Consider the following 57,671-nt stretch of genomic DNA (forward strand, 5'->3'; position numbering starts at 1 on the left):
ACCTGATCCCATCCCGAACTCAGAAGTGAAACGCAATCGCGCCGATGGTAGTGTGGGGTCTCCCCATGTGAGAGTAGGTCATTTCCAGGCGCCTAATTTTCTCGAAAGAGAAGCGATAAATCCCCAGCACTCAGTGTTGGGGATTTTTTCGTTTAACGGCTTTTGAAATGCTCACTCGAACATGGGGAAGATAAAAGGTCCGAACGCAGAGAGCTTGGCTCGAAGCTGGCCATGACAGGCGCCTAATTGCTCGTAAGAGAGTGAAGAAGCCACCTAACAAGGTGGTTTTTTTGCGTTTGGACTAAAGGCACTTCCCCCATCCCTGTGGTTCCTGGGCTGAAAGAAGCTATGTTGGTGAAGTATGGCTTGGCGTCCATTGAGCGCGGAGGCTTTGCCTGTAGCTGACCATGACCGGCGCCTAATTTTTTGAAAGATAATCGATAGATCCCCGGCACTCTGTGTCGGGGATTTTTTCGTTGAACAGCGTTTGAAATCTTGGCTCGCACATGAGGCTATAAATATAGTGTATGCGAGGCATGCAACTACCATGTGTCTTCAAGGGGGAATGCGGTGGAGAATGAAGCCCATGCGATTATTAAACAAGCTCTGACAGAAAATGCCTCCTGGCATCTACTGGGTTTCTCACGTCTATGCAGGGTAAGACAGAGGCTTACTGAGTCGCCACTGCTTCGATGTCCATAGGTTGCATAGGGAAGGCAATTTTACTTAGGTGTGTTGATTAAGGGAATGGAGAAATGCAGAGGGGTGCGCAGTCTCAAGCCGTCTGTGGCTGAGTCTCGGCTCTTCTACGAGTCGTGTCCGTGCAGTTCTGTGGTGTTTGTATCAGAGTAGATGCTGCAGGGCGATTTGTGGCTGTGGGAGCGGCTCGCGGCAACTCGTGCCTGTTTAAGCCAGACGCTGACCGGCAGTTGCTTGGCCGACTCTGCCAGCGCTATGCCGATGGAGAAGCTGAATGCCCGGAGCATGCCACCATCCAAGGAGTCATCTTGCGTGAGTAGACGCGCAATGTCACTGCCTATGGCCAAGCTGTGTCGCCGAGCAATATCAGAGTCCGATGCCGATGCTAATGCTAATGCCGATGCGATGAAGACATATTCACCGTCATGATAGTGGCCGTTGAGGCCCACTGCCGACAGGTAGTTTGAAAGTCTGGCAATGAACAGCTGGATTAATGGCTTTTCGACCGCATTTGACTGAACTTGTGTGTCGGCTAGGCGAATGACAAACAAGGCCGATTGCTTAGCCTTTGTGTGCCTTAGCATCTGCTGTTCTAGCCAGGCTTCAGCCTTGGTTGTTTTGGGAGTGTTTTGGGTGTTCAGGCTGTCTGATACATCGGTATTCATGCCGATGATCCTGCTGGGGCGTCCCTGGTCATCCCAGTCGATCAGCATTCCCCTATCCAGCACCCAAATATAGTGCCCCTGTCTATGTCTGAGGCGATAAACACATTCGAATGTTTGACTATCCCCATTGAGGTGTTCTTGTAGGCTCTGGAGCACTCTGGCTTTATCTTCCACATGTATTCTGCCCTTCCAGGCCCGGAAATCGTCGGTGTTGTCGAGAGGGGCGCAACCCAGCATGGCTTTCCAGCTGTCGGACATAAATACCTCGCCAGTGGCGATATTCCAGTCCCAGATCCCCTTATGGTTGCCGTTGACGGCAAACAGCCAGCGCTGTTCACTGTCGTTGAGACGTTTGAGATTATAGCTGGCGTTGTCTTTGATGAGCTCAAAGCCATCTTGGAGACGGTTTAGCTCGGCCGGCAGCCAACCTGTAGGTTTTATGGGCTCCCCCATAGTACTGTGGTTGAGTCGTTTCAGCGGACGAATGATGAGCCAGTGCAAGAAGCATAACAATATCAGCAGAAAAACAGTGCCGGCGCCCCAGAATAGATAAAAGGTCTTCTGCAGGCTGTTGGAAGCCTTAGCCATGAGGAGGGAAAGGTCATACTCGACATAGAGCAGCTCAACATTATTATCCGGACCGAGATCACTGTTGGGGATAAGGGGATAGTATGCCTGAATAGACAGTCTGTCCTCATTGATATGAATATAGGCTTGTGTCGATGACACTACCTCATAATGACGTTCGAACAGGTAGCCATCTATGACTTGGATTGCATTGCTGTTTCGCCAAACCAGGTGGTTGGCGAAACGTATCTTGCTGGCGGAATCGAGCAGAATATAGACCATTACATTGGGATCTGTCGAGGCTAATGACACTTCCTGTTCTATGCGTTCCAGATCTTGGACCAGCAGAGCGGATTCCACCAGGTGTTGTGTTCTGAAGACTTGTTGTTTCACCCATTCCAGCTGACGTTCTGCCACCGAGTTGCGTACCTGGGCATCGCCATAAAGATATGCCCCCGAGGTTAAGCACAGGTAAAAAATGATAACACTCACAGGCATGAGGTAGGCTATCGCCAGCCTTGGCATTTTCAGCAAAATATCCCCTCGTTAACACTGATGTGGGTGCAGCTTGCCGGAATGTTCAAGCGACACCAGTGCAAAACTTCAAATAGATTAGGATTGAAATAATAATCCGGCTAATTTACCACAAGTCGCTCGATGGAGATTAAGACAATTATGAAAATTGGCCTGGATAATATCTACTGCCGATACCGTTTGGGTGAGGGTAAATGACGCCTGAAGAGCAATAGACTCCAGATTGGGATGCTGCTTTATGGGAGGACATCTTGGATAAGAGGGCATACAGAAGAGGACATGGAGCAGGATACATGGAAGAAATGCGCCCCTGTGGTGCAAGGGCGAATGGACTAGAGTGCCAAAAATTTTTCCAGGATGGGCCTATTGGCCGCGGGGAATTCATACTCACTGAGCTCGGTTTTAGCTACCCAGGCCACTTGTTGCCCTTCGGCACCTATGGCTTCACCGCTGAACTCTGTGACCAGATGTATATCCAGTAATACCTGTTTATCCGGGTAATCGTAACTCAGGGCCATAAATGGCTGGCTGTGGTCAACGTCGAGATTGACCTCTTCTTTCAGCTCACGGACTAAGGCTTGGGTGACAGTCTCGTTGGCTTCGACTTTACCGCCAGGAAATTCCCATTTTCCGCCCTGATGCAAATGTTCATGACGTTTGGCAAGCAAGACGCTATTGTCATGGTTAATTATGATGCCTACGGCAACATGAACTCTTTTAGTCATAGGTGTTATATCGGCTTAGGTCGGATTATTCTTTGAAGAAGTCGGCGTCGTCATAGCCCAGAGAGTCCAAGGCTTGTGGATCGAATTCGGGTTTAACAGGAATGGCATGTTTCTCAGAGGCCCAATCGCCGAGATCGATCAACTTGCAACGTTCGCTGCAAAAAGGTTTGAATTGGGATTCAGCGACCCAGGCTACAGGTGTTTGGCAGATGGGGCAGTTTACGGCAATAGGCATAACATCTCTCTCGGGTCTGATACTGGCAATCTCTAAGACGTGCAAGCTAAGCTATATGGCTTAGCTTGGGAGAATGATAATCCCTTCAGGTGCAGGCCGCCAGTTGGAAATCTATGTTTTGGTCAGAATGCCGCTGCTGTGCGAACTGCACAAAATGAATCGCGTAGCGATTCTTATGCCCGCTGATCGTTGGATAGCAGCCATAACTGGCATCAACTTTAACCCTCACCAGGGACAGGGGGCGTTGGCTTTCGGCCTGGTAGAAGCCGGCGCAGGCACTTGCCTGTGTGTATTGGGCCGTAGCTCGGGTAAGCTCAAGCAATATGCCTATGGGGCGTAACAGGGCATCGAAGTGACTGCACCAGTTCAGATAATCTTGTCTGCGTTCTTCCCAGGGTTTAGCCAACCAGAAATGCAACTGTGGAAGATCGAAACTGCAGCTGGCCCCAGGCATGGAAAAACGTTGTCGCAACACAGACAGGAATCTATCCTGCTTGAGCTGAGCGCCGAAGCGTTCAGATTTCTGCAATGCATCCTTGGCCTGCTGAAGTGCCTGTTGCAGCTGTGCTATTGGCATTAGATTTTCGCCTGGCTGTTGTTGCCATTGGGGGAGCTGATGTAAATGCCTGTCGATATCTTTCAATACATCGGTACGATAATCACAACGTTCGGTCAATTCACAGAGGGAAAATAAAGGATAGAAGCATCTCTGTTGATGGTCCTGACTGAAGTTATTGTGCAATTGCTTATCCAGAAATTCCAAGCGCAGGTAGCTACGGATCTTTTCGTTCAAGGGCTGTTCGTAAATAAGTTCAGTCATGGCGTTGGGTTAGGCTTTACCGGATAAATGTAAGTATTTCTGGTGTAGTGCTAAAACCTCGCACTCTAATTTTGATATCTCTCCTTGATTATCGATAACGTCATCGGCTTTAGCCAGTTTCTCTGCCCGGCTGCTTTGGCTGTTAATGATGTTATTAACTTGCCGGGCATCGACGGCATCACGCTGCATGGTTCTTTGGCGTTGTAATTCGGGTGAAATATCCACCACTAATGTCCGATTAACTAACTTATCCAACCCATTCTCAAATAGCAAGGGAACGACCATGATGACATAGGCGGAGCTGGCGCTGGCCACCTGCCGCAGCATCTCGGCGCGGATCATGGGATGCAATAATTGGTTAAGCCATTCCCGTTCTTTCGGCGTATTGAATACCAACTCTCGCAGCGCCGCACGGTTGAGGCTGCCGTCATCGAGCAGGATTTGGTCACCGAAATGGGCCCGTATTTGTGCCAGACCCTCTGCGCCAGGGGCAACGACATCCCGTGCCACCAGATCGGCATCGACCAGGGTAATCCCTTGCTTGGCAAACAGATTAGCGACTGTGGTCTTGCCACTGCCTATGCCGCCGGTCAGGCCAACGATAAATTTTGACATGCATGCTACTCCTTAGCCCTGTGCCCTTGGGATCACAGGGTTGTCAGGTACCAATCGACAATATCCTGACCCCAGACGAGGGCAATCCAACCGGCAGCGGCGATATAAGGCCCGAAGGGAATAGGGTTGCTCTGATCGAGACGCTTAGTCACTATCAGGCTTATTCCTACCAAGGCTCCCACCAGGGATGACAGCAATATCACCAGGGGCAGCATTTGCCAGCCGAGCCAGGCACCAAATACGGCGAGCAATTTGAAATCACCATAGCCCATGCCTTCCTTGCCCGTCAGCAGCTTAAATAGCCAGAATACAGACCAGAGGCTGAGATAACCGGCAGCAGCGCCTATCAGTGCATCCGTTGCAGTGGCAAACTGGCCTTGCAGATTGAGCATCAATCCCAACCATAGCAGGGGCAGGGTGATCTGGTCCGGCAACAGCATCTCGTCCAGATCTATGCCTGTCAGGGCGATAAGGGCGAAGGTGAGCAGGCTGGCGAAGAGAAACTGCCCGCTGGGACCAAAGTGCCATGCCAATACCGAGATAAGGAGTCCGGCGATGAGTTCTACCAGGGGGTAGCGTGGTGATATAGGTGACTGGCAAGAGGCGCATTTTCCTTTCAACATTAACCAGCCAATAATGGGCAGATTATGCCAAGGCTTGATGGGGTTGTGGCATTTGGGGCAGGTTGATGAAGGAAAAATCAGATTGTATTTGGCTGGATAGGGATCTATTGCTTCATTGAGTTTCTCTGCTCCCAGTTGCTGCAGCTGCTCCGGGTGATATTCGGCCAGATATTGGTTGCACTCCTGCTGCCATTGGCGCTTCATCATCACGGGCAAGCGATGGATCACCACATTGACGAAGCTGCCTATGACGCTGGCAAACATAAAACTGATGAGGATGAACAGCCACAAGTTGTGGCTTAAAACACTAAGGATTTCTGACATTTCAACTAATTCTTATTATGGGTGTGTATTACGGGTGCTTATCATGAAAAGTTAACAACTTAACCTACCACGTTACCCATTTGGAATATAGGTAAATACATGCCGACGATCAGGCCACCGACCAAGGAGCCTATCACCACCATCATTATGGGTTCGATCAGGCTGGAGAGGCCGTCGACGGCATCATCGACCTGCATCTCGTAGATGTTGGCGACCTTGTTGAGCATGTTGTCCAACGAGCCGGACTCTTCGCCTATCATCACCATCTGGATCAACATGTCAGGGAATAGCTCAGTGGTGCGCATGGCTATGTTCATCTGCATCCCGGCCATCACCTCCTGACGTATCTTCAGCAGCGCCCTTCGGTACACCGCATTGCCCGAGGCGCCGGCGGCCGACACCATGCCATCGATCAGCGGCACGCCGGCGGCGAAGGTGGTAGCCAGGGTGCGGGCAAAGCGGGCCATGGCTGCCTTATGCAGTATGTCGCCTATCAAAGGTATCTTCAGTACCAATTCATCGATGCGATCCCTGAAGGCTTGGGAGCTCCTGTGGGCGCGAACGAATGAGAAGACGGCGATGATGATGCCTATCACGAAGAAATACCAGGAGGCCTGCAGTCCTCGGGAGATGCCGACAATCAGCTGGGTGAAGGCCGGCAGCTCGGCGCCGAAGCTGGCAAAGATTTCTTCGAACTGGGGCACCACGAATAGCAGCAGCAGGGTGGTGACGGCAATAGCTACTACCACCACGGCGGCGGGATAGAACATGGCCTTCTTGATCTTGGACTTCAGCTGCTCGGCTTTTTCCTTGTAGGTGGCGACACGCTCGAATACCGCGTCCAGTGCGCCCGAATGTTCCCCCGCCGCCACCAGATCGACATAGAGATCGTCGAAATAACGCCTATGGGGTCGCAACGCATCCGAGAGGGGGATCCCCGCCTGTACGTCTGTGACTATTATGCCCAGAAGCTCCCTGACCTTGGCCTTCTCATGACCCCGGCCGAGTAATTCGATGGTGGTCACCAGAGGCACGCCGGCGGCCAGCATAGTGGCTATCTGGCGGGTGATCATGGCGATATCCATGGCATTGATGCTTTTTTCACGGGCAAACAGGGAGGCCGACTTCTTGCGCACCTGTTTGGGGTTGACCCCCTGCTTCTTCAGCTGGCTCTTGACCTCGGCGACTGTGCTGCCCTTGAGTTCACCGCCCGTCTTCTTGCCGTCGCGGTTGAGGCCTTTCCATTCGAAGGTATACACCTTGGGTTGACTCTTTTGGGCTTTACTCTCTGCCTTGGACCTCTTCTTGACTGCGGTGGCGCTTGCCATAATGGCTCCTCGGTTGAAAATAGCGGCTAGGGCTAGATGCTGGTGACGCGGTTGATTTCGGTAATGCTGGTGACCCCTTGGATCACCTTGAGCAGGCCTGACTGGCGCAGATCCCGCATGCCCTGTTCCTTGGCTTGATTGGCAATTTGCAGCGAGTTGCCCCCCTCCATTATGGTTCTGGCGATTTCATCGGTCATCTTCATCACTTCATAGACACCGACCCGCCCCTTGTAACCGCCGGAGCAGAGATCGCAGCCGACGGGCTTGAATACGGTGAAGCCGCTGTCTATTTGGCTTTTGCTGAAGCCGAGCTTGAGAAGTTCATGTTCTGGGATATCCTCAGCTTGCTTGCATTCAGGGCATAGGCGCCGGGTCAGACGCTGGGCGATGATCAGATTCACCGAACTGGCGATGTTGTAACCCGGTACCCCCATGTTAACCAAACGGGTCAGGGTCTCTGCCGCAGAGTTGGTATGCAGGGTCGATAACACCAGGTGACCCGTCTGCGCCGCCTTGATGGCGATTTCGGCGGTTTCCAGATCACGGATCTCACCCACCATCACCACATCGGGATCCTGGCGCAGGAAGGAGCGCAGCGCCGAGGCGAAGGTGAGGCCGGCCTTGAGATTGATATGCACCTGATTGACGCCCTCGAGATTGATCTCGACCGGATCTTCCGCGGTGCTGATGTTGCGCTCTTCCGTATTGAGTATGTTCAGTCCCGTATACAGGGAGACTGTCTTGCCCGAACCTGTAGGCCCTGTGACCAAGATCATGCCCTGGGGTCTGGCCAGCATTTCTAGGTAGAGTTGCTCCTGATCCGGCTCGTAGCCCAACTTCTCGATCCCCAGCTGCGCCGAGGAGGAGTCGAGGATACGCATCACTATCTTTTCGCCCCAGATGGTGGGCAGGGTGCTGACCCGGAAGTCGATGGACTTGGTGCGCGACAGCTTCATCTTGATGCGTCCATCCTGGGGCACTCGCCGTTCGGCGATATCCAGCTTGGACATCACCTTGAGGCGGGCCGAGATGCGCCCGGACAGGCTGATAGGAGGTTCGGATACTTCATGCAGTATGCCGTCGATGCGAAAACGAATACGGTAGCGTTTCTCGTAGGGCTCGAAATGCAGATCCGAAGCGCCCTTACGTATCGCATCCGTGAGTATCTTGTTGATGTAGATGACAATAGGGGCATCGTCACTGCTGTCGCCAGTGCTTTCTTCGTGCCGCTTGTCCGTGTCAGTGACTTCTATGCCGGCCAGCGCTTCTTCGTCTATGCCGCTTAAGTCCAGGCTGTTGAGGTCTTCCTCGAGAATTTTTTCCAGTGCCTTGGCGAGCTTGTCTTCCTCGACCAATATGGCTTCGGCGTGCAGGCCGGCACTGAACTGGAAGTCTTCCAATGCGGCGATATTACTGGGATCCGAGGTGCCTATGTATATGCGGTTGCCGCGTTTGAATAACGGCAGGCATCTATGCTTCTCGATCAGCTTCTTGTTGAGGAAGTCTTCCGGAATTGAGGCGATATCGAATTCGTCAAGATCCAGCAGCGGGGTGCCATATTCTTCGTAGCATAGCTCGGCTATGGCCTTGGCAGACAATAACTTTTCGGTGACCAGGGTGCTGACCAGGGAGAGCTTGCTCTTGCGGGATACGTTGATGGCCTCCGCTATCTGAGCCTCGCTGAGCAAGCCTTGACGGATGAATAGGGTAGATAAACCTAGGTGGAGGCCGGTTGTTGGCATATTTGACCTTAGAAATAAGCCCTAACTGTTTGGTTAGGGCTTTTATCTTTAAGCTATTAACATAGACCTGCAGCAATACAAGTGCCTGATTCAGCCCAAGTCATAGTTCCGCCATCAGCTGAAACTGTTGGAGTTAAAACATAAGTTACGCCATCGACACTTGTTGCATCGCCTGTTGCCGTAATAACAGCTGTTGCGGCAGTTAATGTTACGCTTGCCACATTAGCACCTGCAGCTGCTCCCGCCAGATCTGCTCCAACTTTTCCTGCGGTATCACAGTTAGCAAGATCTAATCCACCACGCCCTTGGAAACAAACTTCAACAGCTGTTTTAATTGTTGAGGTTGCTAGCATTACTTCTGAAAATCTAGCTTTTTTAGTGTAAGTTTGATACGCAGGCAGGGCGATCGCTGCCAGAATACCTATGATGGCGACCACGATCATCAGTTCGATCAGGGTGAAACCTTTAGCGTTCTTGTTTAATGTAATGCCTTTCATTGTGTTATCTCCATTAGGACTACTCAGTTAACCCGCAACATGTCCTGTTGCTGCTTCCTGTCTACTCTCGTTAACCAGTCGATTAAGGATAGCAGACTCCTGTGGATGGTGCCGTTTGCCCAAATCAATATGAATTTATGGGATTGAAGCCGTTTTTTAAGCTACATCTCGAGCTAATTGTTTGAAGCTACATCGCATGTCATTTAGGTCGACAGCTACCGACGAGAAGCGGTGAAACACATGTGCCATGACTCAATCAGTAATGCCTGAACTGAGATCTCTGATATGAGCTCAAAACCACCCTCTCGCTTGCCCTAAAAGTTATTATAAAGTTACAAAAAAAGGAAACTTAATTTTCACTTTAACTGCAAATAATTGGCTTGGTTACTGGGTTTGCGCGAAATTGTACATTTTTTGAGTAACACTTATTTGACATATAAACCGTATGCGACACTTAATTGCCGTAAGTCAAAAAACAGGCGGAAAAAACATCAAATTGAACCGAGGCTTTTCTCTGTTTGCAGGAGAGGAAATTACCTGCAAGACAGATTTTTTGTGCGCATTTGGTGTAGCAAAAATATCGCCGGGAACAAATTCGGTATCTTGGATGGAGCAGAGCAGAACTTTTCCCGGGCAGAAGCGAGATGCTTGTTCGAGCCAGGCTTTTTTCAGCGTCTCTTTTTCGTGCTTATGCTGCTTCGGATTGATACAGGGCGAGCCCCTGCCGGGACAAACTGAGGCGTCGAGCCAGATAGGACTCGACGCCAAGGCTAAAGGCCGGCTAAAAAGATGATATAGAAGGCGTTATGCCTTCAATCTGAGTGACAGGTCCAGGGCGCGCAGGTGCTTGGTCAGTGCGCCGACCGAGATATAGTCGACCCCGGTGCGGGCAAAGTCCGCCAGGGTATCCAAGGTGACATTACCCGAGACTTCCAGCTTAGTATTCTGGCCTCTGTCTTTATAGCTGTCGTTGATGGCCACGGCATCTAGCATCATGGTCACGTCGAAATTGTCCAGCATTATGATATCGGCGCCGGCATCCAGGGCTTGGGTCAGTTCAGCCAGGGACTCGACTTCAACCTCGACAGCCTTGTCTGCATGCAGCTTACGGGCGGCGTTGACGGCCTGAGGGATGCCGCCACAGGCCAGGATATGGTTCTCTTTGATCAGGAAAGCATCGAACAGGCCTATCCTGTGGTTATGACCTCCGCCACAGGTGACGGCATACTTCTGCGCGGTTCTCAGCCCTGGCAGTGTCTTACGGGTATCCAGCAGGCGGGTATTGGTACCTGCGAGTTTGTCGACATAATGTTTGGTCAGGGTCGCCACCCCGGACAGGGTTTGAATGAAATTCATCGCGGTGCGCTCACCGGTCAAGATACTGCGGGCTGGGCCTGACAGTTCACACAATACCTGATTAGCCACTATGAGATCGCCATCGTCCACATGCCAGTGAATGGCGACCTCGCTGCCCAGTTGATTGAAGACTTGTTCCGCCCAGGCCTTGCCACAGAAGACACCATCTTCGCGGGTGATGAGGCTGGCTTCGGCATATCTGTCGGCGGGGATCAATTGTGCCGTGATATCGCCGGTTGAGTAAGCCGCTGTCTCTGGATCTGTGCCATCGGCCTGTGGATTGGCTGTGTGGCCTAAATCTTCATCCAGGGCAATTTTGACGGCAAGACGTATATCATTCTCTAGCATGCTGGGTGTCCTTGGGCTGTGCTTATGGTACCGAAAGTGGGACTTTTTACCGCTTAAGATTATCATAAGCGGGTGCAAAAACGCAGTTTTGTTGGCGTTTCTTCCTATCATCCAGGGCGCTTTTTTTCATGTGTGCCGGGCCGGGGGCCTGGATATGAGGTTTAATTGAGCCCTGTCGTCGCCTCCGGGCCGCAATGGTATATGCCGTCTATATTCAGTCAGTTAAAACTGCTAGAGTTAAGAGGTTTCTCTATTGGGCAGGAGTGTGTGGCGTGCAATGGCAATTTACCTCGGGCTGGCTTAAGCAGGCACGGCGCTGTGAGTCACCCCATTTCAATGCTCGGCCAGAGGCCGAGGTCAGTCTGCTGGTGATCCATAACATCAGCCTGCCGGCAGGTTGTTTCGGTCTGCCGTACATAGACGCCTTGTTTCAGGGCCGTCTCGATGTGCAGGCGGATGCCAGTTTTGCCTGCTTGGCTGATCTCCAGGTCTCGGCCCATTTCCTGATCCGCCGGGATGGTGAAATAGTGCAATATGTTTCCTGTGATGACAGAGCCTGGCATGCGGGCCTGTCATGTTTTCAGGGGCGCGAAAACTGCAATGACTTTGCCATAGGCATAGAGTTGGAGGGAACGGACGAGCTTGCCTATACGGAGCTGCAGTACCTGCAGTTGGATAGACTCACCCGTCAACTGCTGCAGGAATATCCCCAGCTGAGTCCCGAGAGGATAGTGGGGCATAGCGATATCGCCCCTGGACGCAAGACAGATCCCGGGGCGAGCTTCGATTGGCATAGGTATCTGGGTGGCCTGACTGGGTAAGCCGGTCGGCGCATGAGCTGCAGCGGGTTAAGGCTGGGAAACAGCTTCCCTTATCCGGCGCGCATACACATTAATGAGGTGAGATAGATGGCACTGTTCTCTTTGTTGGTCGCAATTCTGGTGGAAAGGTTGAAGTTGCTGCCGTCTACATGGCAGTTTGATGGCTTGCTCAGGCGATATCACGCGAGCGTATTCGGCATTAAACCTTTGAGTTCGGATCTCGTGATGGCCTTGGCCTTGGTTCTGCCGGCCGTCGGCGTCTACCTGCTCAGCTGGGCCGTAGCGGGTCTGTTCTGGGGTTGCCTCAGCCTGGTGCTCTGGGTGTTGGTGTCTGTGCTCTGTTTATGCCATCAACAACAGCGGCAGGCCTTCAAACATTATATCCAGGCGGCGTGTCGTGGCGATGTGCAGGCCTGTTACCATTATGCCGGCGAGCTGGATTGCAGCGAGTGTTTCGACGCCGTCTCTGAAACAGATCTCGGCACCAAGGTCGGCCAGAGTGTGGCCTGGATTAATTATCGCTACTATGGCGCCGTTGCCTTGTATCTGGTCTTCCTCGGCCCGGTTGGCGTCATCTTCTATTGTACCGTACGTTTCTACGCCGAAGAGAATAGACGCAAGGCGCAGGCATTGCCGCTGGTGGATACGGTACTCATGCTGCTGGATTGGCTGCCGAGCCGGCTTTTCGCCTTCGGTTATGTGCTCAGCGGCGAGTTCAGTCGGGCGTTGGCGACTTGGCGGACGAATGCCTTGCGACCGAGAACCAGCGCCAGGCGGGTGATCACCGAAACGGCGATGGCGGCCGAGTCTGTGGCCGAGGATGCCGGCAATGCCCCGGTCAGCGTGCAACCGACCTTGGCCCTGTTGGCTCTGACTAAGCGCAACTTCATGCTCTTGGTGACCCTGCTGTCTCTGTTGACCATCTTCGGCCTGGTCAGTTAATCGGCCGGCCCCGCTGTCCTGAGGGTCTGAGGCGGGCAGCGCTTTCCGCCAAGCACTCTCAGGCAACTATTCTCAGGCAGCTATGGGCCAGCGCCGGGATCTGCAGTGGTGGCCGCCTCATCAGTGCCGGCTCTTGGCTCTCCATGTCAAATGGTCTGACCCCATGACGTTATTTTTCAGCTATGCTCACTCAGCTTGAGCACATGCCGTGGCTGGACATCAAAAGTCTGATTTGATAAAGTGCGTCCACTCATATAATTGGTAAGACCAATTTACAATGAAGCCGAGGGACTCGATGGCTTACAGTAAAATTAACCAGCCGAAAATTTCTGATGTGATCATGGCGCAATTGGAGCAGATGATCCTCGAGGGCAGCTTGCAGCCCGGTCAGAAGTTACCGCCCGAACGCGAGCTGGCGATCCAGTTTGAAGTGTCGCGTCCTTCCTTGCGTGAAGCGATACAGAAACTCGAGGCGAAAGGCTTGTTGATGCGTCGCCAGGGTGGCGGCACTTATGTCAAGCAACAGCTCTGGCAGAGTCTTGCCGATCCCATAGTCGAACTGATGAACAGCGATCCCGAGAGTCAATACGACTTGCTGGAGTTTCGTCATGCGACCGAGGGCATGATGGCCTATTTTGCCGCACTGCGTGGCACAGATGCCGACATGCAGAACATCAAGCGCATGATCCTCGAAGTCGAAGCCGCCGAAGGGGTAGAGGCGCAGGCCGCTGCCATTGTGCGTTTCTACCGCGCCGTGGCCGAGGCCTCACACAATGTGGCCATGCTGCATTTGGTTCTGAGTTTAGCCCCTGTGCTGCATCAAAATGTGGCACAGAACCTGGAGCTTCTTAGCCGTCGCGAAGAAGCTTCCACCATGGCCAACGAGCATAGGCGAGCCTTGCTCGCCGCCATAGTTCGCCGTGATCCCGAAGCCGCCAGAGAAGCCTCCAATGAGCACTTGAGCTACATAGAGGAAGTGATGTTGTCTGTGCGCAAAGAAGATAGCCGGTTGCAGCGTAGCCTGCGCCGTTTAAAGAGCGGCATTTGATACCACTGGCAGCGCAGGCTGCAGGGGTGAATACCGTAAACCTATTATTATCTGTATATAGAGAAGGACAGCGTCATGTCTGAAGATATGCTACAAGATTTAGATCCGTCAGAGACCCAGGAATGGGTCGATGCCCTGCAGGCCGTGTTGGAACAAGAAGGTCCCGAGCGCGCCCATTTCCTGTTGGAAAAGCTGATCGATAAGGCCCGTCGCAACGGCACTCACTTGCCTTACAATGCGACGACCGCCTACCTGAACACTATTCCTGCGGGTCAGGAGCCACAAATGCCGGGCAACCAGGAGATGGAACGTCGCATTCGCGCCATCATCCGCTGGAACGCCCTGGCCATGGTACTGCGTGGTTCTAAGAAAGATCTGGAGCTGGGTGGTCATATCTCGAGTTTCGCCTCCAGCGCGACTATCTATGACGTGTGTTTCAACCACTTCTTCCGTGCACCGAATGAGAAAGACGGTGGTGATCTTGTGTATTTCCAGGGCCATATCGCCCCCGGCATCTACGCCCGTTCCTTCCTCGAAGGCCGTCTGAGCGAAGATCAGCTGGCCAACTTCCGTCAGGAAGTGGATGGCAAGGGCTTGTCTTCATATCCGCATCCCAAGCTGATGCCGGATTACTGGCAGTTCCCGACAGTGTCCATGGGCCTGGGTCCTATCCAGGCCATCTACCAGGCGCGCTTCCTCAAATACCTGACCGACCGCGGCCTGAAAGATTGCTCCGAGCAAACGGTTTACTGTTTCCTGGGCGACGGCGAGTGTGACGAGCCGGAAGCCCTGGGTGCCATAGGCCTGGCGGCCCGTGAAGAACTGGATAATCTGGTATTCATAGTCAACTGTAACCTGCAGCGCCTCGACGGCCCGGTTCGCGGTAACGGCAAGATCATCCAGGAACTGGAAGGCGAATTCCGCGGCGCAGGCTGGGAAGTGGTCAAGGTCATCTGGGGCCGTTACTGGGATCCATTATTGGCCCGTGACACCAGCGGCAAGCTGCTGCAGCTGATGGAAGAAACCGTCGACGGCGAATACCAGAACTGCAAGGCCAAGGGTGGCGCTTACACCCGTGAGCACTTCTTCGGCAAGTATCCGGAGACTGCCGAGATGGTGGCCAACATGTCCGACGATGACATCTGGCGCCTGAACCGTGGCGGTCACGATCCTGTCAAGATCTACGCCGCGCTGGATCACGCCAAGAAAACCAAGGGTCGTCCAACCGTCATCCTGGCGAAGACAGTCAAGGGCTACGGCCTGGGCGATGCCGGCGAAGGCAAGAACATTGCCCATAACGTGAAGAAGATGGGTGCAGAATCTGTACGTTACTTCCGCGATCGCTTCAACATCCCCATCCCGGATGACCAGCTGGAAGAGATGCCTTTCTACCACCCGGGTCCAGACTCGGAAGAAGTGAAATACCTGATGAGCCGCCGCGACGCCCTGCATGGCAGCCTGCCGCAGCGCCGCGAGAAGTTCTCCGAAGAGATCCAGGTGCCGTCACTGAAAATCTTCGATGCGATCCTCAAGGGCTCCAATGGCCGTGAGATCTCTTCTACCATGGCGTTCGTGCGGGTGCTGACTGCCTTGCTGAAAGACAAGCAGATAGGCAAGAAGATAGTGCCTATCATCCCAGACGAGGCCCGTACCTTCGGTATGGAAGGCCTGTTCCGTCAGGTGGGTATCTATGCTCACGAAGGCCAAAAATACGTTCCCCAAGACTCGGATCAGGTGGCTTACTACCGTGAAGACAAGTCCGGTCAGGTATTGCAGGAAGGCATCAACGAGCTCGGCGCCATGTCTTCATGGGTATCGGCCGCGACCAGCTACTCGGTCAACGACACGCCTATGATCCCTTTCTACATCTACTACTCTATGTTCGGTTTCCAGCGCATCGGCGACATGGCATGGGCGGCGGGTGACATGCGTGCCCGTGGCTTCCTGGTCGGCGGTACTTCTGGCCGTACTACCCTGAACGGTGAAGGCCTGCAGCATCAGGATGGTCACAGCCATGTATTGGCCAATACCATCCCCAACTGTATTTCTTACGATCCTACCTATGGTTACGAAATTGCCGTAGTGGTGCAGGACGGTATTCGCCGCATGTATGGCGACAACCAGGAAGACATCTTCTACTACCTGACGACCATGAATGAAAACTATGTTCAGCCTGAGATGCCACAAGGCGCCGAAGAAGGCATAGTCAAAGGTATCTACAAGCTGGAAACCCTGGCAGCCAAAGGCAAGGCCAAGGTACAGCTGATGGGTTGCGGCACTATCCTCGAAGAAGTGCGCAAGGCGGCCAGTATACTGGCGAAGGATTTCGACATCACCGCCGATGTGTTCAGCGTCACCAGTTTCAACGAGCTGACCCGTGACGGCCAGGCCGTAGAGCGCTGGAACATGCTGCATCCTGCCGAAACGCCTAAGCAAGCCTATATCAGTCAAGTGATTGCCGCCGATGCACCTGCCATTGTCGCGACCGATTACATGAAGATCTACGGTGAACAATTGCGTGCTTACATGCCAACGGATTACAAGGTGTTGGGTACCGATGGTTTCGGTCGCAGCGACAGCCGGGCGAACTTGCGTCACCACTTCGAAGTGGACGCCAAGTTTATCGTCATCGCCTCCCTGAAGGCATTGGTTGACCGTAACGAGTTGTCTGTCGAAGTGTTGGCCAAGACCATAAGTGAATATGGTATCGATGCCGACAAGATCAACCCACAGTTTGCATAAGGGGATAGCCAATGGCTGATTTAAAAGAAGTTTTGGTTCCTGATATCGGTGGCGATGAAGTTCAAGTCATTGAGATCTGTGCTGCCGTGGGCGATACCCTGGCGGCGGAAGAATCCATCATCACGGTAGAGAGCGACAAGGCGACCATGGATATTCCTGCGCCTTTCGCCGGTGTGCTGACCGAGCTGAAAGTGGCAGTGGGTGACAAGGTATCCGAAGGGACACTGATCGCCATGATGCAGGCCGCGGGTGCGACCGCACCGGCCGCCGAAGCACAGGTGCCACAGGCTGCGGCGGCTGTGCCGGTGCAAGCCGAGCCTGTCGCTGCGCCAGCCCCTGCGGCAAATACTGGCACTCGGCTCATCGAAGTTGCAGTGCCGGACATAGGTGGCGACACAGATGTGGAAGTCATCGAAGTGCTGGTGTCTGTTGGCGACAGCATAGAAGCAGATGCAGGCCTCATTACCCTGGAAACCGACAAGGCGACCATGGATGTGCCCTCACCGCAAGCCGGTGTGGTTAAAGAAGTGAAAGTGGCTGTCGGTGACAAGGTGTCCCAGGGCTCACTGGTGATCATGCTGGAAGTGGGCGCCGCCCAAGCGCCTGGGGCACAAGCACAGGCGGCGCCTGTTACCCCGGCGGCAGCAACCCAAGTTGCTGCGCCAGCCGCCCCTGTGGCTGCTGCCGCAGATGTCGTGGCGGTCAAGGAAGTGCATGTACCGGACATAGGCGATGCCAGCGATGTCGATGTGATCGAAGTGCTGGTGGCAGTCGGCGATGAGATTGCCGCAGATCAGGGCCTCATCACCCTGGAAACCGACAAGGCCACCATGGAAGTGCCGGCTCCCTTCGGGGGTAAATTGGTGTCTCTGACGGTCAAGGTGGGTGACAAGGTGTCTCAGGGCAGCTTGATCGCCACCATAGAGACAGTGACTCAAGGTGCTGCAGCGCCGGCGCCTGTCGCCCAGGCGCCGGCCGCGGCACCTATGTCTGCCTCGGCGCCAAGCAAGCCACCCGTGCCACACCACCCAAGCGCGGCTGCGCCTGTGACTACGGGTGTGGTACATGCGTCACCCGCGGTGCGTCGTCTGGCCCGTGAGTTTGGCGTCGACCTGACCAAGGTCACAGGCAGTGGTCGCAAGGCACGCATTCTCAAAGAAGACGTGCAGGCCTATGTGAAGTATGAGCTGTCACGTCCCAAGGCGACGGCGGCCACCTCTGTGGCTTCAGGCAATGGCGGCCTGCAGGTGATAGCTGCGCCTAAGGTGGACTTCAGCAAATTCGGTGAGGTGGAAGAAATCCCATTGAGCCGCATCCAGAAGATCTCCGGCCCCAACCTGCACCGCAACTGGGTAACCATTCCTCACGTGACCCAGTTCGATGAAGCGGATATCACTGAGATGGAAGCCTTCCGCAAACAACAGAACGAGGTTGCGGCCAAGAAGAAGGCTAACTATAAGATCACTCCTCTGGTGTTCATGCTCAAGGCCGTGGCCAAGACGCTGGCGCAGTTCCCTGTGTTCAACTCCAGCCTGAGCAGCGACGGCGAATCGCTGATCCAGAAGAAGTACTTCCACATAGGCGTGGCCGTGGATACGCCTAATGGTCTGGTGGTGCCTGTGGTACGGGATGTAGACAAGAAGGGCATCATAGAGTTGTCCCTCGAGCTGGCGGATATCTCTGTGCGAGCCCGTGACGGCAAGCTGAAATCTGCCGATATGCAGGGCAGCTGCTTCACCATCTCAAGTTTGGGTGGCATAGGCGGCACCGCGTTTACGCCTATCGTCAACTACCCTGATGTGGCTATCCTCGGCGTGTCCAAGTCTGAAATCAAACCCAAGTGGAATGGTAAGGACTTCGAGCCTAAGCTGATGTTGCCATTGTCTTTGTCATACGATCACCGGGTGATCGACGGTGCCATGGCGGCGCGCTTCAGCGTGACCCTGTCAGGTATCTTGTCCGATATTCGCACTTTGATTTTATAACAGCCAAGGCTGCTCATAATGAGCGGCCTTTTTGTTGTGATTGGTATCAAACAAAGGTTAAAATGCGCCCACCTTACGAGCTGGCGCATGATTCGGTTGGTTGGGTAGCCCTTCCAACGGAAAGAACGAGAATTAGAGGAAAACATGAGTAACGAAATCAAAACTCAGGTAGTGGTATTGGGTGCAGGTCCTGCAGGTTATTCTGCGGCTTTCCGCGCAGCAGATTTAGGTCTGGAAACTATTATTGTTGAACGTTTCAGCACCTTGGGTGGTGTATGTCTGAACGTGGGTTGTATCCCATCCAAGGCCTTACTGCACGTTGCCAAAGTGATCGAAGAAGCCAAAGAAGTGGCAGATCACGGTGTGGTATTCGGCGAGCCTAAGATAGATCTGGATAAGCTGCGCGGCTTCAAGGAAAAAGTCATAGGTCAGCTGACCAACGGTCTGGGCGGCATGTCCAAGATGCGTAAAGTCAAAGTCGTTAACGGCTTCGGTAAGTTCACCGGCCCCAACAGCCTGGAAGTGACTGCCGAAGACGGTACCGTGACTCAGGTTCAGTTCGAGCAGGCGATCATTGCCGCCGGTTCGCGTCCGATCAAGCTGCCATTCATTCCCCATGAAGATCCACGCATCTGGGATTCGACCGATGCGCTGGAATTGAAAGAAGTCCCCGGCAAGCTGCTGGTCATGGGCGGCGGCATCATAGGTCTGGAAATGGGTACCGTTTACTCGTCTCTGGGCAGCCAAATCGACGTAGTCGAGATGCTGGATCAGGTGATCCCTGCGGCCGATAAAGATGTGGTTCGCGTCTTCACCAAGCAGATCAAGAAGAAATTCAATCTGATGCTGGAAACCAAGGTGACCGCGGTTGAAGCCAAAGAAGACGGCATCTATGTCTCTATGGAAGGCAAGAGCGCGCCGACCGAAGCCGTGCGTTACGATGCGGTATTGGTTGCCATAGGCCGTGTGCCCAATGGCAAGTCACTGGATGCCGACAAGGCAGGCGTCAATGTCGACGAGCGTGGTTTCATCAACGTAGATAAGCAGCTGCGTACCAACGTACCGCACATCTATGCCATCGGTGATATCGTGGGTCAACCTATGTTGGCACACAAAGGCGTGCATGAAGGCCATGTGGCCGCCGAAGTCATTGCCGGCATGAAGCATTACTTCGATCCTAAGGTGATCCCATCGATCGCCTACACGGCTCCTGAAGTGGCTTGGGTCGGTCTGACCGAGAAAGAAGCCAAAGAACAAGGCATCGCCTTCGAAACTGCGACCTTCCCATGGGCCGCCAGCGGCCGTGCCATAGCTTCCGATTGTGCCGAAGGCATGACTAAGCTTATCTTCGACAAAGAGACTCACAGAGTCATAGGTGGCGCCATAGTCGGGGTTAACGGTGGTGAGCTGCTGGGCGAAATAGGTCTGGCGATCGAGATGGGTTGTGATGCCGAAGATATCGCGCTGACTATCCATGCTCATCCAACGCTGCATGAGTCGGTCGGCCTGGCCGCGGAAATGTACGAAGGTTCCATTACCGACTTGCCAAATCCCAAGGCGAAGAAGAAGTAATCTGCCCGTAACTTTTGCCAAAGGCGCTCTCAGGAGCGCCTTTTTCTTTGGTTAACTGTATACTGACCATGTTTTTTATGTAAGAAGGTATTTAAGGCTTTCAGTGTCATCAGTGGCCGTCATCGGGGTGAGTTGTTAACAATATGATAATAAAAATAATTAACGCAATTCTGGCCTGTATTTTATTTTTTGCCGTAAACATTGAGTCGGTAAAGGCCAAAGATCTGGTGCAGCGGGTGTTCAGTGCCAAAGAGGGCTTGGCCAATGCGAGTATCCAGGATATCAGCGTCGATGAGCATGGTTTTATCTGGCTGGCGACCGAGCAGGGCTTATATCGTGTCAGTAACTCCAAGGTGCGGCGAATAGACAAGATAGCGCTCGATCCCCGTATCGCGGATGAATACATCTACTTTGTCATTAATCTGGATAAAGATCATTTACTTGTCAGCACACTATCAGAAATTTACCTCTACGATATCGCGGCCAATGAATTCGAGCGTTTTGGCGATGAAACACGCTTCCCCCATTACCATGCCGGCGGCATAGAAGACTATGCCGAACAGGCCGATGGCAGCCTGTTGTTGCTGACGAGCTCGGGGGCCGTGTTGTCCTATTCCCACAGGGACAACGTGCTCGAAAGCCGGTTGCAGTTACCACAGAATCAAGACTTTCCCTGGCATCAGCTGTTGCTGCTTGACGACGGCCGCCTGCTGCTGGCCACGGCCAGGCAAGTGGAGCTGCGGGATGCCGGTGGGCTGATCTTAGGCTCATTGCCTTGGAGTGAAGCCTCCGGGCAGATCAAAGGGTTGTTCAAGGATTCCCGCGGCCGTATCTGGATGAGCAGCAGTGAGGGCTTATACAGTATCGATGTGCCGGGTCTCAGCATGAGTCCCGTTGCCGAAATCCCTTATTACGTGACCAAGATGGCGGAAGATCCCAAAGGAAACTTCTGGATTGCCAGCCGCAGCGGCTTGTTGAAATGGTCGCCCGACACCCACAGGCTGGAGCAGTATCAGCAACAACTGAAACAACAGGCAGATATCGAATATATTTACGATATTCTGGTGGATAAGTCCGGGCTGGTGTGGGTTGGCGGTTCGGGTGATGGTTTGGCCCTGGTGGCAGATAAGCCTGATTTTCTGCTGGATACCTTCACCGACGAAGGCGGTTACAGGATCGCCAACGAGATGATCTGGTCGGTGTTTACCGAAGGTGACATAGTCTGGATGGGGACGGATGCCGGCCTGGTGCGGGCCGATAGAGCGACGGGGACATCCCGGCTGCTCGTTCCCGAAGGACTGGAGCTTAACGACAGCATTTACAAGATAGACAGCTTGGACGCCGCCAGCCTGCTCTTGTCGACGACCAATGGCCTGTTCGTGGTCGATAAACAGAGCTTAAGAACACAGAGTTTCGGCCAATGGGCGCAGGGCACAGAGTCATTGCAGCATAAGATGGTATTCAACACCCTCAAAGATCCAAAGATCCCCGGGCGCATCTGGTTCGCCACCTCTGGCGGGTTGTTTTTCTGGGAGCCTGGCCTAAAGGCGCCCGCGTATTATCCCTTGCCGCAGGAGGCCGGCTCAGAGTCACATCCCATGATGCGGACCCTGTTTCGCGCCAGCGATGGCAAACTCTGGCTCGGCGGAGAGAAGCTGTTCGGTTATCTCGAAGCCGGGAAGTTTCACTCCCGATTCGATATGTTTGACGCGGAAGCCCATTTGCCTGCGGTCTATCAGATTGACGAGGTTTCCCCCGGTGTCCTGTGGTTCGGCACGGCTCAGACCGGCCTGTATGAATTCAAGCAACAGAGCGGTGAGCTGACCCAGCTGAACCGGCAATGGCAGGTGGAATGCCCCTCGGTGTATTTCCTGCAGCAGACGGCAGATTTTCGGGTTGTGGGCTGCGCCAATGGCATCGTTCGCCAGCGCAAGAGCGATGGCAAGCTGGCGATGTTTGGTGAAGATGATGGCTTCATTTCCGATGAATTGAATGAAGACGCTGTGTCTTACTCGGCCGACGGCTTGTACCTGGGCACGCCCGATGGTTTGATGCTGGTGGATGTCGCCGGCTTAAGCAATCGTATCGTCGATGACAGTGTGTTCCTGGAATCTGTATCCGTTTACTACGATGAGCAAACCGAGGTGGCGCTGTTGCCGGAGAAGCTTTCCAGGGTGCGCCCAGGGGCGAGCATGATCAGCTTCCAGATCACCAGTCATGACTATCTCGACGCCACCCCCATGCAGCTGAAATACCGTTTGCGGCGCCCGGGGGAACCCCTTGGCGGGAATTACGTCTTGCTGCAGGGCCAGGCACAGATCAACGTGTCGGGTTTGGCTGCGGGTAACTATACCCTGGAGCTGTTGAGCAAGAAGAATGGTATCTGGCTGAATAAGCCTTACTCCTTTTCTTTTGCTGTCGCCGAAAATTGGTGGCAGTCGCGCTGGTTCAAGGGGATCTGGTTGTTGATTGCGACCCTAGTCATCCTGGCTTCTTTCGTCATACGCCAGCGGCAGGTGTCGGCATTCAAGACCATGAATTTGGCCTTGCTCGAGAGTGATGATCGTTTGCGACAGTCCCTCAAGGGCAGCGATTCGGATCTCTGGGAGTGGCGGGACGGCATCTTCTTCATGGACAACAGCTCCGGGGTCCTGGGTTATTTGCAGCAGGTGAGTATGGGCCTGGATGACATTCCCATCTACCCGGAAGACAAGGAGCGGGTGCTGACCCAGTGGCGAGCCATGTTCAGCGGCGAGTCGGACAGATTTGAAGTCGAGTACCGCATTTTGCGCAGTGATGGCGAGTCTCGTTGGCTCAGGGTGAGCGGCCGGCCCGTTGCCCGCAATAAAGACACGGGCGAAGTCGAGCGGGTTGCGGGCATCTACAGCGACATCACCCAGCAGCGTCAGTTGGAAGATGATGTCAACCTGTTGGCCCAGGCCTTTGAGAATACCTCCGAGGGGGTGTTGATCCTCGATGCCGACGAAAAGATCAAGGTCAGCAACAGCGCGGCGCGGCGCATCATCAACTGTGCCACGGCAAGCTTGGAAGGCAAGCATTTCTCCGAGCTGATGTCGGCCACCAAGGAGGCGCAGGATGATGTGGCCACCTTGCTGCAGGAGTCCACTTCCTGGACGGGGGAGCGCGAGTTGCTCTGTGGTGCCCAGCGCGGCTGCCCCGTGTGGCTGAACGTATCGACCATGCAGGGGGCTCACAGCAAGCAGCATCATTATGTGGTGGTGTTCTCGGACATCACGGAGCGCAAGCGCAGTGAAGCGGATCTGCGCCGTTTGGCCAATTATGATGTGCTGACCGGCCTGCCCAATCGCAGCTTATTTTCGACCCGGCTCGCCCAGGCGATAGATAAGGCGCGGCGCACTGATGAGAAGCTGGCGTTGCTGTTTCTGGACCTGGACAGGTTCAAGCATGTTAACGATTCCTATGGCCATAGCATGGGCGACGCCCTGCTGGTGGAAGCGGCCAATCGCCTGCAGTCCTGCATGTCGGATAAGCACGTTCTTTGTCGCTTCGGTGGGGATGAATTTGTGCTCCTGGTGCGTGACGCCGGGGATCTGGATAAGCTCAATCACCTGGCCGAGCGCTTGCTGGAGCAGATAGTGGCGCCATTCAAGCTATTCGGGCGTGAGTTTTATCTCTCGACCAGCATAGGCATCAGCATCTGGCCGGACGATGCTGTGCAGCCGGAGGCGTTGATCAAGAATGCCGATCTGGCCATGTATCATGCCAAGGATGAAGGCAGAGGCAACTTTCAATATTATTCATCCGAACGCAACGCCGAAGCCCTGTATCACCTGCGCCTGGAAGCGGATCTGCGCAAGGCGCTGGAGCGGGAAGAATTCGAGCTCTATTACCAGCCACAGATAGATGTAGTCAACGACGACAAGCTGGTGGGCATGGAAGCCCTGCTCAGATGGAAGCATCCCAAGGATGGCTATATTAGGCCAGATGTCTTCATCAAGGTCGCCGAGGCCTGTGGCCTCATAGTCGATATCGACAGCTGGGTGTTGCGCCAGGCCTGCTTGCACGGGGCCCGTTGGAGCAAGTTGTATTCCGAGCCCTTCAAGTTGTCGGTCAATATTTCGGCGATACACTTCCGCCAACCGGATTTTATCGATGGCATCAAACAGGTCCTGCATGAGACCCAGATCCCGCCCCGGGTGCTGGCATTGGAAATTACCGAAGGGGTGTTGATGAAGGAATTGCATGTGGCCAAGTCTCACCTGAAGCAATTGAAGCTGCTGGGGATAGATGTGGCCATAGACGACTTCGGTACCGGCTATTCATCTCTGGCCTATCTGCGTCACTTCGAGGTGAATAGCCTGAAGATCGACAGATCTTTCCTGATCGACATCGCCAGCAACGCGGCGGATCAGGCCATAGTCAGCAGTATCATAGAATTGGCGCGTAACCTTAAACTCAATGTGGTGGCCGAAGGCATAGAAACAGTCGAACAGTTGGAGCAAGTATTCGGCCGGGGCTGTTATGTGATCCAGGGGTATTATTTTGCCAAACCCATGCCGCTGCATGAGATGGACTCCTACTTAGGTTTGCTGCCCTGTTTGAGTGACGCCGGGACCTCGCTGTCATTGGAGTGATGGCTAAAGGACCGCTAAATAACAAGAACTTATCTAAGGGGCCTTTTATTTGTTAGAATGTGGTCAATTTTAAACCTAGAGCCAAAGAATACTCCCTATGCTGCCCAGATCCCTCGTTCTACTCTTGCTCGCGCTGGTAACGGCCAACCTGGCTGCGGCAGAGCGGCCAAAGATTGGCCTGGTGCTCAGTGGTGGCGGTGCCAAGGGGGCGGCCCATCTTGGGGTGCTCAGGGTCCTGGAAGAGCATCATATTCCCGTGGACTATATCGCAGGCACCAGCATAGGCGCCTATGTGGCCGGCATGTATGCCCTGGGATACAGTGCCGCTGAGGTCGAAGCCATAATGATGCATGCCGACTGGTCCAGCGGTTACTCGGATACTATCCCCAGGCAAGAGCTGAGCTATAGGGATAAGGCCCAGCGGGATCAGTATAATATTCCTCTCAGTCTGGGGTATCGCGACGGTGCGGTGCAGACCCCGAGTGGCCTGCTGCGGGGCCAGACCATGTCGCAGTTATTGCGCGACTCCACGGATCTGGTCGAGCAGTTTGGCGACTTCGATCAATTGGCGATTCCCTACCGCGCGGTGGCGACGGATCTCGAAACCAGCCTGGCCGTGGTACTGGGCAACGGCAGTCTGGTGCAGGCGATGCAGGCCTCGGCGACTGTGCCTGGGGCGCTGCAGCCGGCCTTGATAGATGATAAATTGCTGGTGGATGGCGGCATAGCCAACAACATGCCGGTGGACGTGGTCAAGGCCATGGGGGCGGACATCATCATAGCCGTCGACATAGGCTCGCCCCTGGTAGAGAAAGACAAGCTCAACGGCACCCTGGCGGTGCTGGATCAGCTGTCCACCATCTTGACCAACGCCAGCACCGAGCGGCAAAAAGCCTTGCTGACCGAGGATGACATCCTCATTCGTCCCTCCATAGATGGTCTCAGCACCACTGACTTCAGCCTGATGCCCCAGGCCTTGGCGCTCGGCAGAGAAGCGACCGAGGTGCAATTGCCCAAGTTGCAGGCCCTGTCCATAGGCGAGGTCGAATATGCCCAATATACCCAGGACAAGCTCCATCGCAGCCGGGTGTGGCGCGATGAGGTCGCGCGGCCGCTAGTGCAGATCGCCTTCGACAATCAGTCTAAGGTGAGCGAGAGCCTGCTCAGGGAAACGCTCGGCCTGCATGAGGGGGAGGTCGTCGGCAAGGTGCAGTTGAACGAGGCGATTAACCGTATCTATTCGCTGAACAAGTTCGAGCGTATCGACGCCGAGTTCAAGGATACCGCCGCCGGCCGGGTCCTGACCTTAACCACCAAGGCCAAATCCTGGGGGCCCAATTATTTCCAGCTGGGCTTCAACTGGGAGGACGACTTTACCCTGGACTCGTCCGTGTCCCTGGATACCGCTTTCGTGATGACGGATCTGACCGATAATGGCGGCGAATGGCGCAACGAATTGAAACTGGGTTTCGAGAAGCTGTTGGGCACAGAATTCTATCAGCCACTGGATAGAGATCAGCAGTTTTACAGCCGCAGCCGTTACCAGTATGAACTCAAGAACTGGGTCTTGTATGACGCGAACACTCGGGTGTTCACCCTGGATAAGAGCACTCATAGGCTCGACTTGGGTCTGGGCTACAACTATGTCGAGCAGGGGATAGTCGAACTGGGCGTCACAGGGGAGGTGGGCACCATCTCCAACGACGCCATTCTCGAAGATGATTTCGAGCTCAAGTCCTGGGGCGGCTATCTCAAATTTGGCTACGACAGCCTGGACAGCATCAGCTTTCCCACCCAGGGCAACCTGGTCAATGTCGCCCTGTACTACCGCCAAGAGCGCTACAGCGAGGGCGAGTTCGACTATGAGCCGGGCGATTCCTATCAGCTAGTGGCCGATTGGAAAGGTGTGGTCAGCGTTGGCAGCCACTCGTTCGTGGGCAAGGCCTCCTATACCAGAATGCTCACCGACAGTGACTTCACAGTCAACTTCGCCGAATTGGGCGGTTTCCTCAACTTGTCCGGTTACCATAAAAACTCACTCGCCGGCCCGGATAAGGTCTTCGGCGCCTTCATCTATCAATACGATCTCGGTCGGGACGTGCTGGGCATGACAGAGTTTCCGCTTTATCTGGGGGCCAGCCTCGAAGGGGGCAATGTCTGGCAGCTGGATGAGAAGGTCGATTTGTCCGATCTCATCTATGCCGGCAGCCTATTCCTGGGTACAGACACGGCCCTCGGCCCGGCCGCCTTGGGGTTTGGTGTCTCGGATGAGGGGGAGAATGCCGTGTATTTATTCCTGGGCAAGAATTTTTAACCGCCGCCAGAGATCATATTCCTTTACAAAATCCCGCTACAGCCAGGCAAGCTGGGATGCTAGGGTTTGGCCGGAAAAATGATAGCGCCGCTGACGATAGCGACCTGGATTATCGCAGCGCCATACAGAGACAAAACGGGGACGAAAATGAAAAGTGTAAGTTCACTGGCAATAACCATCGCCTTAAGCCTGGGACTGGCGGCTTGCAGCAGCGAGCCTGCCGTCGAAGCCGGCGTGGTTTCCGGCATAGAAAAGGACAATTTCGATGCCAGTGTCAGGCATCAGGATGACTTCTATTACAGCGTCAACGGCAAGTGGTTGGCCAATACGCCCATACCCGCGGATAAATCCAACTATGGCGCCTTCTCCGTGTTATACGAGCGGAGCCAGGATGCGCTGAAAAAAATCATCGATGCAGCGGCGGCAGAGCCCAATAAAGCCGTGGGTTCCAACGAGCAGAAAATCGGCGATTTCTACGCCAGTTACATGAACACAGATGCGCTGGAACAATTGGGCATCAGCCCCCTTAAGTCACAGCTCGACAGCATAGCGGCGGTGAAGAGCCATGCCGATGTTGCCGGTGTCATGGGCAGCCTGCTTACAGCCGGCAGCAGCATTCCCTTGGAATTCTACGTCAACAACGACGCCAAAAACTCCAGTCAGTACGGTGTGTATCTCAGTCAGTCGGGATTAACCTTGCCGGACAGGGATTATTATCTCCAAGAGGATGCCAAGTTCAGTGCCACTCGCGACGCCTTGGCCAAGTATGTCGAAGAGCTGATGACCCAGGCCGGTTACGCTCATGCCGGCCGCGCCGCGGCCAATGTCGCCAAGATAGAGCAGTTTATCGCCCAGAGCCAGTGGAGCCGGGTCGAAACCCGCGACGCCAACAAGAGTTACAACAAGCTGAGCCGTGCCGAGCTGCAACGCCTGAGCGGCAAGTTTGATTTCGACAAGTTTGCCGCCAGTGCCGGTCTGGACGGCAAGGCCAGCGACATCATAGTGCGCCAGCCATCTTATTTCGAGAAACTTGGGGCCGGCTTCGAGCGCTTCCCGGTCACGGCTTGGCAGGACTATCTGGCCTTTCATCTGGTCGACAGCTACTCGGAGCTGCTGAGCAAGAATTTCGTCGATCTGAACTTTGCCTTCCACAGCAAGACACTGATGGGCATTGAAGCGCAGAAGCCCCGCTGGAAGAAGGCCGTGGATGCCGCGGATCAGGTCATAGGTGAGCTGGTGGGCGAGCAATATGTCAAGCAGAACTTCAAGCCGCAAGCCAAGGCGCGCATGGAGACCATGATCAAGAACCTGATCAAGGGCTTCGAAGTCAGCATCAATGAGCTGGAATGGATGACCCCTGAGACCAAGCTCGCGGCCCAGGAAAAATTATCCAAGTTCACCTACAAGATAGGCTATCCGGACAAGTGGAAGGATTATTCGGCCCTTGAGATAAAACCCAATGAGCTGGTGGGCAACTATATGCGCTACGCCAGATTCGAATATGCCGACATGCTCGGCAAGCTGGGGCAGCCGATAGACAAGAGCGAATGGGGCATGACGCCGCAGACGGTCAACGCCTATTACAGTCCGGTGAAGAATGAAATCGTCTTCCCGGCTGCGATATTGCAACCGCCGTTCTTCAACATGGATGCCGACGATGCGGTCAACTATGGCGGCATAGGCGCAGTGATAGGCCACGAGATCAGTCATGGCTTCGACGATCAGGGTGCCAAGTACGATGGCGATGGCAACCTGCGCGACTGGTGGTCGGATAAGGACAGGGAAGAGTTCCAGAAGCGCGGTGCCCAGCTGGCGGCACAATACTCGGCCTTCGAGGCCTTGCCGGGCAAATTCGTCAACGGGGCCTTGACCTTGGGTGAGAATATCGGCGACTTGGGTGGTCTGACGGTCGCCGCCCGTTCCTATCATCTGAGTCTCAATGGCAAGGCAGCGCCTGTCATCGACGGCTTAAGCGGCGATCAGCGACTCTTTGTCGGTTGGTCACAGGTGTGGCGCCGTAATTATCGTGAGGAGGAACTGGGGCGGCGTCTGCTGACGGATCCGCACTCGCCGAGTCACTACCGTGCCATGGCGACGCCCCGCAACATAGAGGCCTTCTATGAGGCGTTCGGGATGAAGGCCGGTGATAAGATGTTTCTGGCGCCGGAAGACAGGGTGAAGATCTGGTAAGCCGCACCTAAGCCCGGGTATCTGGGCACAGGGAAATAAACAAGCCAGACCCGTGTCTGGCTTTTTTATTGGCGGCTTACTAAGCCAGGCCGGTTACTTGTTACTTGTTACCTGGCCAGCAGGCCAGGCAGGGCCAGCAAGTTGTCGGCCTGATTGTGGGCTATGACCCATTGGGCTTGGTGGCGCTGTGAGGCCGCGGGAATGACCAGGGTCTGCATGTTGGCGGCGCGGGCGGCGATCAGGCCGTTAAAGGAGTCTTCGATCGCCAGGCAAGAGGTTGGCGTTATCCCCAGGGCATGGGCACAGTTGAGATACACCTCAGGGTGGGGCTTGCCGTAGGCCAGGTCCTGGGCGGATTCAACCGCGTCGAAATAGTCGCCTATCTGCAGTTTGCCCAGCACGGCATCCACCAGCGCATGGGAGGATGAGGTCGCCAGGCCTATCCTGAGACCGCTGGCACGGCAGTATTCCAGGGCTTCCATGACGCCCTCCATGGGGGCACCATGGCGTTCGATATGGCTGACGACGCTATCGACGATCGCCTTGGCGACGGCGGCATTGTCATACTTCTCCCACGGAAACCTCTGGTACCAGTAGCCGACCACTTGATCTATCCTCAGCCCCGTGGTCTGCAGCGCGTCGTCGAAGCCGATGGGCAGGCCCAGGCTCTGCATCACCCTGTGCTCGGCTATCTGCCAAACGGGCTCGGAATCTATCAGTATGCCGTCCATGTCGAAGATAACGGCTTGAATTTGTGGGGCTGTCATTGGGACTCCTGCGGGTTGGACCCGGATAAAAAAACGGACACAGGCATGGATCCGGGTCAGGCTCGATTGCCGATTCTAGGCTTGGGAACCCTATCTTTAAAGTAATAACTGAGCCAATGGACTTTTTTTCAAGCACATCACGGCGTCACAAGTCTGTGATAGCTGTTTGGTTTTAAATCCAGGCTTGTTATTTAAGTGACTGTATTATTGTGTTTTTAAGCCTGATTCAAACTATCGTCTAATTTCAACCGTTTCAGCGATAGCCTATCCTGACGCATCCCGCCGGATTTGAGCTTTATTTCGCACCCGGCCCAAGTGTGACCCGATTCATACTTTTGCAAAGCTGGTGTATACTGCAGGGCGGAATTACGGGTCGAGCCTGTCGGACTGTCAGCTTCCATTGAGAAGACGTGCAGTTTCGTTGTTAGAGCGCCAAACAAAGAGGAATGTTGCCGTGCTAGAAGCATATCGTAAACACGTCGCAGAGCGTGCTGCAGAGGGCGTAGTCCCTAAGCCATTGGATGCACATCAAGTGGCTGAACTGGTTAAGTTGGTACAAACTCCACCGGCAGGTGAAGAGGCATTCGTCCTCGACCTGCTTGAAAATCGAATTCCCCCGGGTGTCGATGAAGCCGCTTATGTGAAAGCGGCCTTCCTGGACGCAGTAGCCAAAGGCACTGTGACGTCACCCATACTGTCTGCCGAGCGTGCCACAGAGTTGCTGGGCACTATGCAGGGCGGTTACAACATAGAGCCCTTGATCGCCCAGTTGGATAACCCTGCGTTAGCCCCATTGGCAGTCAAGGCCCTGTCGCATACCCTGCTGATGTTTGATTCTTTCCACGACGTGGTCGAGAAGATGCAAGCAGGCAACGAATCTGCCAAGCAAGTGGTTGAGTCCTGGGCCAACGCAGATTGGTACCTGAGCCGTCCCAAGCTGGCCGACAAGGTTTCCTTGACCGTATTCAAGGTCTCGGGCGAAACCAACACGGACGATCTGTCACCGGCCCCCGATGCCTGGTCACGCCCGGATATCCCGCTGCACGCCCTGGCGATGCTGAAAAATGCCCGCGACGGTATCGAACCCGATGTTGCCGGCTCTGTCGGTCCAATCAAGAAAATCGAAGCGTTGAAAACCCAAGGTTTCCCACTGGTTTACGTGGGTGACGTGGTAGGTACGGGTTCATCGCGCAAGTCGGCCACCAACTCGGTGTTGTGGTTCATGGGCGATGACATCCCCTTCGTGCCCAACAAGCGCGCCGGCGGTTTCTGCCTGGGCGGCAAGATAGCGCCCATCTTCTTCAACACCATGGAAGATGCGGGTGCGTTGCCAATCGAGCTGGACGTCGGCAAGATGGAAATGGGCGATGTGATCGACATCTACCCATACGCAGGCAAAGTCACACGTCATGACAGCGACGAAGTCATCTCTGAGTTCAGCCTGAAGACGGAAGTCTTGCTGGATGAAGTCCGTGCCGGTGGTCGTATTCCACTGATCATTGGCCGCGGTCTGACCGATAAGGCCCGTGAAGTCCTGGGGCTGCCGGCCTCAGAGGTATTCGTGCGTCCTCAGGACGTGGCCGATTCCGGCAAGGGTTATACCCTGGCACAGAAGATGGTCGGCAAGGCTTGTGGCGTCGCCGGTGTCCGTCCGGGTCAATATTGCGAGCCCAAGATGACTTCCGTGGGTTCACAGGACACTACGGGTCCCATGACACGTGACGAGCTGAAAGACCTGGCTTGTTTAGGTTTCAGCGCAGACTTGACCATGCAGTCTTTCTGTCACACCGCCGCTTATCCCAAGCCTATCGATGTGAATACCCACCACACCCTGCCGGACTTCATCATGAACCGTGGCGGTGTGTCTCTGCGTCCGGGCGACGGCGTCATCCATTCCTGGCTGAACCGCATGCTGCTGCCTGATACTGTAGGTACGGGTGGTGACTCCCACACACGTTTCCCCATAGGTATTTCTTTCCCTGCAGGTTCTGGCCTGGTGGCCTTCGCCGCCGCCACCGGCGTCATGCCGCTGGACATGCCTGAGTCTGTGTTGGTGCGTTTCAAGGGTGAAATGCAACCCGGTATCACACTGAGGGATCTGGTGCATGCCATCCCATTGAAGGCGATCGAGAAAGGCTTGCTGACGGTCGAGAAGAAGGGCAAGGTCAACATCTTCTCCGGTCGCGTACTGGAAATCGAAGGCCTGGAATCTCTGAAGGTCGAGCAGGCGTTCGAACTGTCGGATGCTTCTGCCGAACGCTCCGCCGCCGGTTGTACCATCAAGCTGGACAAAGAGCCTATCATCGAATACCTGAACTCGAACATCATCATGCTCAAGTGGATGATAGCCGAAGGTTACGGTGATCGTCGCACCATAGAACGTCGTATCAAGGGCATGGAAGAGTGGTTGGCCAACCCTGAGCTGATGAGTGCCGATAAGGATGCCGAATATGCAGCCGTGATCGAAATCGATCTGAACGAGATCAAGGAGCCCATCCTGTGTGCGCCCAACGATCCGGACGATGCGGTACTCCTGTCTTCCGTTGCCCAGACCAAGATTGACGAAGTGTTCGTCGGTTCTTGTATGACCAACATAGGTCACTTCCGTGCGACGGGTAAGATGCTGGACAAGTTTGCCAAGACACTGCCGACCCGTCTGTGGATAGCTCCACCGACCAAGATGGACAGAGATCAACTGACCGAAGAAGGTTACTACGCGATCTTCGGTCGTGTCGGTGCCCGCATCGAGATCCCGGGTTGTTCACTGTGCATGGGTAACCAGGCAAGGGTAGCCGAAGGTGCGACCGTGGTTTCTACTTCGACCCGTAACTTCCCTAACCGTCTGGGCACGGGTGCCAACGTCTATTTGGCTTCTGCCGAGTTGGCGGCCGTGGCAGCCCTGTTGGGACGTCTGCCATCACCTGAGGAGTATCAGGAATACGCCAAAGAGTTGGATGCCACCGCAGCCGACACTTACCGTTACCTGAACTTCGACCAGATAGAGTCCTACACCAAGAAAGCCGAGGAAGTCATCTTCCAGTCTGCTGTCTAAGTCACAGTGCTCTGAGATAGTGCTCTAAGATAGACACAAACAAAAAGCCAGCTTCTCAGCTGGCTTTTTTGTGTCTCTATTTTGTGTCTCTATGCTCGCTTCAGATCATGCTCACTGTTGGTACAAGAATGGCGTTCAGCTGCCCACTTGTTGAGAGCGCTTCTCCGAATGTTTGCTATGCAGCACTTCCAGCAACTCATCTTCCAGCTCGAAGCGGGTCTCCATGGCATCGGCCAGGTGCGACAAGTCTTTATCCAGTTGGTACAAGACTTGTTCGTCGCGCGCCTCTGTGTATTTGTCGCTGAAGTCGAGGGCGGCATCTGTGGTTTGACTGATCTTGGGCAGGAGTTCCTTGGCCAGGCTGCGGCCCGAGTTGCCATTTTTCTCACAGGCGCTGACGACCTTATCATAGACTTCGAAATGCCCTTCGGAGACATAATCGAGCAGTTGTTCGCAGAAGGATTTGACATGATCGAACGAAGGCAATGACTTTCTCGGCGAGCCGTAGGGCGGTAAGCCGGCGATTTGACAGTAATTGACGAGCAGCTTACGACGATTATTCAGCCATTGATCGATAAGCGTATTGGCACCGCCCCATTTTTTCTCAGCCTTTTCTAATTGTCTTAGCATTTCTTATCTCGATATTCAGCCTGTCATATCTTTAATGTAGGGGATGACTCGTACAATAATCAACCTTTTTGTTGGATTTTTGCCCCGAGAATAGATGGACAAACCAGTTGTTTTGTCTACAAAAAACTAGCCAATAAAAAACCCGGTTGTAGAAACCTACAACCGGGTGAGTATATATCTAACAGGCTCGATACGACGAGCTTCTTGATTGTTCTTGCTAGCGCAAACTTTTTATACCAAAGGGGGACAGGCGGTGCAACGTTTTTTTAACTTTATACCGCACCGGCTTGAGTGAACCCGGCCGGGTTCGCGGTCGTTTCGGGTTCGGGGGGCCCCGGCTGGTACGCCTGTCCGGCCCCTACTGAGGCCCGGGTTCACATAAATCGGTCCGGAAAGGTTACTTTGTGGCGGTAAATGTTAAACTAGCGCCCAGCGGAAACTCATACAAGCATACCAGTGTAGGAAGCAGCCAAATGGCAGAATTAAAGAATGATCGTTACTTACGTGCGTTATTGAAACAGCCTGTCGATATGACACCTGTGTGGATGATGCGTCAAGCTGGACGCTATTTGCCTGAATACAAAGAGGTGCGGGCGCAGGCGGGTGACTTCATGTCCTTATGCCGCAATGCCGAGCTGGCCTGTGAAGTGACGCTGCAGCCGCTGCGCCGTTATGAGCTGGATGCGGCCATTTTGTTTTCCGATATTCTGACAGTGCCGGATGCCATGGGCCTGGGGCTGTATTTCGAGACGGGTGAAGGCCCACGTTTCGAGCGGCCGACAGACACCCTGGATGCCATCAAGAAGCTGGCGATACCGGATCCCGAAGACGAGCTGGGCTATGTGATGAAGGCGGTGAGCACCATACGCCGCGAACTCAATGGCGCCGTGCCTCTGATAGGTTTCTCCGGCTCGCCCTGGACTCTGGCGACCTACATGGTCGAAGGCGGCTCGAGCAAGACCTTCGAGAAGATCAAGAAGATGGCCTATGCCGAGCCCATGGCGTTGCACATGCTGCTCGATAAGCTGGCTGACGCTGTGATCTTGTACCTCAATGCCCAGGTGGCCAACGGTGCCCAGTCGCTGATGATCTTCGACTCCTGGGGCGGCGCCCTGTCCCACAGTGCCTACCGTGAATTTTCACTGCGTTACATGCAGAAAATCGTCGATGGCCTGACGCGCTTCGCCGATGGCCGCAAGGTGCCTGTGACCCTGTTTACCAAGGGCGGCGGTCTGTGGCTGGAAGCCATGGCGGAAACCGGCTGTGATGCCCTGGGGCTGGACTGGACTGTCGACATAGGCGATGCCCGTCGCCGTGTGGGTGACAGAGTCGCGCTGCAAGGCAACATGGATCCTTCCATGCTGTATGCCTCTCCCGAGCGTATCGAACAGGAAGTGGCACAGATCCTCGCCAGCTATGGCGAAGGCAGCGGCCATGTGTTCAACCTGGGCCATGGCATTCACCAACATGTGGATCCCGAGCATGCCGGCGCCTTCATCAATGCAGTGCATAGGCAATCCAAGCAGTATCACAAATGAGTGCTGCCCTGTGACATGAGGCCCGTCTGACGGGCCTTAGTTGTTTTTGGGCCGGGTGGTTACGCGCCTTGTTCAAGGGCCCGGGTCATGGCCTGGCTTTCGAGCATTATGCCCGTGACCTTGGCGCCGGCGGCCGGATTTGCCACTGTGATATTGCCATTCGCCCTGGCGTCGCTGGCCAGATCCCTTATGTCATCCCCTTCGGCCATCTTCTGTAGCGCCAGGCCTGCCAATTCCTGCGGGTAGCTTAGGTGCAAGTGCCTTAGGTGCCAGTACCTTGGGTGTGGGTATCTCTGGTGATTGAGTTTCATGGGCGAGCTCCATTACTGGGGTATAAAGCCTGTGTGACAGAGGGATCTCACTGCCGGGTTATCAAATTCTCACAAAAGCTTCACATTTCAGCCGCCCCGGTTTCCTGTGCCTGAATGGGGGGCTGTGGCTTGGAAGTTCTGGCAGTGCCGTCTCCGTGGCGGGGTGGGAAGTCGGGGTGATAGCGTTCAAATTTATTCTGAGTCTTGGCTTAACCCATTAACTCATTAGGGTATTTTTCCGGTCATCAATATTTTATTTGTTTGACGGTGCTGCAAAATAGGTTATCTTGCCCTTCGGGCCAAGCTTTTCTGAATAGGTGATTCGGAGAGCAAAACACATGGACAGCGATGCGCATTGGCAAAAAAATAATCGTATTTATTACCGGCTTCTGTATCCCCGCCTTGGTGTTAGTGTCCTACTGTCTGGGCATCTGGTTCGATCACAAGGTTGAACAATTCCGCGAGCACAGCATAGAGAGACAGCTGACGAGCATTCAGGCGCAATTTGACCGCGACATAGCACGTTTGGCTTTCTTCACCCAGGTCTACGCCGTCCCTTTTGTCCAGTTGGATAACCTTGGCAGAGCCGAGCTGCAGCGTGCCTGGCCCGATAGCAAGTTATCCGCTTCCCTTAGCCTTTATGTGGTCAGCTCTGGCCGGGTTCGCGCCCTGATGCCCATGGCCGATGCCGACTCAAACGCAACACTCCCGCTGATCTTGTCGACGCTGGCCGCGGCGGCGCCCACGGCCAAGCCCGACGTCCAAGCCGGACTCCTGATGCTGCGAGGCAGGGTCTGTATTGCGGCGCTGACGGCGACCGCCAAGGATGAATATGTGGTGGTGGTCAGACTGTTGCCGCAAGATCTTACCCGCCTCTATGGTCAGTCCCAGTGGGTCTCTGGCATCATACAGGCAGCCATCCCGGCCGAGTCTGCCAAGGGCATCAGCAGAACACTGCAGCTGCCCGGGCTGCTCAATGGGGCGCCGCTGCAACTCGAGGTGCGTTTCTCCGGGCTCCCCTTCGCCCAGGTTAAGCTGGGGTTGGATTTTGTCACCTTGGTGATCCTCTTGCTTGGGATCGCCATAGTCACCCTGGGGTATTTTTGGCTCAAGAAGGGCTTGTTATCCCCCTTCAAAGATTTGATGCAGCAATTGGATCATATAGATCCGGCGGCGAAGGATTACACCCCTGTGGTTGCCAGTGGAGGGGCCGAGCTGGTGATACTGGCCGACAGGGTCAACACTTTGTTGGCCGGTAGCTTTCAGCATAGGGAGCGGGCCAAGATCACCCTGGAGTCGATTTCCGATGCGGTACTGCTGACGGATGTCTGGGCCAGGGCCGTGTACCTCAATCCCCAGGCGGAGCGGTTGTTCGGCCTGAGCTGTGCCGAGGCCACAGGGGCGACAGTCGCCGCCTTGCTCAGGAGTGACGATAAGATCAACGAGACCCTGTTCGCCTTCATGCATGGCGGCGCGACCGAGCCCTTGCAGACCAAGATGAAGTTGCCCATGGCGGTGCCCAGGGTCATGGCGCGCAACATAAGCAATCTGCGCAATCATCAGGGGCAGGTGATAGGCACGGTTATCTTGCTCAGGGACATCACCCAGGAGGAAGTGCTCAAGCAGCAACTGCGGCGCAGGGCCAACTTCGACCCTATTACCGGTCTGCCCAGCCGTATGGCCTTCGAGGCGCGCCTGGCGGATTTCAGTGCCAAGGCCGGCAACATAGCCGTGTGTTACCTGGACTTGGAACAATTCAAGCTGATCAACGACAACTGTGGCCACAATGCCGGCGATCGCATGTTGGCCATGGTGGCCAAGGCCATGCAGGCTTGCCTGAGCCGGCATGAGCTGCTCGCCCGCCTGGGGGGGGATGAGTTTGGCCTGGTGATCATCAACCGCAGCGCCCTGGAAGTGGCGCAATTGCTCAAGCATCTGCTGTCGCAAGTGGTGTTGCAGGTATTGCAGGACAAGGGCAGGCATTACAAGGTGGGCCTGAGCATAGGTGTGGCCTTCGGCCGCGCGCCGCAGATCCGGGCTAACGAGCTGCTCAAAGATGCCGACATCGCCTGCATCGCCGCCAAGCGCAAGGGGAGCAACCAGATACACTTCTATGATGCCAAAGATAAAGACCTGGCTTATCAGCGCAATGCGCCCAAGTGGGCGATACGCATCTCCCAGGCGATCCAGAATAACGAGTTGCTGCTCTACTACCAGAGGATCGAGAGTCTGATGCCGGGCAGAGCCAGAAAGCGGATGGAGATCCTGCTCAGGATCCAGGAGCCCAGTGGCCAGATATTGCCACCGGCGCAATTTATCGCCGCCGCCGAGCGCTTCAAGCTGATGCCGGAAGTCGATAAGGAAGTGATCCGCAAGAGCTTCCAATGGCTGTCCCGTCACAGCGAATTCTGGGACGATCATTGCGTCTCGATCAACCTCTCGGGCAATAGCCTCGGGGCCGAGGGCATGGTGGAATACATAGCCAACCAGCTCAGGCTGTTCGCCATCCCCAGCGCGTGTATCTGTTTCGAAATCACTGAGACCACGGCTATCCAGAACCAGCAGCGGGCACTGGAAATGCTGCACCGCCTGCGTAAACTGGGCTTCTCCTTCGCCCTGGATGACTTCGGCAGTGGCTTCGCCTCCTACGGCTATCTGCGGGAGTTGCCTGTCGATTATGTCAAGATAGATGGTTGCTTCGTGCGCCAGCTGGCCAGCAATGCCAAGGACTACGCCATAGTCAAATCCATCCACGATGTCTGTCGGGTGATGGGCATAGAGACGGTGGCCGAGTTCGTCGAGAATCAGGCGATACTGGATAAGCTGCATAGCATAGGGGTGGATTATGCTCAGGGTTACGGCATAGGCAGACCCAAGCCGCTGGAAAGCTATAGCCTGGAGTCTATCTATGCCGCGCCCTTGAGTGCTTGAGGCCTCTTGAGCACTTGAGACTATAGGCATAGGGCGGCTTGAGCCGGACAATAAGATTCACCAAGGGGGCAAGAGAGATGGAAAGCTTCAAAGACAAGGTGGTGTTGCTCACCGGGGCTTCCGAGGGCATTGGCCGCGCCCTGGCGCTGGCATTGGCGCCCCTGGGCTGCAAGTTGTTGCTCAGTGCCAGGAATGAGTCCCGCCTCTGGTCTCTGGTCGATGAGGTGCGGCTGGCCGGCGCCGAGGCCGCGGCCTTTGTCGCCGATGTGGGCGATGCCGCTCAGTGCCAGTCCTTGATCCATGCCTGTGTCGAGCGCTTTGGTCGTCTGGACATTCTGATCAATAACGCCGGCATGACCATGTGGTCACGTTTCGATGAGCTGGCGGAGTTGGAGATACTGGAACGCCTGATGCGGGTCAACTATCTGGGGCCAGCCTGCCTGACCCATGCCGCCTTGCCCCACCTCAAGGCCAGCCAGGGCCAGGTGGTGCTGGTGGCCTCCATCGCCGGCCTGACAGGGGTGCCCACCCGCAGTGGTTATGCCGCCTCCAAGCATGCCGCCATCGGCTTCTTCGACTCGCTGCGCATCGAGTTGGCGCAGGACAAGGTGGCAGTGACTGTTATCTGTCCCGACTTCGTGGTGTCGGAAATTCATAAGAGGGCACTCGACGGTCAGGGCAACCCCCTGGGCAAGTCGCCTATGCAGGAAGCCAAGATAATTACCGCCGCCGAGTGTGCCCAGCTGATGCTGCCGGCGATCGCCGCCAGGAAGCGGCTCTACATCACTTCGCTGCGCGGCCGGGTCGGCCGCTGGCTCAAGCTGCTGGCCCCGGGTCTGATAGACAGGATTGCCCGCAGAGCCATAGCCTCAGGGCATTGATGCCATGCCCAATAAAAAACGCCCGTGGGACGTTTTTTTATTTAGGACTTAAGGCTTAAGGCTCAGGCTTAAGACTCAGGGCTAGGGCTTAGGGCATAGCGTCGGTGAACCTGTGCCTTTCCACAGGGTGCTGCCGTCACTCGGTGACAGAGGCAGGAACTTCAACCCCTCGCTCATGTTGGCCGGTGGCAGCTCGGTTTCCAGTTCGTACATGCCCATGGGCACTGTGCCCGAGACGGCATTGGCGGCGACTTGGGCTGCGGCCAGGCTGGAGTAGCGCAGGCCGAACATATCTAAGTGGCTGCGCCAGTCGCGGCCCGTGAGTTTGCTCAGGGCCACCAGCATGAAGTCGTTGCCCGGGATGGCTTGCACTTGCTTGCCGCCGTACAGGCTATGGCCTTCGAAGGGGAAGAGAGCGAAGCCAAGCCTGTCGCGGTTCGCCTCCCAGTCCGTGGCATTGGCGGCGTATTTGCCGAAGATACGGCTATGTTGGTACAGCAAGGTAAAGATGCCGAAGCCGTTGTCGAACCGGGTGCCGTCGCCTAGCGTCATGCCGTGGGCCTTGAGCGCCATCTGGATGTAAAACGCCATCCGATAGCCATTGTGGACTGCATAGCTGTTGCTCTGCCAGGGAGCCATATATCTGTCCTCGCCCGCATCCATCGGCTTACAGTCGGCACCGAATACCACGCGTTTGCCGTTGGCATCTGTGGTGCCTGCGGCATCGGACATGAACACATAGAAGAGATCTTTGTGGTTCATGTGACCGTCTGTGATTGGGTCTGTATTGCCGTCACGCAGGTAGTGGCTCTGCCACTTCACCACATAGGGGAAGATGTTGTTGGAATTTTCCCCGGCGCGGCTGGCATAGCCTGCCCAGTTATCCCTGTCGCCGGCGGCGGCATACTGTACATTGAGACGGTTGGTCTGCAGGTTGTGGCCCAGCTCATGGTTGTCGCCCCAGCCCGTGGGATCTATGTTCCAGGCCGCATCCCAGGGATTGCCACTGCAACCTGCGCCGCACTGGGCATTCTGGTCGTAGTTGGCATGCTGGATTAGGTTGCGGCTGTGCAGGCTGCTATCGAGGCAGTCGTCACCGAATAGCGCCATGCAGCCGGTTTTGACATCTGTTGCCAGGGAGTCGGCGAGCGTTTTGCCCTGGAGCTTTAGGCCAGCCAGAGTGTAAACGCTGTTGATATGGTCATCGGCTATGCTCCCAAGCAGCGCATTCACGTCGGCAATCTTGCCGCCTATGGCATTCATGAAGCGGTCGCGGCGCAGATGCTGTTCGGCGCCATCGGTGCGCAGGTCCACATGGGGCAGCTCTGTGTTTTGAATGCGATCCTTGAAGGCGGCAATTTCGGCGGGATCCGAGAAGTCCATGATGCTAGGGTGTTTGGCGACATTCTCGGCGGTCACATCGACGCTCAGGGCGGCGTTGCCGCCCGACAGATAGAGATAAATGGGGCCGCCATAGGGGCTGGAAAACTCTATGCTTGTCCCTTTGCCAAGGGGCAGGCGTTGCTGCGCCAGCTCCAGCGGGCCGCGATAGATCTTCTGCTGATAGGCGCGGTTGGTGTTGCGTCTGTGATAGTTGAGCTTGATTCTCACCTCGGCCGCGCCGCTGTCGTGGCGGGTCAACTTGATGCGCTGTCCCGGCAGGGCATACCAACCCGTGCTGGTCCATTGGCCCGAATAGGGCACGCCTATGTGCTGGCGTTCTGTCACTGTTGCCGGGTAGCGGTAGTGGGCGTTGCTGCCCTTGGCGAGGTTATTTTTGTCTGTGACAAATTCCCCGAGATCCGGTTGGGCTAGGTTATGGGTGCGGGCATAACTCACAGTCCAATCGGCAAACAGCGCCTGTTGCCAGGCGCCATGTTCGCTGTAGGCTATGGGGTAATCTATCTGGCTGCGGTACTTATCGGCCAGCAGCAGCCCCGCCTTCAGCAGGGGAAAAGCCGTTTTACCGAAGACATCGATAGCCTGATTATCCAAGGTTTCGGCGCCGGCGCGATACCAATCTGCGCCCGCCTTGAAGGCATCGACAAAGACGGCCGAGTTGCAGCCGAGGTAATTGCCGCTGCAGCCGTCGAGTACCGAGGTATCGAAGCGTCCTTCCCTCAGATCTCCCAGCAGCGCCTTGACCTTGGCCAGCGCGGCATCTTCAGCCTTGATACTCTCTATGCTCAGATCGCCGGCCTGGAGTTTCGACCAGTAGTTGCCTGCCGTGGTCAGGCCCATGTCCTGGTATAGGGGAGCCAGCATGGGGCTCGCTTCACGCCAATAGTTGGATAGCAGCAGCGGAATACCCGCGGCTCTGGCCTTGGCGACGGCCGCTGCTATGCCGGCGAAGCCCAGCGATTCGCGGTCTATGTCGCTGAGGATGATGAGATCCGGTTTCAGGGTATCGATACAGGCACTGAGCGCGCCGTAGTCACAAGTGTTGGCCTCATTGATGCTGTGGGCAGCGGGATAATTGGTTTGCAGCCAGGTGCGGATCCCTTCGTTGTGGGGGAAGTACCAGCTGTCGGCATGGCCTGGCATCTGCGCCGTAATCACCCTCAGGCCGTCGCTCTGATCGCCGCCCCTGGTCAACCAATGCAGCAGGTTCTTCAGCAGTGCATCTGTTTGCGCCGAAGTATCGACCGAGAACAGGTTGCCCGCCATAGCGCCGTAGCGCAGCCCTTGCTGCTCACCCGCCATCACCAGGCCGCGTACCTCACTCCCACCACTGCCGTTGACGTTGGAGGGCAGCACTGTGAAGGTGTTTTCCGGCATTAAGCTGGCGAAGCTGATGGAGTCGTGGGTCGGGTTCCAGCTGATGCCCTTGTCTATTCCCTGATATAGCAGGCTTATCTCTGCCTGGCGTTTGCTTTGGATGGCATCTATCCGAGTGAGACTGAAGTCAATCAGTTCGCTGGCACTGGCGAGAGCCTGATCTTGGTGCGCTATGGCATTCTCGGCATTGGAGATGAACACAGGTGTGATGCTGCAATCGCTGCTCATGGCCGCCGTGGTATAGCTAAGTGCATCCAGGCTGCCGCCACAGCCGCTGATGCTCTCAAGGGTGAAGCCTGCTTCGGGGGCGAAGGTGAAGGTGAAGTCTTCGCCGGCGGCGATTTTTTGGCTGGAGGGGGTCAAGGCTCCACCTTGGGCTGCGACACTGCTGGCTGTGTACTGGCTAACCGCAGGCGGTTGGCCAGGGGACGGACTGAGCGTCGCAGTGGCGGCGCCGTCCTCTGAGCCGGCGCCACATCCGCCAAGCAAGGCGGCGATGGATGCCAGGAGCAAACGATTTTTCATGGGAGTCCTTTTCATCAACACAGGTTGGCATTGTATCCTGTCATCTCTGTGTTAAACAGAGGTTAAAAGATTTTAACTCCATAAAATCAGTGGTTTATATTTGACGTTCGTCAAAATTCAGGCATAAAAAAACCGGCTGGCAGCCGGTTTAATCGAGTCGTTTCCCCGCTATTGTTGCTCGCGGGCGATGGCGCGATAACCTATGTCGGTACGGAAATAGACATCGTCCCAGTGGATTTCTTCCACCAGCTTGTAGGCCGCCTTTTGGGCTTCGGTGACCCCCTTGCCCAGGGCCGTGGCGCACAATACCCGGCCGCCGTTGGTGACTACCTGGCCATCCTGCATCTTGGTGCCGGCGTGGAATACCTTGGCGTCCTTGTTGCCCAAGGTTAACCCCTGGATCACATCGCCCTTGCGATACTCGTCCGGGTAACCACCGGCGGCCAGTACCACCCCGACCGCGGCGCGTTCGTCGTATTCGGCCGTGACCTTGTCCAGCTCGCCACGGGTGGCGGCCAGGCAGAGTTCAACCAGGTCTGATTTCAACCGCATCATGATGGGCTGAGTCTCGGGATCGCCGAAACGGCAGTTGTATTCCAGCACCTTGGCGCTGCCGTCCGGGGCTATCATCAGGCCGGCGTAGAGGAAGCCTGTGTAGACATTGCCTTCGGCGGCCATGCCGTCGACCGTGGGACGTATGACGTTGGCCATGGTCCAGTCGTGTACGCTCTGGGTGACCACAGGGGCTGGCGAGTAGGCACCCATGCCGCCTGTGTTCGGTCCATGGTCGGCGTTGTCGCGGGCCTTGTGATCTTGGCTGGTGGCCATGGGCAGTATGTGCTTGCCATCCACCATGACGATGAAGCTGGCTTCTTCGCCCTTGAGGAATTCCTCAACCACGACCCGAGAGCCGGCGTCACCAAACTTGTTGCCCGCCAGCATGTCTTCGATGGCGGCATCTGCCTCGGCCACATCCTGGGCTATGATCACCCCTTTGCCTGCGGCCAGGCCATCGGCCTTGATCACCACTGGATAGCCTGTCTTGGCGGTCAGTTCGCGCACATAGGCCTTGGCGACGCTTATGTCGGTGCAGTTCTGGTAACCGGCCGTGGGAATATTGTGGCGTGCCAGGAAGTCTTTGGTGAAGGCCTTGGAGCCTTCGAGCTGGGCCGCCGCCTGGGTGGGGCCGAAGATCGCCAGTCCGGCGGCGTTGAAGGCATCGACCACACCTATGACCAGCGGCGCCTCGGGGCCGACTATGGTCAACTCGATGTTTTTTTCCCGGGCGAAGGCCAGCAGTGCCGCCACGTCTGTGGCTTCTATGGCAAGGTTCTCGACCTTGGGCTCAAGGGCAGTGCCGGCATTGCCCGGGGCGACGAAGACAGTGTCTACCTGCGCCGATTGGGCTGCCTTCCAGGCCAGGGCATGTTCGCGGCCGCCGCCACCAATAACCAATACATTCATCTTAAGTCATCCCTTTGATATTTCAGGCTCTGCGTGGGTACAGAGTGAATAGAAACGAAAAAAGCAGCCAAGGGCTGAGCCCTGGCTGCCTGGCTGCGATCAGTGACGGAAGTGGCGCATGCCTGTCATTACCATGGCCATGCCATGCTCGTCGGCCGCGGCGATGATTTCCGCGTCGCGCATCGAGCCGCCCGGCTGGATGATGCAGCTGATGCCGGCGGCCGCGGCGGCATCTATGCCGTCACGGAAGGGGAAGAAGGCATCTGAGGCCATCACAGAGTTGACCACTTCCAGGCCTTCGTCGGCGGCCTTGATGCCGGCGATCTTGGCGCTGTAGACGCGGCTCATCTGGCCTGCGCCCACCCCTATGGTCATGCCGTCTTTGGCGTAGACTATGGCGTTGGACTTGACGAACTTGGCCACCTTCCAGCAGAACATGAGATCTTTGAGTTCGCTCTCGGTCGGTTGACGCTTGGAGACCACCTTGATGTCATCCAGGGTCACCATGCCCTGATCTCTGTCCTGCACCAACAGGCCGCCGTTGACGCGCTTGTAGTCCAGGGTCTGGGTCTTGGCGTGCCACTGACCGCATTCCAGCAGGCGCACGTTGGTCTTCTTGGCGACCACTTCGCGTGCTGCCTGGCTGACGCTCGGCGCTATGATCACTTCGACGAACTGGCGCTCGACTATGGCGCTGGCGGTGGCGGCATCCAGCTCGCCGTTGAAGGCTATGATGCCACCGAAGGCCGAGGTAGGATCTGTCTGATAGGCGCGGTTGTAGGCATCGAGCAGGTCTTTACCCAGGGCGACGCCACAGGGGTTGGCATGCTTGACTATGACGCAGGCCGGCCCTTCGAATTCCTTGACGCATTCCAAGGCAGCATCTGTATCTGCGATATTGTTGTAGGACAATGCCTTGCCCTGCAGCTGCACGGCCGTGGCCACAGAGGCTTCGTCTATTTTGGTATCTATATAGAAAGCGGCGGCTTGATGGCTGTTTTCGCCATAACGCAGATCTTGCTTCTTCACCAGTTGGGTGTTGAAGGTGCGCGGGAACTTGGAGCCCTCAGCGGATAGAGAGCCTTCAGCGGATAGAGAGCTCTCTAAAGACTCGTCAGTGCTGTGAGCAGGAACCCCATGCATAGGCACCATGGTACCGAAGTAGTTGGCTATCATGCCGTCGTAGCCGGCCGTGTGTTCGAAGGCGGCAATCGCCAGATCGAAACGGGTAGCGTGAGTGGTGCTGCCATTGTTGGCCGCCATCTCCGCCAGCACGCGCGCGTAATCGGCGGCGTTGACTACTATGGTCACGTCTTTGTGGTTCTTGGCTGCGGCGCGCACCATGGTGGGTCCGCCTATGTCGATATTCTCGATGGCGTCTTCCAGGGTGCAACCTGCTTTGGCCACGGTTTCGGCGAAGGGGTAGAGGTTGACCACAACCAGATCTATGGCTTGGATATTGTTGTCGGCCATGACACTTTCATCGAGTCCGCGGCGTGCCAAGATACCGCCATGCACTTTAGGGTGCAGCGTCTTGACGCGACCGTCCATGATCTCTGGATGTCCAGTGTAATCAGATACCTCGATAACGGGAATACCGTTATCCGCCAGCAAGCGGGCGGTGCCGCCGGTGGACAGGAGTTCCACACCTTGGGCGTGCAATGCTTGGGCGAATTCAAGCATTCCGGTTTTATCTGAAACGCTTAACAGCGCGCGACGAATAGGTCTGGCATTAGTTGCAACATCAGTCATTTGGGTACAGGGTCCAGTTATTTTAGTTTCAAGGATCTTTCGGAAAACAGAACAGCCACCCGGATGTGAATGCTGCACAGCTTTCCAAAAGTCCCTTGGTCCTAGTTATTACTTTTTTTATCCCTTTGTCACGGCGCGCATATTCTAGCGTAAAACTGGCTTTTGGGGGTGGTTTTTCTGCTCGATTTCACAATATTGCTATCAGAACAAGCCGGGCCCCTGGCAGCGGATCATGGGGATGGAAATAAATTCTTGACCCTGGAGTTGACTCTAAGGTTTATACTCTGGGTCTATTCGCAACTGTGGATGTGCAGAGAGGATTGAATGTACCGTATTGGAGAGCTGGCCAAACAGTGTCAGGTGAAGGCCGACACCCTGAGGTTTTATGAGAAACATGGCCTGTTGGCGCCTTCGGTGCGCAGCGATGCCGGCTATCGCCTCTATAATGAGGGCGACGCCGCCAGGTTGAGGTTTATTCTGCGGGCCAAGGCGGTGGGTTTCAGCCTCAACGAAATTGCCGAATTGCTGTCCATAGAGCTGGATAAGGCCAACTGGGCCTGCGCCGACGTCAAGGGCATGGTGGATACCAAACTGGTACAGGTGCAGCTCAGACTCGCCGAGCTGGAGCATTTTCGCGATTCACTGCAGAGCCTGTCCGAGGCCTGTTGTGGCGGCCCGGAAAGCGCCGAGCATTGCTCCATCCTCGAGGCTCTGGAATCCAGCAGTCAGGCCGTCAGGCGCGAAGCCGGTACGGCTTGCGAGCCTCAAATCCAGCTGCATGCGAACAATAAAGCACAGGCTAAATTAGGGAGAGAATCATGCTAGTCAGTAATTTCATTCATCTGTTTTTGGAATCGGCTCCCTGGCTGCTGCTGGGATTGCTCTTGGCCGGCATGCTCAAGGTGTTCGTGCCCATGGCCTGGATGCAGAAGCAACTCGGGGGCCATGGGGTCAAGACGGTTGTCAAGGCGGCGCTGTTGGGGGCGCCTTTGCCCTTATGCTCCTGCGGGGTGATCCCTGCGGCCATTGGCCTGCGCCGCGCCGGTGCCTCCAAGGCGGCCACCACTTCCTTCCTGGTGTCGACCCCCGAGACAGGCGTCGATTCCATCACTGTGTCTTACGTGCTGCTCGGTCCCTTCATGGCGATAGTGCGGCCGATAGCGGCAGTCAGCAGCGCCATAGTGGCGGGCCTGTTGGTGGGCCGCGACGAGGATAAGGCGTCTGCAGTGGCCGAGCCGGCGGCTGCAGCACAGCCTGCCGCCAGTTGCTGTGCAAGCAAGGCCGACAGCCGGCCCGCGCCTGTGCCAAAAGCTTGCTGTGGGCCCCAGGCTGTCGAAGCCGTGACGCCGCCAGCCGAGAGCCCTTGTGGCGGTGGCCAGCCAACGCAGCGCGAAGCCGAAGTCGTGCAGCCCCAAGGGGGATGCTGCTCGGCCAAGCCCGGGGAGCCCCTGGTCGTGAGCGCAGCGGCCGGCACAGGTTGCACAACGAATGTCGGCGGCGATGAGGTGGTCGGCTCCAGCTGCTGCGCCGGGACGCAAGAGATGGCGGCAACCCCTGGCGCCGAGTCCCTGCTCAGCCGCCTCCTCTCCGGACTCAAGTACGGCGCCACCGACATGGTGCGGGACACGGCGCTCTGGCTGCTGGTGGGGCTGTTCTTCGCCGCGCTGGTGCAGACCTATGTGCCGGGGGATTTTCTCGCCAAGTGGGGCGACGGCATACTGGCCATGTTGGTGATGGTGTTGGTGTCCGTGCCCATGTACATCTGCGCCACGGCTTCGACCCCGATAGCCGCCGGCCTGCTGCTCGCCGGGGTGTCACCCGGTGCCGTGCTGGTGTTCATGATGGCGGGACCCGCGACCAACATAGCCACCCTTGGGGTGGTGACCCGTGAACTCGGCAAGCGCGCCCTCTATGGCTACCTGGGTGGGGTCCTGGGCGTGGCCCTGGTCGCAGGTATGCTGGTCAATTACCTGGTCGACACTTTCGGTTTTGTGGTGATGCCGCAGATAGACGCCGAGCATGCCATGCTGCCTCAGGGATTGGTGGCGATGTCCGGCATAGTCCTGGCCGTGCTGATGGGCAAGGTGTTGCTGGAGAAGTTGCCCAGGAGCTGGTGGCGTCGCAGCGATTGCTGCTCCTAGCCTCTGGCCCGACATAAAAAATCCCCGGCACTGCACAGTGCCGGGGATTTTTTTATGCGCATGCAGGCTGCGGGCGTCTTATTTGCTTTTCTTGACGTCTATGAAGGGCAGGGTCCCGCTCGGCAACATGGTGGTTGGCAACTTGCCGTCCCATTTCTCTGCCTTGGTCAGCTCGACCAGGTTCTGATTCTGTGCCAGTGCTTCGGCGCGGCTCTTGATGGCCGAGGCCTCGGCAATCCCCTTGATGCGTATGCTCTCGGCTTCCGCCTTGGCGCGGGCCAGTTGTGAGTCGGCCTGTGCCTGTGCCTGGGTGACGGCTATCTGGGCGCTGACCCGCTCTTTTTCCAGGTTCTGCAGCTGAGTCTGGACTTCCACCTCGGCGCGCATCCTGTCTTCGACGGACTTCTCGTAGGCGTTGCTGAAATCTATGTTCTCTATCTGCACCGAGTTGATTTCGATCGGGCCCTTGATCGCATTGGTGATGGCGGCGGTGACGTCTATGCCGAACTTGATCCTTTCCTGCACCACAGAGATGGCTGTGTACTTACCGAACACGTTTTCTACCTGGGTGGGCACCTGGCGATCCAGCAGCCGCGCTATCATGGCGTCTATGCTCTTGAAGTTGGCGTACACTTCTTCGACCCTGTCCGGCGGCACGCTGAAGGTGACCGAGGCGCGCAGGGTGGCGGGTTGCTGATCCCGGCTGTAGGCCTGTAACTGTTGATAGCTGGTGGTATGGGTCTGGGTAGAGATCTTCACCACTGTATCTATTAGGGGGGCCTTGAAGCCTAACCCGGGTTCGGCCGTGCCTATGATCTTGCCGTTGCGCAGCAGCACGCCGCGCTCACCCTGATCTACAGTGTACCAACTGCCGAACAAGGCGGTGAACAGCGCCAAGAGTATGACTATTGGGACCAATTTGCCTAGGCTAAAGGGGGTGGCCGAGTTCGAACCTGTTTTTAACATTACGCGTCCTTTGCTGGTGGGGCTAGCGGGCTCTTGAACATACAGGCATGAGCCGATAGGTCCTTTACCCTGAGGTTATCGCTTCAAAAGATGCAATGTAACTTAAGTGTTAACTTGCCGCAACTTAGTGATTGACTTAGCTAATTGGCGTTGCTGCGCTTATGGTAACGTCGACGGTTGTGGCGGCAGGGCGGAAGGAGGCGACTTCGGCCTGGCTCAAATGGCGCCATTCGCCGGGCATGAGATCTAAGTCGAGGCTGCCTATCCTTTGCCTGTGCAGGGTCGTGACCTTGTTACCCACGGTGGCGAACATGCGTTTGACCTGATGGAACTTGCCTTCCGTTATGGTCAGCAAGGCTTCTGTCGGGTGAACCAGGCGCAAGTTGGCGGTCCGGGTCAGGCAGGCTTCGCCTTGCAATGCCAAGCCGCGGGCAAATCGGGCGACAATTTCCGGGCGCTCCGCGGCACTTATGGGGTCGCGAAGGCCGACGCGGTATAACTTTTCGCAGCGGCTCTTGGGGGAGATGATGTCGAACGACCAACGGCCGTCGTCCGTGAGCAACACCAAGCCCGTGGTATCTGCATCCAGGCGTCCGACAAGGTGCAGATCGGCGGCGCGCTCTATGTCCAGGCAGCGGAATAACGAGGGGTAGCGGCCGTCCAGGTTCGAGCTCAGGGTGCCGGCGGGTTTATGCAGCATGAGATAACGCGAGGGACGAAGTGTGAGCGCTCGTCCCCCCAGGGTGATGTGGTTGTTTTCATGCACTTGGGTCGCTGCAGCCACTATTATTGTGCCGTTAACCCGCACGTCGCCTGCATGGATGGCGGCCAGGGCCTGTGGGCGTTCGAGTTCGGTACTCTTGCAGAGGAATCTATCCAGACGCATAAAAGACAATGATCGGCAACCAAGGGCAGACCATTATCCCCAGCCGTCCACATTAAGCAAGCTTGAGCGGCAACTGTCGCTAAGACTGTACCGCTGAGACAGGACCACTCAGAAAGCCGGCCCTAAGGTGTCGGCTCAAGCTCGGGATGGCTCAACAGCAGGGTATCTGCCTCTGTGGTCACCTGGCGCTGCATGGCCTGCAGGCGGGCTATCTTGTCACGGGCAAAGGCTATTTCGGCAGGGGCCATGCCCTCGGCTTCCGCCCTGGCTATGGCCTCTTCCAGCTGTTTGACCTTGGCAGGCACAGCATGGGCGAAGCGGCGCAGCAGTCCCTGGCGCTGGCCGGCGATAAAGCTTTGGTAGGCCTCAGGAGTGGCCAGCTGCTCCCGGGTCGGCATGGGCGCCTGGGGGCCGGCGCCTAGGGTTGGCGCTCTGGGATCGCCGGTATAGAGAGAAGCCTTGAGGCTGGCTACCGCATCTTGGGCCAGTGGTTCCGCCTCCGCTGCTGCGACGTCCTCCTCCGCTTCAACAAGCTCTTCCTCCACCGGGAGCTGTCCATCAGGCCGTGGCCTGCCGCCGCGAGTGCCGTCAGGCATGGTCTGCCTGGGCGGCTGTTGCAGCCGATGCTGTTCGGCCAGGGATGCAGTGGCGGCCTCCGGCGTCTGGCTCAAGATGAGATAGCCGCTAGCCATGAAGCCGGCGACAAGCCCTAGGCGACCGCCGAAGCGGCGCAGCCAAATGTGCCCGGGCGAAGACTTCGTCTGGCCTGTCTTCATTTGCCGCGCCTGCCTGTTTGGGGTCCGTCTATTCCGCTTCTGCTCGAATTGCTCATGCCCGCAGTTTGTGCTGCGATCTCAGCCGTGCTCTCCTCCATGGTATCAGGCCTTTCGATATGAGGCCTGGCGCCATCGGGCCTTGTCAATCCCAAGGATTGGCGCAGGGCCTGCCATTGGGCCTTGGCCTTGAGGGCCGCGAGTTTACGCCTGGCGATGAAGGCGACCGTTTCGCTATGCTCAGGATACAGGCCGAACGCCTTGGCGCGGGTGCGCAGCAGCAGCCATTGGCCCTCTGGGCTGCGGATGGCTTGGCTCAGCCGCTCGGCGGGCAGGGCGGCGGCGAGGCTCGTCAACCAGTCCCGGCTGTTCCCCTCTTGTGCTTGGGCTCCGGCCAGGCTTATCCGGCCCGTGGCACTCGGGGCGCCCGGGTCCGCATTTGCCAGCTGGCGCCGCACCGCTATTGCCGCCGCTTGGGTATCGAAACGCCAGTAGTCGGCCCCCGCTTGTTCCAGACGGCGGAATAACTGCGGCTGTTGGCGGTAAAAGTCGCTTATCTCCTTGTCTGTCACCGCGGCCGCCAGCGCCGTCAGACGGGGATTCTCCCCATGCTGCTCGGCGGCGACGCCATAGTAGCCGAGGATCTTGGGGTAGAGTTGCCTGGCGCGGACCAGAAAGCCCAGGGTGGTCAGCTCCTGCTCTGTGAGCGCCGCGGTTTCCAGCAACCAGTGGCGCTGCTGATATTCGAATACCCTGCGCTCGAGCAGCTGTTGCAGAAACTTGCCATCCGCCTGCCGCAGCCGCAGCCTGCCTTGCACTGATTGCTCCTCGAATACTTGCCTCAGGTTCAATGGACCCTCGCCGGGAAACTGCGCCAGTATGCGTTTGCCCAGTCTCTCCTGTTGGCTTGGGGTCAGATCATAGCCCAGGGGGTTGGCGTCGCCGATCAGGGCCTTGAGCTCTGCGGCATCAGGCAGCTGCAGTTGCAGCGCCTCACGGCTGCCGGCGAGCCAGCGGCTGTCGGCTTGAGTGGGGAATAGCTGCTCCAGGGTGCGTGACAGGCTGGCGCGTTGCAGGTAAGCGGGATCGAAGCCAGTGCTGCTCTGCTGCCAGAGATTAACCCCCATGGCTTGGTCGTGATGCCGTGCCAGTCGCCACTGTTCCCGCACTTCCTGCTCGAAGGCGGCACGGGTCATGGGCGTCTCGGCATTGGCCAGGGCAAAGAGGCGATCTTCCAATCCCCGACTCAGCCAAGGTTCGGCTGTCATCTCGCTGGCCCGGGATTGCCCCGGAACCAGGAGTAACAGCAGCGCTATAAACAAGGCTGCTCTCATATCAGAACCTGTTGGTGGCGTGGTTGAGCAACAGCACTACCATGGCGATGGCATGGGGGATCACCAGCCTGCCAACGGTGCGGCGCTCGGCATGGTCTTCGCTGTAAAGCACCTGACCGCCGTTGGCATAGGCGAAGTCACCGCCTTCGGTCAGCAAGGGGCGGATCTCCGGACTCTGGGGATCCAGAGGGGAGAAATCTCCCAGCGCCGCTGTGATCAGGTCGCTGTCGTTGAGCTGTTCGCTGTCATAGTAGTCGCGTACCCAGGATTCCCAGCTCGAGTGGTTGAGATCCGAGGTGGTCCACACATGATGGGGCTGCAACAGATCTGTGGTGTGGAAGACGAACCCCAGGGATTGCACCGTTGGCTGCTGCCAGAATTGGTTGTACCAATACTGGCCCAGGTTATCTATGGGCTGAAAGGGGATCTTTTCGAAATCTTTGTACATCCCGTAGTTGGAACTGCTGCCCTGGCGATAGTGGGCTTCCGTGATGCCATAGCTGTTGTATTCGCTGTCTTCGGCACCGAACCAGCCCGTTTGACCGCCGGCACCGTCATCCAGATGATCGCCCTTGAGCCAGGTGGCTGCCATGGTATCCACTGTGCCCCAGACGGTCAGCTTGTCGTAGTCGTAACCGCCAAAGTCATTGCCATGGGCATCCGGACCCTGGGTATGGTTCTGGAAGTGCCAATAGGAAGTGTATTTGACTATGCTCTCGGCAGCGCCCCAGAGGGGAGCCTGCACACAGTCCCCGGATACGGCACCGCAGATGAAGGTATCTTCGAAGTCGTCCACATCGTAGGCACCCTGGCCCAGGCGTTCGCCCAGCTCATCGACACTGATGCCGGCGGCAGTGGCCATGGCCTGCAACTTGGCGAAGTTGGTGCTCTGGGGATGGGCCTTCATGTACTTGACCGCATCTATCACTATGCGTTTGTGGGTGATCTGACTGAAGGCGCTGGCCTCGCCACACAGCAGGGCAGAGGACAGGGCCGCCGTCAGCAGAAGTTTGTTCATCATGGTAAAACCCTTTTATGTTATTGGAATTTATTGAATATCATGCGGTAAATTGACGAGCATTGACTCGAACGCGGGCCAGTGTAGGAAGGGAAAATGACAGGTTTGCGGCATTTGAATGAAATCTAAACAGCAAAAATATGACATGGGCAGCCGGTCACTCTCGAGGAGAGTGGCCGGGCAGGGATGCCTGAACGGCAGTGAGCCTGGGAGTGAGTGGCTGAAAGCGGATTTAAGCGCGGCTAGCGGCTCTGGGCAGAATGCCTGTAGTAGCCCGCGGCTATCATGATGGCCGCCAGCGCCATGGCGATCAGGGTCGCGAGCGCCGCACCGTCTATGCCATACAGGGGGATGAGCCAGAGGTTGCAGCCTGCGTCTATGACCAGGGTGACGCAGCCGACCAGCACCACCAAGCTGCCTTTGCCCGCATACTGTAGCCAGGTGGAGGCGAAAGCGACCAGGGCCCACAGGCCATAGGCCAGGGTGAGGTAGTGCAGCGCCTGCTCAGCCTGCAGAAAGCCGCTGCCAAACAAGGACAGTAACCCGCCGCCCGCCATGGCGAGGAAGAGGCTGAGCGCGAGCACTGTCAGCACTATGAGCCTCTGTCCCTGCCAGAATAGCGCCTTGGCACTCTGTCGGCCTTGCTCAAGCGCCGGACCTATGAGGGGCAGAAACAGGCCGGCAATGGTGACTTGTGCCACGGGCAGCATATGGGCCGTGGTCGCGGCAGCGGCGAAATAGCCGACCTCATGCTCGTCTCCCAGGGCCTCGAGCATGAAGAGATCCAGCTGGTTCAGCCCCAGGGTGATGAGCATGGCCAGCATCATGGGCACAGACAATTTCAATATCTGTGGGCCGGGAAATGCCTCGGGACAGCGCGCCACCGTCAGCAGACCCTTGCGGCGGATTTCATACCACTGCCAGGCGATGATGAGGCCAACCGAGGCGGCGCCGCTGGCGATGACTTGCCAGAGTTCAACCCGGGTCAGGGCCGTCATCAGCATCAACAGCAGGGCGACCTTCAGCAGCGGCAAGGCAATTCGCCAGGGCAGGTTGGATGACATCAGGAGTTTGGCCGCTTGCAGTATCCGGCTCAGGAGTGCGCCAACGGCAATCAGCGGAATGGCGAACGACATCAGGAGCAGGGGGTGGTGATCCCGTATGTCGGTCGAGTCTAGATGCAGATAGCTGGCGATGCAGGTACAGAAAATAACCAGCAGGGAAAGTCCTGCCGCTATCCACAAATAGAAACGCAAAAATTCCCAGACGCTGCGGTTGTCTCCCCGTGCCAAAGGCGCCGCCAGGACTCGCGGTGCGACCCTGTCCCCCCCGAGCAGCACCAGTACCCCCGTGAGCGCCGCGAAGGCGAAGGCCACCTTGTAATCGCCATATTCATGGGGCGGCAACGCCTTGCTCAGTGTCAGGTTAAACAGATAATCGGCCGCGAAGCCGAGCACCACGCTCAGCAGCATGACCAGGCTGCCCTGTTTCAAATAGTCGCTGGCGGGTGTGGTGGCAATATCCGTATTTGGCATGGGCTAATCCGAAGGCTGATGTTATCTTATGATTGATTATAAAAGGATTATGGGGTTCTCTCCTTGCCTTGGCAAGCGGGAAGCCGCTTGGGGGCTGGAAGGCATGCCACTCGCCGGCGTCGGCAGGGGCGGCCAAATTGTGTATTTTTACTCCTTGTCGCCACATGATCCCATGCTTTTGCGGTAACTCTTAATTGCCACACACCTCTATGCCACAGGAACCGGGAACGTCATGAAGACTTATATAGTGTTATTCAGAGCCATCAATGTTGGTGGTAAAAATGTGCTGCCAATGAAGGAGTTGGTGTCCCTGCTCGAGGCCCTGGGGTTTGAGGGGGTTAAGTCTTATATCCAGAGTGGCAACCTCATCCTCAAGGGAAACAATCCGCCAGGGGCCGAGGTCGTCGCGGCGCTGGAAGCCAGATTCGGATTCAGGCCAGAGATGATGACACTCGAGAAATCCGAGTTTGATGCCTGTGTGGCCAATAATCCCTTCGTCGCGGCGGAGGGGAAAACCCTGCACTGCTATTTCTGTAACGAGTCGCCAAGGCTCAATCAGGAAAGGCTGGAGCAGCTGGCCGCGGACACGGAAGAATACCGCCTCATAGACAGGGTATTTTATCTGCGCGCCCCCAACGGCATAGGCAGATCCAAGCTGGTCGCCAACCTGGAGTCTTGCCTCGGGGTTAAAGCCACTGGCAGAAACCTAAATACTGTCAATAAGCTGCAGCAAATGTCTGTAGGCGTGTGACTGACCTTGCCGGCCGGGATGCCAAGGCCCTGGGTGGCGCCATATTTGTCTCAAGGCATAGGCGTGGCTTGCCCGCCAGCGTCTGCCCAGGAGGTTAAATGACAATGATAACCAAGTTAACCGCCCTGTTAATTTGTGTGCCGGTTATCTATCTGCTCATCTGTTTGCTGCTCATTTACTGGCCAATACAGAAAAAGACGGATGTGGAAAATTTCAATTACGCCTCCTTGAGCAAGAGTGCCGAACGGGTGGGGGTTGGGCAAGAGCAATGGATCGCGTTGAGGGATGGCAGCCAACTGTTTTCCAGAGTCTATGAATCCAAGGCGAGTGCGACCCTGGTCTTGCTGCATGGCTCGGGTGCAGAAAGCAGATACCTGAGTCGCATAGCCTCATCCCTGGCGAGTGCCGGGTTATTCAGGGTTGTGACCCCGGATCTCAGGGGGCATGGGCGCAACGCGGGACGGCGCGGCGATATCGACTATATTGGCCAGCTGGAGCACGACATAGAAGATGTGCTTACTCATCTGCAGACAAAATATGCAGGCAGCAAAATAGTGCTGGGAGGGCATTCGTCCGGTGGCGGCTTGGCATTAAGGTATGTCGGCAGTGGTTTAGGCAAGCAACCCAGTGCCTTGCTGCTGTTCTCACCCTATCTTGGCCATGATGCGCCCAGCGTCAAACCCGATAGTGGCGGTTGGGTCACTGTGGCGCTGAAGCGCATAATCGGGCTTTCCATGCTGAATAAGGTCGGCATCAGCGGCTTTAATCATCTGGATGTGCTCAGTTTCAATCGCCCCGAGGCGTGGAACGACGCTTTGCAACTCCCGGGTTATTCGTACCGTATGATGGTGAATTTCTCGCCCAATGATTACCTCGAAGATATTGCAAGCATTGAGGTTCCCACGCTGGTGCTCGTGGGGGAGAAGGATGAAAGCTTTTATCCGGAGCAATTCAAACCACTATTCGATGCCTCGGAGGCAGACACTGAGGTGCACATAGTGAGCGACGCGAATCATATGAATATCATAGATAACAGCCAGTCGTTCGAATATCTGTCGGCTTGGCACAAGGCAGCAATCCAGCCACCGGCCGACGCATCGTCGACTCACATGAAATGAGTCGCTGAATATATTGTGAAATTTCTCCACGCCGTGGCTCACCTAAATCAAGCCTACTGAACATCAGCTCAGGGCCAGGGTCTTGAGCCATAGGCTGAAATGCTTCAGCTTGGGCGTCATGGGCCGGTTGGGCGGCGTCACCAACCAGAAATAATCGCCCAATTCTACCCTCTGGGGCAGGGGCTGGCACAGCAGGCCCTGGGCCAGCTCAGCCGCCGCCAATACTTCACTCACCAGAGCCACTCCCTGGCCGGCCATGGCGGCGCGCAGCAGGAGATCTGTGCTGGTATATCTCGGGCCCTTGGTGGCGCCTTGGGGATCCAGGCCATTTTCCTGAAACCAGCGCAGCCATTGGGCGGCGGGATCCTGATCGTGCAACAGGGTATGCAGCGCCAGATCTTCGGCCCGCGCCAGGGGGGGACCATTCGCCAGCAGCTGCGGGCTGCAGACGACGATCAGTCGATCCTTCAGCAGTGGAGTGCAATGCAGCCCTGGCCAGGGGCCCTGGCCCATTCTCAGGCCGAGATCCACCCTGGAATTGGCAAAGTCTGTGCGTTGTTGCTCCACCGACAGCCAGATCTCTATCTCGGGATGAAGCTTGGCGAAGGCGGGCAGCTTGTCCATCAACCACTTGGTGGCGAAGGAGTGGGTCGTGGCTATTCCCAGGCTATTGGAGGGCTTGAACTGCTGCAGGCTGGCGGTGCCTTCGTGGATCAGATCCAGGGCCGAGGACATGGAATGCAAGTAAGCGCGTCCCGCCGCATTCAGCGTCAGGGCTCTCTGGCTGCGATCGAATAGAGTCACCCCCAACCAGGTCTCCAACTGCTTCAGCTGACGGCTGACGGCGCCATGGGTCACATGCAATTCTTCGCTGGCTCTCTGGACCCCGCCCAAACGGGCTGTGGCTTCGAAGGCCCGGATGGCGTTGAGTGGGGGAAGTTGTCTCATATGTCAGTTTAACTCACATATGTGTGAGTTAATTTGCCTTTTTATTAAGCTGTATGGCCCTATTATATTGTGCATAAATTCACAGGTGCAAGCCGGCTTTCATGCGGCCATTCACCAAGCCATTCACCAAGTAATGCATGGGGAGCCATATGGGAATGTTAATCGATGGGCTGTGGACGGAAGAAGACAGGATCATCAAGGACGGGGCCTTTGTTCGCCAAGCCAGTGTTTATCATGCCGCTCTGGGCAGCGAGCTTCTGGAGG

41 protein-coding genes and 1 rRNA gene (1 of these 42 running past the window's edge) are annotated in these 57,671 nt (G+C 56.1%); 19 read left to right on the forward strand and 23 right to left on the reverse strand.

Annotation, left to right across the window (positions count from 1 at the left end):
- Nucleotides 1-90 (forward strand): 5S ribosomal RNA (gene rrf / locus LZP73_RS15200); the annotation flags it as partial.
- A 716-nt stretch (nucleotides 91-806) separates the two neighbouring features.
- Here rrf and LZP73_RS15205 read toward each other — a convergent pair.
- The 10 genes from LZP73_RS15205 to nadC all read right to left on the reverse strand — a co-directional run bounded on the left by LZP73_RS15205 (nucleotide 807) and on the right by nadC (nucleotide 11,078).
- Nucleotides 807-2,456, reverse strand: a complete 1,650-nt coding sequence (locus LZP73_RS15205) for a PAS domain-containing protein (protein WP_234235955.1) — start codon at nucleotides 2,454-2,456, stop codon at nucleotides 807-809.
- Between the two features lie 341 nt (nucleotides 2,457-2,797).
- Nucleotides 2,798-3,190: an 8-oxo-dGTP diphosphatase MutT gene (gene mutT / locus LZP73_RS15210; protein ID WP_169565692.1), complete on the reverse strand. Its 393-nt coding sequence runs from the start codon at nucleotides 3,188-3,190 to the stop codon at nucleotides 2,798-2,800.
- A 25-nt stretch (nucleotides 3,191-3,215) separates the two neighbouring features.
- Nucleotides 3,216-3,425 carry a DNA gyrase inhibitor YacG gene (gene yacG / locus LZP73_RS15215; protein ID WP_169565691.1) on the reverse strand — a complete coding sequence of 70 codons (210 nt, stop codon included), beginning with the start codon at nucleotides 3,423-3,425 and terminating at the stop codon, nucleotides 3,216-3,218.
- Between the two features lie 85 nt (nucleotides 3,426-3,510).
- Entirely contained in the window at nucleotides 3,511-4,245 is a 735-nt protein-coding gene (zapD, locus tag LZP73_RS15220) for a cell division protein ZapD (protein WP_234235838.1), read from the reverse strand.
- Between the two features lie 9 nt (nucleotides 4,246-4,254).
- A complete protein-coding gene (gene coaE / locus LZP73_RS15225) occupies nucleotides 4,255-4,860 on the reverse strand; it encodes a dephospho-CoA kinase (protein ID WP_234235839.1) in 606 nt (201 codons plus the stop codon).
- A gap of 32 nt (nucleotides 4,861-4,892) precedes the next feature.
- A complete protein-coding gene (locus LZP73_RS15230) occupies nucleotides 4,893-5,807 on the reverse strand; it encodes a prepilin peptidase (protein WP_234235840.1) in 915 nt (304 codons plus the stop codon).
- 59 nt (nucleotides 5,808-5,866) lie between these two features.
- Nucleotides 5,867-7,135: a type II secretion system F family protein gene (locus tag LZP73_RS15235; protein ID WP_234235841.1), complete on the reverse strand. Its 1,269-nt coding sequence runs from the start codon at nucleotides 7,133-7,135 to the stop codon at nucleotides 5,867-5,869.
- Nucleotides 7,136-7,167: 32 nt separating this feature from the next.
- Complete coding sequence (gene pilB / locus LZP73_RS15240; RefSeq protein WP_234235842.1) at nucleotides 7,168-8,877, reverse strand: type IV-A pilus assembly ATPase PilB; 1,710 nt, start codon at nucleotides 8,875-8,877, stop codon at nucleotides 7,168-7,170.
- A 56-nt stretch (nucleotides 8,878-8,933) separates the two neighbouring features.
- On the reverse strand, nucleotides 8,934-9,374 hold the full coding sequence (locus tag LZP73_RS15245) for a pilin (RefSeq protein ID WP_234235843.1): 441 nt from the start codon (nucleotides 9,372-9,374) through the stop codon (nucleotides 8,934-8,936).
- Nucleotides 9,375-10,178: 804 nt separating this feature from the next.
- Nucleotides 10,179-11,078 carry a carboxylating nicotinate-nucleotide diphosphorylase gene (nadC, locus tag LZP73_RS15250; protein ID WP_234235844.1) on the reverse strand — a complete coding sequence of 300 codons (900 nt, stop codon included), beginning with the start codon at nucleotides 11,076-11,078 and terminating at the stop codon, nucleotides 10,179-10,181.
- A gap of 272 nt (nucleotides 11,079-11,350) precedes the next feature.
- Here nadC and ampD point away from each other — a divergent pair, with 272 nt between their 5' ends.
- The 9 genes from ampD (at nucleotide 11,351) to LZP73_RS15295 (ending at nucleotide 29,308) form a co-directional block, all read left to right on the forward strand.
- Nucleotides 11,351-11,899, forward strand: a complete 549-nt coding sequence (gene ampD, locus LZP73_RS15255) for a 1,6-anhydro-N-acetylmuramyl-L-alanine amidase AmpD (RefSeq protein WP_234235845.1) — start codon at nucleotides 11,351-11,353, stop codon at nucleotides 11,897-11,899.
- A gap of 87 nt (nucleotides 11,900-11,986) precedes the next feature.
- Nucleotides 11,987-12,841 carry a beta-lactamase regulator AmpE gene (gene ampE / locus LZP73_RS15260; protein WP_234235846.1) on the forward strand — a complete coding sequence of 285 codons (855 nt, stop codon included), beginning with the start codon at nucleotides 11,987-11,989 and terminating at the stop codon, nucleotides 12,839-12,841.
- 295 nt (nucleotides 12,842-13,136) lie between these two features.
- Nucleotides 13,137-13,889: a pyruvate dehydrogenase complex transcriptional repressor PdhR gene (gene pdhR / locus LZP73_RS15265; protein ID WP_169565681.1), complete on the forward strand. Its 753-nt coding sequence runs from the start codon at nucleotides 13,137-13,139 to the stop codon at nucleotides 13,887-13,889.
- Between the two features lie 75 nt (nucleotides 13,890-13,964).
- Complete coding sequence (gene aceE / locus LZP73_RS15270) at nucleotides 13,965-16,631, forward strand: pyruvate dehydrogenase (acetyl-transferring), homodimeric type (protein WP_234235847.1); 2,667 nt, start codon at nucleotides 13,965-13,967, stop codon at nucleotides 16,629-16,631.
- A gap of 11 nt (nucleotides 16,632-16,642) precedes the next feature.
- On the forward strand, nucleotides 16,643-18,616 hold the full coding sequence (aceF, locus tag LZP73_RS15275) for a dihydrolipoyllysine-residue acetyltransferase (protein ID WP_234235848.1): 1,974 nt from the start codon (nucleotides 16,643-16,645) through the stop codon (nucleotides 18,614-18,616).
- 144 nt (nucleotides 18,617-18,760) lie between these two features.
- Entirely contained in the window at nucleotides 18,761-20,188 is a 1,428-nt protein-coding gene (lpdA, locus tag LZP73_RS15280; RefSeq protein WP_169565678.1) for a dihydrolipoyl dehydrogenase, read from the forward strand.
- A gap of 143 nt (nucleotides 20,189-20,331) precedes the next feature.
- Complete coding sequence (locus LZP73_RS15285) at nucleotides 20,332-24,804, forward strand: EAL domain-containing protein (RefSeq protein ID WP_234235849.1); 4,473 nt, start codon at nucleotides 20,332-20,334, stop codon at nucleotides 24,802-24,804.
- Nucleotides 24,805-24,901: 97 nt separating this feature from the next.
- The gene (locus LZP73_RS15290) at nucleotides 24,902-27,118 is read left to right on the forward strand and encodes a patatin-like phospholipase family protein (RefSeq protein WP_234235850.1); all 2,217 of its coding nucleotides are present in this window, start codon (nucleotides 24,902-24,904) and stop codon (nucleotides 27,116-27,118) included.
- Nucleotides 27,119-27,265: 147 nt separating this feature from the next.
- Nucleotides 27,266-29,308 carry a M13 family metallopeptidase gene (locus LZP73_RS15295; protein ID WP_234235851.1) on the forward strand — a complete coding sequence of 681 codons (2,043 nt, stop codon included), beginning with the start codon at nucleotides 27,266-27,268 and terminating at the stop codon, nucleotides 29,306-29,308.
- Nucleotides 29,309-29,415: 107 nt separating this feature from the next.
- Here the strand turns inward: LZP73_RS15295 and hxpB are convergent, their stop codons facing one another.
- Complete coding sequence (gene hxpB / locus LZP73_RS15300; RefSeq protein ID WP_234235852.1) at nucleotides 29,416-30,075, reverse strand: hexitol phosphatase HxpB; 660 nt, start codon at nucleotides 30,073-30,075, stop codon at nucleotides 29,416-29,418.
- 454 nt (nucleotides 30,076-30,529) lie between these two features.
- Here hxpB and acnB point away from each other — a divergent pair, with 454 nt between their 5' ends.
- Entirely contained in the window at nucleotides 30,530-33,127 is a 2,598-nt protein-coding gene (acnB, locus tag LZP73_RS15305; RefSeq protein WP_234235853.1) for a bifunctional aconitate hydratase 2/2-methylisocitrate dehydratase, read from the forward strand.
- 135 nt (nucleotides 33,128-33,262) lie between these two features.
- Here acnB and rsd read toward each other — a convergent pair whose 3' ends face one another.
- Nucleotides 33,263-33,757, reverse strand: a complete 495-nt coding sequence (rsd, locus tag LZP73_RS15310; RefSeq protein WP_234235854.1) for a sigma D regulator — start codon at nucleotides 33,755-33,757, stop codon at nucleotides 33,263-33,265.
- A 473-nt stretch (nucleotides 33,758-34,230) separates the two neighbouring features.
- On the opposite strand from rsd, the gene hemE reads away from it, so the two are divergent.
- Nucleotides 34,231-35,295 (forward strand): uroporphyrinogen decarboxylase, encoded by a 1,065-nt coding sequence (gene hemE, locus LZP73_RS15315; RefSeq protein ID WP_234235855.1) that lies wholly within the window; start codon nucleotides 34,231-34,233, stop codon nucleotides 35,293-35,295.
- A gap of 59 nt (nucleotides 35,296-35,354) precedes the next feature.
- On the opposite strand, the gene LZP73_RS15320 is transcribed toward hemE, so the two are convergent.
- Nucleotides 35,355-35,606 carry a hypothetical protein gene (locus LZP73_RS15320; RefSeq protein WP_234235856.1) on the reverse strand — a complete coding sequence of 84 codons (252 nt, stop codon included), beginning with the start codon at nucleotides 35,604-35,606 and terminating at the stop codon, nucleotides 35,355-35,357.
- A 348-nt stretch (nucleotides 35,607-35,954) separates the two neighbouring features.
- On the opposite strand from LZP73_RS15320, the gene LZP73_RS15325 reads away from it, so the two are divergent.
- Together LZP73_RS15325 and LZP73_RS15330 are read left to right on the forward strand one after the other, a co-directional pair.
- Complete coding sequence (locus LZP73_RS15325; protein WP_234235857.1) at nucleotides 35,955-38,537, forward strand: putative bifunctional diguanylate cyclase/phosphodiesterase; 2,583 nt, start codon at nucleotides 35,955-35,957, stop codon at nucleotides 38,535-38,537.
- Nucleotides 38,538-38,614: 77 nt separating this feature from the next.
- Nucleotides 38,615-39,418 carry an SDR family oxidoreductase gene (locus LZP73_RS15330; protein WP_234235858.1) on the forward strand — a complete coding sequence of 268 codons (804 nt, stop codon included), beginning with the start codon at nucleotides 38,615-38,617 and terminating at the stop codon, nucleotides 39,416-39,418.
- Nucleotides 39,419-39,499: 81 nt separating this feature from the next.
- Here the strand turns inward: LZP73_RS15330 and LZP73_RS15335 are convergent, their stop codons facing one another.
- The 3 genes from LZP73_RS15335 to purH form a co-directional block, all read right to left on the reverse strand.
- On the reverse strand, nucleotides 39,500-42,721 hold the full coding sequence (locus LZP73_RS15335; protein ID WP_234235859.1) for an ImpA family metalloprotease: 3,222 nt from the start codon (nucleotides 42,719-42,721) through the stop codon (nucleotides 39,500-39,502).
- A gap of 168 nt (nucleotides 42,722-42,889) precedes the next feature.
- Nucleotides 42,890-44,185 carry a phosphoribosylamine--glycine ligase gene (gene purD, locus LZP73_RS15340; protein WP_234235860.1) on the reverse strand — a complete coding sequence of 432 codons (1,296 nt, stop codon included), beginning with the start codon at nucleotides 44,183-44,185 and terminating at the stop codon, nucleotides 42,890-42,892.
- 99 nt (nucleotides 44,186-44,284) lie between these two features.
- Nucleotides 44,285-45,937, reverse strand: a complete 1,653-nt coding sequence (gene purH / locus LZP73_RS15345; RefSeq protein ID WP_234235861.1) for a bifunctional phosphoribosylaminoimidazolecarboxamide formyltransferase/IMP cyclohydrolase — start codon at nucleotides 45,935-45,937, stop codon at nucleotides 44,285-44,287.
- A 324-nt stretch (nucleotides 45,938-46,261) separates the two neighbouring features.
- Here purH and zntR point away from each other — a divergent pair, with 324 nt between their 5' ends.
- Together zntR and LZP73_RS15355 are read left to right on the forward strand one after the other, a co-directional pair.
- Nucleotides 46,262-46,762: a Zn(2+)-responsive transcriptional regulator gene (gene zntR, locus LZP73_RS15350; protein ID WP_234235862.1), complete on the forward strand. Its 501-nt coding sequence runs from the start codon at nucleotides 46,262-46,264 to the stop codon at nucleotides 46,760-46,762.
- Nucleotides 46,756-48,078 (forward strand): SO_0444 family Cu/Zn efflux transporter, encoded by a 1,323-nt coding sequence (locus tag LZP73_RS15355; protein ID WP_234235863.1) that lies wholly within the window; start codon nucleotides 46,756-46,758, stop codon nucleotides 48,076-48,078. The genes zntR and LZP73_RS15355 overlap by 7 nt, the downstream gene beginning before the upstream one ends.
- A 78-nt stretch (nucleotides 48,079-48,156) precedes the next feature.
- On the opposite strand, the gene LZP73_RS15360 is transcribed toward LZP73_RS15355, so the two are convergent.
- From LZP73_RS15360 to LZP73_RS15385, 6 genes are all read right to left on the reverse strand, one after another.
- Complete coding sequence (locus tag LZP73_RS15360; RefSeq protein ID WP_234235864.1) at nucleotides 48,157-49,044, reverse strand: SPFH domain-containing protein; 888 nt, start codon at nucleotides 49,042-49,044, stop codon at nucleotides 48,157-48,159.
- 136 nt (nucleotides 49,045-49,180) lie between these two features.
- The gene (locus tag LZP73_RS15365) at nucleotides 49,181-49,930 is read right to left on the reverse strand and encodes a pseudouridine synthase (protein WP_234235956.1); all 750 of its coding nucleotides are present in this window, start codon (nucleotides 49,928-49,930) and stop codon (nucleotides 49,181-49,183) included.
- 122 nt (nucleotides 49,931-50,052) lie between these two features.
- Nucleotides 50,053-50,706, reverse strand: a complete 654-nt coding sequence (locus tag LZP73_RS15370) for a hypothetical protein (protein ID WP_234235865.1) — start codon at nucleotides 50,704-50,706, stop codon at nucleotides 50,053-50,055.
- Nucleotides 50,703-52,037, reverse strand: coding sequence for a peptidylprolyl isomerase (locus LZP73_RS15375; protein WP_234235866.1), 1,335 nt, complete (start codon nucleotides 52,035-52,037; stop codon nucleotides 50,703-50,705). Before LZP73_RS15375 ends, LZP73_RS15370 begins: the two co-directional genes overlap by 4 nt.
- 1 nt (nucleotide 52,038) lies before the next feature.
- Complete coding sequence (locus LZP73_RS15380) at nucleotides 52,039-53,055, reverse strand: phospholipase (RefSeq protein ID WP_234235957.1); 1,017 nt, start codon at nucleotides 53,053-53,055, stop codon at nucleotides 52,039-52,041.
- 242 nt (nucleotides 53,056-53,297) lie between these two features.
- A complete protein-coding gene (locus LZP73_RS15385) occupies nucleotides 53,298-54,590 on the reverse strand; it encodes an oligosaccharide flippase family protein (RefSeq protein WP_234235867.1) in 1,293 nt (430 codons plus the stop codon).
- A gap of 232 nt (nucleotides 54,591-54,822) precedes the next feature.
- On the opposite strand from LZP73_RS15385, the gene LZP73_RS15390 reads away from it, so the two are divergent.
- Together LZP73_RS15390 and LZP73_RS15395 are read left to right on the forward strand one after the other, a co-directional pair.
- The gene (locus tag LZP73_RS15390; RefSeq protein WP_234235868.1) at nucleotides 54,823-55,341 is read left to right on the forward strand and encodes a DUF1697 domain-containing protein; all 519 of its coding nucleotides are present in this window, start codon (nucleotides 54,823-54,825) and stop codon (nucleotides 55,339-55,341) included.
- A 98-nt stretch (nucleotides 55,342-55,439) separates the two neighbouring features.
- A complete protein-coding gene (locus LZP73_RS15395; RefSeq protein WP_234235869.1) occupies nucleotides 55,440-56,459 on the forward strand; it encodes an alpha/beta hydrolase in 1,020 nt (339 codons plus the stop codon).
- Nucleotides 56,460-56,522: 63 nt separating this feature from the next.
- Here the strand turns inward: LZP73_RS15395 and gcvA are convergent, their stop codons facing one another.
- Nucleotides 56,523-57,407, reverse strand: coding sequence for a transcriptional regulator GcvA (gene gcvA / locus LZP73_RS15400; RefSeq protein WP_234235870.1), 885 nt, complete (start codon nucleotides 57,405-57,407; stop codon nucleotides 56,523-56,525).
- 149 nt (nucleotides 57,408-57,556) lie between these two features.
- On the opposite strand from gcvA, the gene LZP73_RS15405 reads away from it, so the two are divergent.
- On the forward strand, nucleotides 57,557-57,671 hold the start of the coding sequence (locus LZP73_RS15405) for a glutathione S-transferase family protein (RefSeq protein ID WP_234235871.1). The gene runs 956 nt beyond the window's last position; 115 of the gene's 1,071 nt are visible here — the first part of the coding sequence; the start codon lies at nucleotides 57,557-57,559; its stop codon lies beyond the right edge, outside the window.

This window comes from Shewanella sp. AS16, assembly GCF_021412365.1.
Lineage (GTDB): Bacteria > Pseudomonadota > Gammaproteobacteria > Enterobacterales > Shewanellaceae > Shewanella > Shewanella salipaludis.

Excerpts from the sequence above, each read along its gene's own strand:
- pilB (WP_234235842.1), bottom strand. The coding sequence starts at position 8,877 with ATGCCAACAACCGGCCTCCACCTAGGTTTATCTACCCTATTCATCCGT.
- LZP73_RS15385 (WP_234235867.1), bottom strand. The coding sequence starts at position 54,590 with ATGCCAAATACGGATATTGCCACCACACCCGCCAGCGACTATTTGAAA.
- LZP73_RS15355 (WP_234235863.1), top strand. The coding sequence starts at position 46,756 with ATGCTAGTCAGTAATTTCATTCATCTGTTTTTGGAATCGGCTCCCTGG.
- zapD (WP_234235838.1), bottom strand. The coding sequence starts at position 4,245 with ATGACTGAACTTATTTACGAACAGCCCTTGAACGAAAAGATCCGTAGC.
- hxpB (WP_234235852.1), bottom strand. The coding sequence starts at position 30,075 with ATGACAGCCCCACAAATTCAAGCCGTTATCTTCGACATGGACGGCATA.
- LZP73_RS15235 (WP_234235841.1), bottom strand. The coding sequence starts at position 7,135 with ATGGCAAGCGCCACCGCAGTCAAGAAGAGGTCCAAGGCAGAGAGTAAA.
- LZP73_RS15375 (WP_234235866.1), bottom strand. The coding sequence starts at position 52,037 with ATGAGAGCAGCCTTGTTTATAGCGCTGCTGTTACTCCTGGTTCCGGGG.
- LZP73_RS15320 (WP_234235856.1), bottom strand. The coding sequence starts at position 35,606 with ATGAAACTCAATCACCAGAGATACCCACACCCAAGGTACTGGCACCTA.
- purH (WP_234235861.1), bottom strand. The coding sequence starts at position 45,937 with ATGACTGATGTTGCAACTAATGCCAGACCTATTCGTCGCGCGCTGTTA.
- LZP73_RS15395 (WP_234235869.1), top strand. The coding sequence starts at position 55,440 with ATGACAATGATAACCAAGTTAACCGCCCTGTTAATTTGTGTGCCGGTT.
- LZP73_RS15295 (WP_234235851.1), top strand. The coding sequence starts at position 27,266 with ATGAAAAGTGTAAGTTCACTGGCAATAACCATCGCCTTAAGCCTGGGA.
- LZP73_RS15325 (WP_234235857.1), top strand. The coding sequence starts at position 35,955 with ATGCGCATTGGCAAAAAAATAATCGTATTTATTACCGGCTTCTGTATC.
- purD (WP_234235860.1), bottom strand. The coding sequence starts at position 44,185 with ATGAATGTATTGGTTATTGGTGGCGGCGGCCGCGAACATGCCCTGGCC.
- zntR (WP_234235862.1), top strand. The coding sequence starts at position 46,262 with ATGTACCGTATTGGAGAGCTGGCCAAACAGTGTCAGGTGAAGGCCGAC.
- coaE (WP_234235839.1), bottom strand. The coding sequence starts at position 4,860 with ATGTCAAAATTTATCGTTGGCCTGACCGGCGGCATAGGCAGTGGCAAG.
- LZP73_RS15370 (WP_234235865.1), bottom strand. The coding sequence starts at position 50,706 with ATGAAGACAGGCCAGACGAAGTCTTCGCCCGGGCACATTTGGCTGCGC.
- LZP73_RS15290 (WP_234235850.1), top strand. The coding sequence starts at position 24,902 with ATGCTGCCCAGATCCCTCGTTCTACTCTTGCTCGCGCTGGTAACGGCC.
- aceF (WP_234235848.1), top strand. The coding sequence starts at position 16,643 with ATGGCTGATTTAAAAGAAGTTTTGGTTCCTGATATCGGTGGCGATGAA.
- LZP73_RS15365 (WP_234235956.1), bottom strand. The coding sequence starts at position 49,930 with ATGCGTCTGGATAGATTCCTCTGCAAGAGTACCGAACTCGAACGCCCA.
- aceE (WP_234235847.1), top strand. The coding sequence starts at position 13,965 with ATGTCTGAAGATATGCTACAAGATTTAGATCCGTCAGAGACCCAGGAA.
- mutT (WP_169565692.1), bottom strand. The coding sequence starts at position 3,190 with ATGACTAAAAGAGTTCATGTTGCCGTAGGCATCATAATTAACCATGAC.
- gcvA (WP_234235870.1), bottom strand. The coding sequence starts at position 57,407 with ATGAGACAACTTCCCCCACTCAACGCCATCCGGGCCTTCGAAGCCACA.
- yacG (WP_169565691.1), bottom strand. The coding sequence starts at position 3,425 with ATGCCTATTGCCGTAAACTGCCCCATCTGCCAAACACCTGTAGCCTGG.
- LZP73_RS15230 (WP_234235840.1), bottom strand. The coding sequence starts at position 5,807 with ATGTCAGAAATCCTTAGTGTTTTAAGCCACAACTTGTGGCTGTTCATC.
- LZP73_RS15245 (WP_234235843.1), bottom strand. The coding sequence starts at position 9,374 with ATGAAAGGCATTACATTAAACAAGAACGCTAAAGGTTTCACCCTGATC.
- LZP73_RS15380 (WP_234235957.1), bottom strand. The coding sequence starts at position 53,055 with ATGAACAAACTTCTGCTGACGGCGGCCCTGTCCTCTGCCCTGCTGTGT.
- LZP73_RS15285 (WP_234235849.1), top strand. The coding sequence starts at position 20,332 with ATGATAATAAAAATAATTAACGCAATTCTGGCCTGTATTTTATTTTTT.
- LZP73_RS15205 (WP_234235955.1), bottom strand. The coding sequence starts at position 2,456 with ATGCCAAGGCTGGCGATAGCCTACCTCATGCCTGTGAGTGTTATCATT.
- LZP73_RS15335 (WP_234235859.1), bottom strand. The coding sequence starts at position 42,721 with ATGAAAAATCGTTTGCTCCTGGCATCCATCGCCGCCTTGCTTGGCGGA.
- LZP73_RS15330 (WP_234235858.1), top strand. The coding sequence starts at position 38,615 with ATGGAAAGCTTCAAAGACAAGGTGGTGTTGCTCACCGGGGCTTCCGAG.
- lpdA (WP_169565678.1), top strand. The coding sequence starts at position 18,761 with ATGAGTAACGAAATCAAAACTCAGGTAGTGGTATTGGGTGCAGGTCCT.
- ampE (WP_234235846.1), top strand. The coding sequence starts at position 11,987 with ATGGCACTGTTCTCTTTGTTGGTCGCAATTCTGGTGGAAAGGTTGAAG.
- rsd (WP_234235854.1), bottom strand. The coding sequence starts at position 33,757 with ATGCTAAGACAATTAGAAAAGGCTGAGAAAAAATGGGGCGGTGCCAAT.
- LZP73_RS15390 (WP_234235868.1), top strand. The coding sequence starts at position 54,823 with ATGAAGACTTATATAGTGTTATTCAGAGCCATCAATGTTGGTGGTAAA.
- hemE (WP_234235855.1), top strand. The coding sequence starts at position 34,231 with ATGGCAGAATTAAAGAATGATCGTTACTTACGTGCGTTATTGAAACAG.
- pdhR (WP_169565681.1), top strand. The coding sequence starts at position 13,137 with ATGGCTTACAGTAAAATTAACCAGCCGAAAATTTCTGATGTGATCATG.
- nadC (WP_234235844.1), bottom strand. The coding sequence starts at position 11,078 with ATGCTAGAGAATGATATACGTCTTGCCGTCAAAATTGCCCTGGATGAA.
- LZP73_RS15360 (WP_234235864.1), bottom strand. The coding sequence starts at position 49,044 with ATGTTAAAAACAGGTTCGAACTCGGCCACCCCCTTTAGCCTAGGCAAA.